This window comes from Flavobacterium psychrolimnae (genome assembly GCF_003312425.1).
Classification (GTDB): domain Bacteria; phylum Bacteroidota; class Bacteroidia; order Flavobacteriales; family Flavobacteriaceae; genus Flavobacterium; species Flavobacterium psychrolimnae.
Genome location: NZ_QNUX01000010.1, coordinates 1 through 57,671 on the forward strand (window position 1 = coordinate 1; position 57,671 = coordinate 57,671).

Sequence of the window (57,671 nt, forward strand, 5' to 3'; positions counted from 1 at the left end):
ACTTCTTCTACACAGCGAAGTTTAAATTCATAATTGTATTTGACTTTTCTTTCCATAAAAATACCCCCAAATAGTGTCTAACTTTTTGGGGGCAGTTCATTATGAAAAGCCTTTTTTTTATTTTATTTCTTCTTCTTTTTTATCAGCTGGCTGACCGTCTTTGGCTGCGTTTTTGAATTCTTTAATTCCGCTTCCTAAACCTTTCATAAGTTCCGGGATTTTTTTACCACCAAAAAGTAATAAAACAATCGCTAATATAACGAGGATTTCTGTAACACCTAATCTTCCCATGATAGAATAATTTATTGCCGAAGCAAATTTGTAATAAACCTAAAAGCAAAGGTATATAGAATTAGTTTACGGAAATTCATTTTGATGCATTTATTTGGTTTCAACTGCGTTAAAAATTTATTAAAAATTAATTTAGGTTTGTAATAATCAAGAAAAACAAGGAAATACAAGCAACGACAATAATTGTTATATTTGTTCAATAATCAATTTATATGTCCAAGAAAAGACAAAAACGAAAAAAAATTAAAGAAAAACTATTCAATAAACGACGTTTAATCATACTGAACGAAGATACATTTGAAGAAACTTTTTCGTTGAAACTTACTTTAATGAACGTTTTTGTGGTAGCATCTTTAGGAGCAATAATTATTACATTTGTTACCACTTTTATTATTGCTTTTACTCCTTTACGAGAATTTATACCAGGATATTCTTCGTCAAAATTAAAGCGAGATGCTATGGAACTGGCTTTAAAATCAGATTCTTTGTCAAAAGCTTTGAAAAGAAATGAAGCGTATATCAAATCTATTCAGAAAGTGTTGACAGGAGAATTAGAATATGCAAAATTCAATAAAGACTCGATACTGGAAGCAGCAGATGAAATTAATACACCAGTTGATTTGTCGCCATCCGAACAAGAACTGGAATTGCGGGAACAAGTAGCAAAAGAAGAGAAAAATACGCTTTCTAAAAAATCAAAAAAAGAGTAAAAAAACAGACTTTTATCTTTTAAAGAACAAAAATAAAAATGTCAATAAAATCAGTTGCAGCAAAATTATTTGCACAAAAAATATACAAGAAAACACAACTCTGGGCCAATAATCCTATTGAAACTCAAAAGAAGGTTTTGCAAAAATTAATTAAAGAAGCGAAAAAAACCCAATTTGGTATCGACCACCATTTTGATCAAATAAAAAACGAGAAAGATTTTGCCAAACAAGTTCCGGTTCGGGATTATGAAGCGTTGAAACCCTATGTGGATAAGGTGGTAAAAGGCCAGGAAAATATCCTTTGGAAAGGAAAACCGCTTTATTTTGCCAAGACTTCAGGAACTACTTCTGGGGCTAAATATATTCCGTTGACTAAGGAATCGATGCCATATCATATTGAGGCTGCTCGCAATGCGATTCTGCATTATATTCATGAAACTGGAAAAGCTGATTTTGTTGACGGGAAAATGATTTTCTTACAAGGAAGTCCAATATTAGAAGAAAAAAATGGCGTTAAATTAGGCCGATTGTCTGGAATTGTGGCGCATTTTGTTCCAAAATATCTTCAAAAAAATAGAATGCCTTCTTGGGAGACCAACTGTATCGAGGATTGGGAAACCAAAGTAAATGCGATTGTCGAGGAAACATTCAACGAAAATATGGCTGTGATTTCCGGAATTCCATCTTGGGTGCAAATGTATTTTGAAAAACTGCATCAAAAAGGAGGCAGGCCGGTGGGGGAAATCTTCAAAAATTTCAATTTGTTTATTTACGGCGGCGTTAATTATGAACCGTATCGCGCCAAATTTGAAAATCTTATTGGACGAAAAGTAGACAGTATCGAGTTATTTCCGGCCTCGGAAGGGTTTTTTGCCTACCAGGATTCGCAAAAAGAACGTGGCATGTTACTGCTTTTGAACTCCGGTATTTTTTATGAATTTATAAAATCGGATGAATTCTCTAATGAAAAGCCAAAACGTTATACGATTGGCGAAGTAGAATTGGGAGTGAATTATGTTTTGATAATATCTACCAATGCGGGACTTTGGGGTTATAATATTGGCGATACCGTTCAGTTTACCAGTTTAAAACCCTATCGAATCATTGTATCGGGAAGAATCAAGCATTATATTTCGGGTTTTGGAGAACATGTAATTGGGAAAGAAGTGGAAAGTGCGCTACAGGAAGCAATTCTTGGAACTACCATTCGAATCAATGAGTTTACCGTGGCACCACAAATCACTCCAGCAGAGGGATTGCCGTATCATGAGTGGTTTATTGAATTTGAAAACGAACCGGAAGACAGCGTATCTTTTGCGGAAGCGCTGGACAATGCCATGCGAAAACAAAACATGTATTACGATGATTTGATTGTGGGCAAAGTGTTGCGAAAAGTGGTGGTTACCAAAGTCGTTAAAAATGGTTTTCAAGACTATATGAAATCGATTGGCAAATTGGGCGGACAAAATAAAATCCCGAGGCTTTCAAATGACAGAAACATAGTGGATTTATTAAAAAGAGAATAGATGAAAGAAAAAAGATATTTGGTATTATTATTTTTAACTTGTTTCTCAATTACGGCTCAAATCAAAGGTTTTGTAGTTGATGACAAAAACCAACCCATTCCATATGTTAATATTTGGTTGGAAAATGAAAATATCGGGACGACTTCAAATGAGGATGGGACTTTCAATATTGACGCAAATGCGGATACAGTATTGGTTTTTTCCGCTGTTGGATATGAAAGTTTAAAGACAAAAGTAGCAGCCGGTCAAAATGTAGTATTGCAAATCGCAGTTCAGCAATTAAAGGAGGTATTCGTACGAACTCGGACCGAAAAAGAAAAAATCGAGATCAATAAATATAACAATAAAGAGATCACTTCTTTTCATTTTGCTAACAATAGACCGACTATAATAGCTAAGTATATTCAAAATTCAGCAGTAATTGAAGAACATCCTTTTCTAAAAAAAATTACTTTTTTATCCAATTGTCAAACACCAACGGCAAAAATTAAAATACGTTTTTATAATGTTGCTGTTGACGGTAATCCAGGAGAAGATTATTCTACTGACCATGTAATAGTTTCGGTAAAAAAAGGTAAAAGAAGCGTCACAATAGACTTGAGTGATAAAAACATTTCAATTCCAAAAGAGGGTTTGTTTTTAGCATTTGAATGGATGATAATTGATGAAAATAAATATACTTACAATTATACATTTGACTCCAACAATGTAAAGCAAATTGGAGCCCTTTATGATCCAAAGAAAAAAATATATACGGACGGACAAGACTACCAACCTTATATAGGAACTGTTCGTTCAGATGAATTTTCGACGTGGCATTTTATTGGTGGTAAATGGAATAAAATTATAAAGCGTCCTGAAAATAGCAATAGTAAGAATCGATACACTGGTAACACAGGCGATTTAGCAGTTAAACTTACTTTAACAAATTAGAATATAAAAAAACTACCTTTGCAGGTTAGAAAATAAGTAGAAAATGAAAGAAACAAAAAATATATCACGTTCCAGAGCGCAAGAATCGTCTGCAGCAATTGAAAAAATGTACATTACGATGCGTCACCTTTTCAATAGGGGATTTTACAAACCTATGGGAATTTCAGGGGATACGTTACGAGAAGCATTATTAGCATTACGACCAGAAATTTATGGGAATATTGCCGAAGAAAAAGTAGAATTGAACGGGCTTTTATATGTTATAGAACGTCTTCCAGTTGGAATTGAAGAATGTAGATTTATCAATTTAACATCCGATGAAGGGTATTCTAAATCGCATTTCCAAGCGATTGTACCGCCAAAAAGACGTCGTAATTGTTACCGTATCGATGAGGAACAAATGAATGTGGAGATTACAAGAGGACGTTCGGATATTTATGATATTCTGACGCATTTGACTTTCATTTTCATCGAATCACACAAAATTAGAAACCGAGTTTTACTGGATGATGCCGGCGAAGTTTCTCGCGACTGGTTCAAACTGGAACAAGCAGTTTCACAAAAGAAGAAACTGACTTTGGTAGAAAAAGAGAAAGCCATTTCGCATGCCGCCAATATTCTGGGAAGGTCATTTGAGGAAGTATTGGATATTTATGATGCTTTTGGTTCAGCTGCTGCGCCAGATCGTTTCTTGCATGTCATCTTTTGGTTGGGAAAACTCGCCATTGAAGAAATTGTAGATGATAATAAGAGAACAATCACCTTTAGTCCTATTTTGAGAGAGCGTTTGGGTCACCACATTCACGGGGAAATTTGGGCTACCAACATCAAGGAAGTTTTGAAAGAAAACCAACTTTTAGACCGTCCAATTCACGTAATCAGTGCGAATATGCACAGTGTGATGAACTCTATTTTTGCAACGGAAGTATTGAAAACCAAGTTCAAAGACAAATCTGATTTCTTTATTTACGAGGAATTGAGTAAGTCAGGTGCGAATGCGGTTCGAAATCAAGTGGAAGAAGTAGCGTTGAAATGTGGAATGATTTCGTTGCCGGATACATCAGGAACAAATATCGACGTACAGATTTTTGATACCGCCAAAATTGATTGGGCAAAAACATCTTTTCCTAAAGCGAAAATTGGTGACAAAGAACCTGTATTGATTGTTATGGATTATGCGTTTGGAGAACAAGCGTATGAAACCATTGATGAGCTTTTGAAACCATTTAAAAAAGACACCTTATTGAATGTGGAATCAGTTTCTATCATGGGGAAAGCGGGAATTCTGGAAGGTGGAAAAGGAGATATCATGATTCCTAATGCACACATCAATGAAGGAACAGCGGATAATTACTTCTTTGAAAATGAATTAACTGCTGCGATGTTTGAAGGAAATGACATTGCTGTTTTTGCAGGTCCAATGGTTACCGTTTTGGGAACTTCTTTGCAAAACCGAGATTTATTGAAGTTTTTCCATGAGTCGACTTGGGGTATTATTGGACTGGAAATGGAAGGTTCTTATTACCAAAAAGCGATTCAATCTGCATCAAAAATCAGAAAAAGTGTTCCTCATGATGTGAAGGTAAGATATGCGTATTATGCCTCTGATAATCCTTTGGAAACCGGAAGCACATTAGCTTCAGGCGGATTGGGAACTACGGGTGTAAAACCTACTTATTTGATTACCATTAAAATATTGGAACAAATTTTCAACGTAAAATAAAAATATAAATGAGTACAAACGTGCCCGATAATCAGGATAATCAAGAAATAGATTTGATGCTAATTTCAAAAAAAATAGGCAATGTATTTCAGGATTTCAATACATTATTATTTAGATGTATTCGATTTTTTGTAAAAAATGCGGTAGTAATTTTGATTTTGTTTGCAGTAGGTTTAGCGATTGGACTTTTTATCGATTCAAATAAGAAGACTTACAATCATGAAATCATTGTAACTCCAAATTTTGGAAGCACCGATTATTTGTACTCAAAAATTAATCTTCTTCAGTCTAAAATTATCGAAGGCGACACCGCATTTTTGAAAGAAGTGGTTGGTATAAAGCAACCTAAAACAATTTCTAAAATAGCGGTAAAACCGATTACGGATGTTTATAAATTCATAGAAAACAAACCTGAAAACTTTGAACTTATCAAGTTGATGGCGGAGGATGGCGATGTCAAAAAAATAATGGAAGATAATTTGACCAGTAAAAATTATAACTTCCATACGGTTTCTTTTTCAACGAATAAATTAATAATTGACGAAGAAATGGTTCAGCCGTTGTTGCGATTTTTTAATGATTCGAAGTATTATAAAACACTTCAAAAAGAAATTTTAAATAATATTCAGGTTAAGATGTCACAAAATGATACCATTATCTCCCAGATAAATGGTGTTTTGAGTGGATTTTCTTCTGAGTTAAAGGGCACCAAAAGCGATAAACTGGTGTATTATAACGAAAATACACAACTCAACGATGTTATCAAGACCAAAGACGCCTTAATAAATGAACAGGGAAATCACAGAGTAGAATTAGTGGGTTTAGATAAAGTTGTGAAAGATAACAGCACAACAATAAATATCAAAAACACTAAATCAACAAATGGTAAAATGAAATTTATTTTGCCTGTTTTATTTGTTTTACTATTTATTCTAATTCGGTTTTTTATTGCTTTTTACAAAAAACAATCGCTTAAAGAGCAACATGTTAAAGCTTAATTTCTAATAAGAAAAAGAAAGTCATCTTTATTTTTTTAGTAATAAGAAAGCATGTTTTCTATTGATACAAAGATTAAAACGGTTTTTGGGATTGCCATAAAAACATGGAAGGAAAGTTTAAATAAAACAATCAAAATTTGAGACCAATAGATATTTCCATAGTTGTGCCGCTGTACAATGAAGAAGCTGTTTTTGATACTTTGATTCAAAGGCTTACTAAAGTCATGGATCAGGCAAAATTTTCGTGTGAAGTACTTTTGATAAATGATGGAAGTATTGATAAAACAGATCAGCTGATTGAGAAAATCTGTGAAAAAGATACCCGATTCATGGGTGTTTTATTATCCAGAAATCATGGACATCAGCTAGCTGTAAGTGCTGGATTAGCTTATGCCAGAGCCAAACAGGGAGTGTTGATAATTGATGGGGATTTACAAGATCCTCCGGAATTAATTGTTGATTTTCACGAACTTTTGCTGAAAGGTTACGATGTAATTTATGCCATCAGGAAAAACAGAAAAGAAAGTTTTCTTAAAAAATTAGCCTATTCTGCGTATTATAGATTGCAAAAAAGAATATCCAGTTTTAATATTCCAATTGATAGCGGAGATTTCTCCATGCTGAGCCGCAGAGTCGTTGATACGATGAATGATATGCCAGAGCAAAGCCGTTATTTACGCGGAATGCGAGCTTGGGTGGGTTTTAAACAAATTGGTTTTGAATATGATCGTGACGAGAGACAGGCGGGAGAAACAAAATATAGTTGGTCAAAATTATTTGAATTAGCATTCAACGGCATTTTCAATTTTAGTGATTTTCCAATAAAATTCATTACCCGATTGGGCTTTTTGACGGTTTTGTTTTCATTTATTTATTTTGTTTACAATGTTTACCGAAAGATAATGTACAATGACGTTCCCCAAGGATTTACCGCAACTATACTAGCTATTATTCTGTTTAGCGGCGTTCAATTAATATCATTAGGATTAATAGGCGAATATGTGCTTCGCATATACAATCAGGTTAGAAACAGACCTTTGTTCGTAATTGATAAAATAATTCAGGACGGAAAAGTAAAAGAAGAAATAAAATAATAGAAATCAATATGAAGGTTTTACAAAGCTTAAAACAAAATTATATTCTAATCTCTATCTTGCTATTTGGAGCAATATTAAGATTTCATAACGCAGATTTTCAGAGTGTCTGGCTGGATGAAATTCACACTTTGAACGAGTCAAATCCCAATATAACTTGGTCTGAATTCTATAAATTACTTTTGACATCAGAGCCACATCCGCCATTGTATTTTGCTTTAGCACGTATTTTATTTAGTGTTTTCGGATATTCTGTAATAGTTTTAAGATTGTTTTCGGCACTTCTTGGAGTTGTTGGTCTTTATGCAATGTATGTTTTAGGAAAAGAAATGAGTAACAAAAAAACAGGATTAATAGCTGCTTTTTTGTTGTCTATAAACTACTTTCATTTGTATTATTCCCAAGATGGTAGACCTTATATTTTTTTGGTTTTGTTTACGATATTCGCTTTTTATAGACTGATACTTTTTATAAAAATCCCAAATCGGAAAAACGCTATTTGGTATGGAGTAGGGGCGGCATTAATGATATACGGTCACTTCTTTGGTCTTTTTGCCTTATTCACGCAATATTTTATTTTGTTGTTTTTCTTCATTTTAATCGAAAAAAAGAACAGATTAACGTTTTTTGTCAACGCATTGATTGCTGGAATTATCACGTTGATTCTTTTTATACCCGCCACAGAATTGTTTATTGCCACAACACAAATCAAGAATTTTTGGATTCCGGCGCCAACAATAGATGCGTACACTTTAATTTTTAAAGAATTTTTTGGAAACTCAGAGTTAGTGTTGCCCATGGTTGGTTTTCTTTTTTATTTTTATTTTTTAAAATTATCCAAAGTCAGGAATTTTGCTGTGACTTATAAATCAATAATTGACAACCGTACCGTATTCAATTTTATCATTTTACTTCCTTGGATTGTAATTGTAATTCTTATTCCGCTTATACGCTCGTATGTTACGATTCCAATGTTAATAAGTAGGTATTTTATTGTGGTTTTACCCGCTATAATACTTATTTTATCTATTGGTATTTGTCAGTTTAATAATAAGGTAATTCGGGTTACAATATTATCGTTATTTTTCGTTTTTTCAATGACAGACCTACTCATTGTTAAAAAATATTATAGCACGGTGAGCAAAGCGCAGTTTAGAGAAGCTACTAATTTTATCATTAATAATAATACAAATAATACGCCAGTAGTCAGTAGTTTAGGGTGGTATATGCCTTATTTTTTAAAAAACGGAAAAACAAACTTTGTAATTATTGATAAGCCTCTTGAAAATTATATTCTTGAAATGCAGCAAGACACGACTAAAATCAAGCCTTTTTGGTATTTTGATGGGCATGGGAGAGAATATACATTGAGTGAAGGCACTCAGAATTTTGTTAATAAAACGTTTTATATAGAAAATAATTTTGACGGGGTTCAGGCTTGGACGAAGCATTTTATTTTATTAAAAGATGTTCCAAAAACTGTAGATATTTCAAAATTTAAAAAATTAAAACCAACTAATGGGGATCTTTTTATATATAATTTAGAAACATTTGATACCAGTACAGCTACTGTAAAAATATCTGGATGGGCTTATTTTGAGAAGCAAGATGCCACTAAATCCGTTTTGTATTTAGTTCTTGTAAAAGAGGGAGTTGCCCATAGATTAGAGTCTAAAAAAGTGTTTAGAGAAGATGTTACCACATACTTTAAGAGTGATTTTGATTTGAGTAATTCTGGTTTTAACGGGACAGTTGATATAGCAACACTTGAAGCGGGGAAATATGAATTAGGATTATACTTAACCAATAAAGACTCCAAAAAAGAAGGACTTGTTTTGACCGGTAAGTACGTAGAAAATCAATAAATCCTTAAATAAAAAAACGATGGATTACAAAAATAAAGCATCAAGTTATTATTCCAATATCAGGCATGAATTGATAGGCCTTATCGATTCAGACAAAAAAGGCTTAAGAGTTCTAGAAATTGGAGCAGCTTATGGGGAGACTTTATTTTATTTAAAACAAAAAGGAATTGCCATTGAAGCGGTAGGAATTGATATTTTTGAAGATAAAAATAACAGTCAAAACTATAAAAATATCGATCGGTTTATTTTTGGAAATATTGAAGAATTAGATTTTCAGGAATTCGAGAATTATTTTGATTTAATCCTTCTGCCAGATGTTTTAGAGCACTTAATTGAACCACAAATTGTTCTGAAGAAAGTACATCAATATTTGAAAGAAGAAGGAGAAATTATTGTAAGTATGCCTAATATCCGTCATTATTCCGCGATTAATAAAATTGTCTTCAAAGGTGATTTTAGGTATGAAGAATCGGGTGTTTTTGATTACACACACAGGCGTTTTTATTGTAAAACAAATATCCAAAGATTATTAGAGAATGCCCATTTTAAAACAGTACATGTGGAAAGTTCCATTAAAAATTTTCAAGGAAGATCTATGGCCAAACTAGTCAACAGTCTAACCTTTAAAGTATTTGAAGAATTTTTTTCCACTCAGTACTTTTTTAAGTCAAAAAAAGTATAATTTTGCCAAAAAAATAAATAAAAAATGAAATCAAGAATTGTAATTGCAAGTTTATTCCTATCAGTTTTTTTGTATTCCTGTAAAGACATTAAAAAAGAAGAAGCGATAATAACTGAAAAACCAGAAACTTTTGATGTTACCTTAAACATGGTTGTTAAAAATGACGATAAGTTTCAATTGTACTATACAGATGAATCAACGTTAGATTTTGATGATAAAAAATCATTTTTTGTTCCTGTAAAAGGATCCGAAAGCCCTCAAGATATTGTTTTTAATTTCCCAGAAGATGTAATTCCTAGCAATTTGAGAGTTGATTTAGGTAGTAATGCCAAACAAGTTCCAATGAAATTTAACAGTTTCAAAATGAGTTATTATGACAAGTCTTTTGTATTAAAAGATTCATTGGTGTTAGTGAATTTTGTTATTGGAGATCAATTACAATATGATAAAAAAACAGGAATTTTGACTCCAAACCAAGGACAAGCTGAAGTGTATGACCCTTTACTTTATCCTCAAAGTAATTTGAAAGAAGAAATTCTTAAATTGATAAAATAAATTATTTTTGCCCTAATTAATAAAGTTACCTTCGTAAGAGGTAACTTTTTTATTTATAATCAAAATCAAGACATGAATGTATTATCCGCTAGTTTTAAAAAAATTATTTCCTCATCAGGAATAAATTTTATTTTTAGAATATTTGGTCTTTTTGCTTCCTTTCTGATAACTGTAATTATTACTAGATTATTTGGTTTAGGTGTTTACGGAAACTATTCATTAGTCTTTACAATATCTCAGGCAACAGCATTATTATTTACGCTAGGGATTCCTAATACGCTCATAAAAATCATAGGTAATCATCATTTTACCTATTCCAAGGCTAAAAAATTATTAATAAAAGGGCTTAGAATAGCATTGTTACTTTCCTTATTTCCTGTTATATTTTTTTATTTTGGAGCAGAATTCCTATCCAATAAAGTATTCGAAAACCCAAAATTGATTAATTATTTTTTAATCGTAACTCTTTCTTTACCCTTATTCATTGTTCATGAAATTTTTCTTTATTTTTTTATTGCTACAAAAAAATTCTTGAAATTCAATTTATTCATGTTTGTAGTCCCTAATGTTTTATTAATATTTTTTCTTTTCGGGTTTTACTACTTAGACAAAAGTGGTCATTATAGCTTTTTAGCTTTTGCATTAGCGATTCTATTGACAGTTATCGCAGCAACAATCGCTATTTTTGAATGGAAACCAGCAAAAGAAGAACTTTCTTTCACAACAATTGAATTGCTAAAAACAGCTACTCCCTTATTATTTAGTGGATTATTGCTTTATTTGTTAAATTGGACGGATGTAATTATTCTAGGGATAATGGTTGACGATTCACAGTTAGGGATTTATAATATTGCCTTTAAAGTAGGCAGTGTAGGTTTCCTGGTTATTGTTTCTGTCAGTACGATTATCACTCCAAAAATGGCACAACTGTATGGGGAAAATAATATTCCGGAACTAAAAAAACTCATTCATAATTCCACTCGATTGATAGCTATTTTATCAATTCCAATTGTGGGAACGTTACTTTTTTTGAATAAATATATTCTTTCTTTTTTTGGCCCAGAAGCAGTTTTAGGTAGTACCACACTTATAATTGTATCTTTGGGAGTACTTTTTAGCGCCATGGCTGGTAATGTGGATCAGATATTAAATATGACAAATAATCAGAATGTTTTACGCAATATTACGGGCGTCTGTTTTTTTATAAATGTGATTTTAAATGTGATTTTAATTCCCATTTATGGCATAGAAGGCTCCGCATCGGCCAGTTTAATTACAAATGTATTGATTAATCTTTTGTGTATGTATTACATAAAAAAGAGATTGGGTTTTTACACTTTATTTTAGAATGAAAATAGAAGTATCAGTAATAATCGTAAATTATAATGGGCTCAAATATCTCCAGAATTGTTTGGATTCATTGTTTGAGAATCTCAAAAATAGTCGTTTTGAAATCATCGTTGTAGATAATAACTCTGATGACGAAAGCTGCAGTTTCATCAAAACACACTTTCCAGCTGTAAAATTATTGGAAAGCAACGAAAACCTTGGTTTTGGCAAGGCCAACAATTATGGAGTTCAGCATGCTAAAGGCGACTTTATTTTATTTTTAAACAATGATACTATTCTTTTAGATCCCGTTCAACCTGCTTTAGAAGAATTAAAATCCAATCAGAATTATGGTTTTTTGACCATTAATATGGTTGGAGAAAACAAGAATTATATTCCTGCCGTTGGTAAGTTTCCGTCGCCGTGGAGAATGATTAAAATTTCCCTTTTGAATGATGGACGAACAGAATTTCGTACCGGAAATTTTAATAAGGAAAAGACGTATCAGGTCGATTGGGTTACGGGAGCATTTATGTTACTCAGAAAAGCTGATTTCGAAAAAGTTGGCGGCTTTGACCCTAATTATTTCATGTACGTAGAAGATGTTGATTTGTGCAAAAAAATAGCAGATTTAGGTAAAACTGGTGCTTTTGTGCCAAAATTAAGCTATATTCATTTTGTGGGATTCAATAAAAGCAGAGAAAATATGCTGATTCATGGGTATCGAATATATGCCCAAAAACATTTTTCGGTATACTCAAAACAGCTGGCACTTATGTTGCTGTTTGTTAATAAAACAGTAAAACGCCTAAAAAATTACTAATGACAATTAAGGCTCATAAAATATTTATTCCCCTTTTTTTACTAATTGTCTTTTGCCAATTATATGTTCCGTCGTTTAGGATAAACATGTTCATTCAGCTTGTCGCAATCTTGGTAATTCTTCTGTTGGATGATACAGTATTGACCAAGGGAATCGTTAACAAAATAACGCCATTACTGCTGATTTTTGGTTTGGGAATGTTCACCTCAATCTTCCACGAATTCAAACTAATTCATTTTATTAAGGACATTACTCATTTCTTAAAACCGATTTTAGGGCTGATGCTGGGCTATTTTATTTTCAAAAAAATGGAATTCAATGTCTTTGTGAAAGTAGTTATACTCGCTGGTTTTGCCTCTGCGTTACTTCATTTTTGCCTGATTTTCATTTTTGGAAATCTATCCTCAGAATCTATAAATGACATTCGGAATAGTTTTGGAAAAGACAATTTCCTGGAATTATTCAGTTTACTATTTGCTCTTTTTTATGGTAAATTTCAGCACGAGCCGTTGTTTAAAAGCAAGGTTTTAAAGAACATTATTTTACTAGTTTTAGTAGTTTCTAACACGCTTTATTTCTCCAGAACTATGGTGATTGTTTTTGTAGTGGCACTACTTTCAATTTATGGTTTCACCAAAATAAATGCTAAAACCATTCGTTTTTTTCTGGTTTCCATAGCGCTAATCGCTGTTTTTTATGCGTATCTGTTTTCTATTAAACTCGATAGAAATGCAGCTGGAGTAGAATCTTTTTTATACAAAGTGAAGATTGCTCCATCCGAAGTTTTTTCCACAAAAATAAACCGGGAAAACCACAAAGATCTTTGGGATCATTGGCGCGGTTATGAAGTCAAGCGGGCATTTGCGTTAATGAACGAAAGTAAATCAAGTTATGTTATTGGAACCGGTTTTGGCTCATTGATTGATCTTAAATTCAAAGCGCCGTTAGATTTAAAAGGAATACGGTACATCTCCGAAACACACAACGGGTACATTTATATTTTTTATAAAACAGGAATAGTAGGTCTTTTACTTTTATTGTATTTCTTGAAAAAACTGCACAGTTATGTGTATCGGGAATATACATTTGCGAATCAATTTATAGGACTTACCGGTATGGTTTTTTTCTTTACAACCTTAACCATTACGGGAATTTACAACCCTAAAGATGTCATAATTATTATCTTAGGCGGGCTTATCGCGGTGTCGCACAATAATAATGCAACCAGAAGTACTTTAAAATGAAAGCTAAACTAAGAATATTTGTTGATTGTCATGTATTTGACGGAAGTTTTCAAGGAACTACAACGTACATCCAAGGTTTGTACAAGGAACTTATAAAAGATAAAAGTATCGCGTTTTTCTTTGCTGCCAACGATATTGGGCGACTTCAGGCTATTTTTGGAACTGCTGAAAACATCTCTTATTTAAAATACCGCTCTAAAAATAAGTTTTACAGATTAGCTTTTGATATTCCAAAGCTGATACAAAAAAATAAAATTGACTATGCGCATTTTCAGTACATTGTGCCTCCAATAAAATACTGCAAGTACATCGTCACGATTCATGATGTACTTTTTCTAGATTATCCTGAATATTTTCCTTTGAGTTACAGACTCAAGAATAAAGCACTTTTTCAGTGGAGTGCCAATTATTCTGATATTGTGTTAACGGTCTCCGATTATTCAAAACAAAAGATTCAAGAGCACTTCGGAATCAAAGACGTTGTCATCACTCCAAATGCCGTTGATCCTATTTTTTTTGAAAAATATGATAAAGAAAAGGTCGTTCAAGAAGTCCAACAGAAATACAATTTAGAGAACTATTGGATTTACATTAGCCGATGGGAACCACGAAAAAACCATCATACTTTATTGAAAGTCTTTGTTGAAAACGAATATTATAAAAAGTATTCTTTGGTTTTAATTGGCAGTCAATCTATAGCTAATCCGGAATTCAAAACTTTGTACGATGGTCTGGAAGAATCGGTAAAAAAAACTGTTTTTATTTTAGACAAAGTCAATTTTGAAGAATTAGTCCTTCTTCTGCGTGGCGCAACACTGGCTGTTTATCCATCCATAGCTGAGGGTTTTGGAATTCCGCCTTTGGAGACTTCCGCAGCCGGGATTTCAACTACTTGTTCCAATACAACGGCTATGTCTGATTTTGTTTTTTTGAAAAACCGACTTTTTGATCCGTTTTCAGAAAATGATTTTAACGAGAAAATCAAATTTGGATTACAAAATCAACAAGACATTTCTATTGTAGAAGCCATCCAGAAAAAATACAGTTGGGAACTTACAGCAGCGATTTTTAAGGAACAATTAGTACCAGCAGAAGAATAAAACAGCAATAACTCCTAAGATAAATTAAATCTTTATTTTAGCCGTCTTATAAATTGAATCCCACACATGAAAATAGCTATTTTAGGAACGCGAGGAATCCCAAACCATTATGGAGGTTTTGAGCAATTTGCTGAATTTTTTTCTGTTTTTATGAGAGAAAGCGGTCATGAAGTGTTGGTTTACAATTCCCATAATCATCCTTATCAAGAAAATTTTTTCAAAGAAGTTCAGATTATTCATTGTTATGATCCTGAAACAAAAATAGGAACCGCTGGTCAGTTTATCTATGATTTGAATTGTATTCTGGATTCTCGAAAAAGAAATTTCGACATTATTTTGCAATTGGGCTATACCAGCAATTCTATTTGGCACTTTCTGTTGCCAAAAAAAGCAATTGTAATCACCAATATGGATGGATTAGAATGGAAACGTACCAAATACTCAAAACCGGTTCAGCGCGTATTAAAATATGCTGAAAAATTAGCGGTGAAGAGCAGCAATTATTTAGTTTCGGATTCAATAGGAATTCAGAAATATCTTAAAGAAAAATACCATCAGGATTCTACTTATATTCCTTACGGCGCTTTTTTATTTGATGAACCTAATGATGAAATACTTTTAAAATATAACGTTACTCAATTCAATTACAATATGATTTTGGCCCGACTGGAGCCGGAAAACAACATTGAAACAATTCTGGATGGAGTGGCATCGAGTAATGATGAAACGGTTATAATTGTCATTGGAAATCACAATACTAAGTTTGGTAATTATTTAAAAGAAAAGTTTAAAACCAAAAAATCGATTCGTTTTATTGGGGTAGTTTACAATTTGAGTCACCTGAATAATTTGAGATATTATTCAAATCTTTATTTTCATGGTCATTCCGTGGGAGGAACTAATCCTTCTTTATTGGAAGCAATGGCCTCAAAAGCATTGATTATTGCGCATGAAAATGAATTTAACAGTGCAATTCTAAAAGATAACGCCTACTATTTTTCTAATTCAGATGAGGTTCACAATTTGATTTTAAAGATTAAAAAAAAGGATAACTTGCAACTGATTCAAAATAATTTCGATGCTATCAAAGCAGATTATAACTGGGACAAAATAAATGGAGCATATTTACAACTTTTTCAAAAAAGCATCGCTGAAAACAATTGATTTTATAAAAAATCCTGCAGTTTTTGTATATCTCTTATCGGCTATTTTGATTACACTTCCTTTGAATTTTGCTTTTGGAAGCATTACGTGTATTTTATTTATTTTGGTTTCATTTTCATCGGTACACAAAATAAAATTTGCGTACAATAGTTCGTTGTTATTGCTTATTACCTTTTATTTTTTGATGGTTATTTCACTGTTTTGGACCCGCGATCTGAAATTGACATTGGGCGGATTAAAAAAAGAAGTGTTGTTTTTGTTAATGCCTTTAGCTTTTCTTTTTATTCCAAAATTAAGTAAGGAAAGCGTTTATAAAGTCTTCCGGCTATTTAGTTTCAGCATGGTTTTTTATGCGATTTATTATTTTTTAAAAGCATTTTTCAGATACTCGAAGTCTGGAGATACGACGGTTTTTTTCTACCATGAATTGGTAACCAAGGAATTAAATGCTATTTACGTTTCCGTTTTTGCCTCTTTTGCGCTGTTTTATTTTATTGTATTGGATGTAAAAAAGATAAAGGAAAAGATAGCAATAGTGCTGTTATTTGTACTTGTTGTTTTATTAAGTTCTAAAAATATTCTGGCTGTTGACCTTTTATTGATTCTTATTTATTACTTTTTTTTCTCAGATAGTACAAAGCGACAAAAGGGGATAATTGTTACCGTTTTTTCAACAATAATGATAGTTGCAGTTCTATTGGTTCCAAAAATAAGAGATCGTTTTTTAATTGAATATCAAACTATTTACACCGATAATTCAATTAATACTACAAAGGAAACAGAAGACCAAGTGAATACTATCAGTTTGAAAGAAGCATGGAGTAAAGAGCGCTTCGAGCACAATGATTTCTTTTCTGGAACCGCTTTGCGATTGTATCAGATTAGGATTTTTAAAGAGTTGCTTTACGAAGAAAACATTTTATTTACGGGTTACGGACTCGAAGCCTCACAAGAAAAAATCAGGGAAAAGGTGAAACAGCACAATTTATATCCGGATTATGGGACGTTCAATTTTCATAATCAATACGTTCAGACATTTGCCGAGCTGGGAATTTTTGGCCTACTGGTTTTACTCTTGCTCTTATTCATAAACTTAAAAAACGCTTTGCAAAACAAAGATTTCATACATATTGTTTTTGCGGTAACAATGATAATGTTATTTTTGACGGAATCCTTTTTTTGCAGGCAACGAGGTGTAATTTTCTTCATTACGCTATATTGCATGTTGAACACGATAAATAACCCAAAAAAGTTAAAAATATAAAGATGAAGAGAATACTTATCACCGGAGCTGCAGGTTTTTTAGGATCACACCTTTGTGACCGTTTCATCAAAGAAGGTTATTTTGTTATTGGGATGGATAATCTCATTACGGGAGATTTAAAAAATATTGAACATCTTTTTAAATTGGAGCAATTCGAGTTTTATCACCATGATATTACCAAGTTTGTCCATGTTCCGGGAAATTTAGATTATATACTTCATTTTGCATCACCGGCTAGTCCAATAGATTATTTAAAAATTCCAATTCAAACCTTGAAAGTAGGTTCACTGGGAACACATAATTTATTAGGATTGGCGAGAGTCAAAAAAGCACGAATTCTTATTGCATCCACTTCCGAAGTCTACGGAGATCCATTGGTTCATCCTCAAACTGAAGAATATTATGGCAATGTAAACACCATTGGACCCAGAGGAGTGTACGACGAAGCCAAACGTTTCCAGGAATCCATAACGATGGCGTATCATACGTTTCATGGTGTAGAAACCAGAATCGTCCGAATTTTTAATACATATGGTCCAAGAATGCGTCTCAATGACGGTCGCGTTATTCCGGCCTTTATAGGTCAGGCAATTCGTGGCGAAGATTTAACCATTTTTGGAGATGGCATGCAAACCCGCTCTTTTTGTTATGTGGATGATCAGGTCGAAGGGATTTTTAGGTTATTGCATTCGGATTATGTATTTCCTGTAAACATTGGAAACCCGGACGAAATAACCATCAAGGATTTTGCAGAAGAAATCATCAAACTAACCGGAACCAATCAAAAAGTGGTGTATCATCCGTTGCCTGTAAATGATCCTTTGCAGCGTCAGCCGGATATTACAAAAGCTAAAAACTTGTTGGGTTGGGAAGCTAAAGTAGGTCGTGCTGAAGGAATGAAAATAACCTATGATTATTTCAAATCGCTATCTAAAGAAGAGCTATCCAAAGAAGAACACAAGGATTTTTCAAAATACATTTTTTAATACAAGGATTTAGGTTCAAAATGTTTTTCAACATTCTTGTATAGTTTTAATATACTCGGTTTGATTTGTTTTTTTAATAAAATAAAGCATTTTTACAAACTGAATTATTGTTTGAATATTCGATGCAAATTGTTTTGTAATAAAAACACTCTTTTATTTGTTTAAAACAATTTAAAAAGTATAATTTTAGGTATGAAAATACTGCATCGAAAGGACAACTTATTTTCAACTTAGGAGTAATTAAGAATCGTATTAGTAAAAGAAAAGGCGTACTACTTTTCTAATTTTATAAAATGTTGAAAACAAAAACGGGAAGATATTCAGGCTATATTCGCCCTTTTTCATTTGCAATAGACTTAATTGTTATCAATGTACTTTCGGTATACTTGACGGATTTCCCTGTAAACAAGGTTTTTTATCCTTTATTTATCAGTATCAGTTGGTTTGTCATCGCTGCCAGCCTTGGATTTTATGAAGTTTACAGGTATACTAAATTAATCTCAATATTAAATTGTGCCTTGAAGCAAGGGATTTTGTTTACGCTTTTTTGCCTCGCATTAGCTTTTTTTGATTCTGAAAATTCCAGTTTTCAACGAATTGTTATTTTTACTTCGGTTTCATTGTTCATAATTCTGATTATTAAATTATGTATTTATTATTTTCTAAAGAGATATAGGGTTCTTTTTGGAGGAAATTTTAGAACTGTAATCCTAATGGGAAATGATAAAAGTGTTAATCCATTGAAGAATTTTTTCACTGAAAATCCTGATTATGGATACAAATTAGAACGCGTTTTTGATCTCGAAAAAGATAAAGCAAGAAATCTCCGGGAAAGTTTCGCCTATGTTTTAGAAAATAAAATCGACGAGATATATTGCACGATGAGCGATTTGACGCAGAACCAAATCAATGAAATTGTTTATTTTGCGGATAATAACATGAAAACCTTAAAGTTTATTCCTGATGAAAAACAGATTCTTTCCCGGAATTTCACTTTTGAATATTATAGTTATATTCCAGTAATTTCTTTGAGAAATATCTTGTTGGACGATACTTTGAACAAAGTTGTCAAACGGGTTTTTGATCTTTTATTTTCGATAGTGGTGATTTTTGGCATACTTTCATGGTTGAGTTTAATTCTCGCAATTATTATTAAGTGGGAATCAAAAGGGCCTTTGTTTTTTATCCAAAAAAGAAACGGATTAAATTATAAAGAGTTCAATTGTTACAAATTCAGGTCTATGGAGTTGAACGATGAGGCGCATTTGAATCAGGTTTGCAAAAATGATATTCGTGTTACTAAAATAGGTCGGTTTATAAGGAAAACTAGCATTGATGAACTTCCGCAATTTTTTAATGTATTATTTGGTGATATGTCCGTTGTGGGTCCAAGGCCGCACATGGTCAGTCACACCCAAATGTATGCCCTTAAAATTGATAAGTTTATGGTACGGCATTTTGTAAAACCAGGAATCACGGGACTTGCCCAAACTAAAGGTTTCCGTGGCGAAGTTGAAACGGATGAGGATATTATTAACCGTGTAAAATTTGATATATTTTATATGGAAAACTGGTCTATTTTATTAGACATCAAGATTATTTTCATCACAATATACAACACTTTAAAAGGGGATAAAAAAGCCTATTAGACATGGAAAAACCACTTGTATCCATAATTACGCCCTCTTTTAATTCGGCTAAATTCATTGCCGAAACTATTCAATCGGTGCTAAATCAAACGTATCAGCACTGGGAAATGATTATTGTGGATGATAGTTCGACTGATGGAACGGTTTCCATAATTGAGGCAATCGCAAATAATGACAAGAGAATCCACCTTTTTCAACTCCAGAAAAACTCAGGAACGGGAATTGCCAGAAGTACCGCTTTGGAGAAAGCAACCGGAAAATTCATTGCTTTTTTAGATGCTGATGATTTGTGGAAACCCAAAAAATTAGACAAACAGCTTGATTTTATGAAAGCGAATAACCTTCCTTTTACATTTTCATTTTATGATTGCATCAACGAAGCGGGACAACCCTTAAATAAAAGAATTGAAGCACCATTGCATCTTTCCTATCAACAATTGTTTTTTTGTAATTATATAGGGAATCTAACGGGAATCTATGATGCCAATTACTTTGGGAAAGTCAGTGTTTCCTCGATTCGGAAACGTCAAGATTGGATGATGTGGTTGACTATTCTTAAAAAAATACAATTCGCGCAACCTATTCCTGAAAGTTTAGCTTTTTATCGCATTCGAGAAAATTCGATTTCAGCCTCTAAACTGGATTTAGTAAAACATAATTTTTCGGTTTACAGAACACATCACCGTTTGAATTTAATTGGCGCAACACTTTGTATGATTGGGTTTTTATTCACGCAATTAATTCTTAAACCACGTTATTCCAAAACCATTAAAGCATCGATTTAAATTGCTTTAATTTTCCTCGATTGCTTCTTTCTAAACTATCTTTTCGAATAAATATAAAATTCAAATCCGGTTCGAGATACAATTCAATCGCCTTTTTAATCTTTTTTATTTGTTCCAAATTCAATTCCACTTCGCTCACATATTCAATTTCAAAGGAATCTATTTTGGTTTGTTTGATAACAAATTCTTTTACGTTTCCATCGTCCTCAATGATACTTTTTGTCACGTAATAAAACGTCAAACCGGGCGATTTTTTCCCACTTGGCAAAACCGCTACATCATTCGTTCTTCCTATTAGTTTCTTAAGAATGGGTTTTTGTAACGTGCTTTTTTCATCCAAAATTCCAATATCTCCAATGTCATATCGTATAAAAGGATGCGCTTTATTGAACAAGGAAGTAATCACGATTCGGCCCGAAGTACCATTTGGAACTGCTTTATTATTTTCGTCCAGAATCTCTACAAATAATGTTTCTGAATTCACTTGCCATTCTCCTTCCGTATTCTGAAAAGCAATCAAATCGAGTTCCGAAGCACCATATTCATTGACAACAGGAATGCCAAATTGCTTTTCTAAAAGGAGTTTGTCGTCTTCAAAAAGCATTTCAGAAGTTACCATACATACTTTTAAACTCGGACAAATTGTAATCAATATGATGTCCTTCTTTTGTAAAAATTTAGCAAACAAAACAATGGAACTCGTATAACCATTGATGTAATCGAACTTCGTATTTTGGAATTTTTTCAGAATTTTTTCTAAAACAGCATCTGATAAATCGAAAATAGAGAAACGAAACCGATGACTCAAAAAATCCTTGAAACGTTCTTTTTTGTTGCCAATAAAATCCATTGGAATTCCATAAAAGCGTGCTTGGTAGGAAGTATTAAAATCAATTCCATACCAACCAAAACGGTATATATTGGAAGCCCAAGTCAACGCATGACAGTATTTATCCTTGGCAAAAATAAACGGAGTGCCGCTTGAACCGGATGTTTTGTTTACGTAACTATTTTTTATTGAATACCCTTTTGAAAGTCTTTCCTGTAAAGGTTTTTGTAAATTTTGTTTGTTTAAAACGGGTAACTCTTCCCAGTTGGTAAAAGTTGTAATACCTACTAAATCTTTGTAAAAAGGATTGTTTTGCAAATGAAAATCGACAATTTCCACTTTTTTATTTTCAATAAAAACTTCATGTTCTTTTTCAGAAAAGGCTACAATTTTCCGCAGTTCGGCTTTGGCTTCCTTCATTTGGAAACCATTTAATTGAAGCGTTAAATCGAATAGTGGGAACATTTCAAAGGAATATTTCATCAAAAATAATATTTAACAACAACTAATGATGGAGAACCAACAACTTTTTGAAAATTAATTATTTTTTAAGTTCAAAAGCAATTATTTTTGCAGCACAACTAAACACAACTACACATGACAATTTTACTACTGGGTTCGGGCGGAAGAGAACATGCTTTTGCATGGAAAATGATTCAAAGTCCGCTTTGCGACACACTTTTTGTAGCGCCAGGAAATGCTGGAACAGCTTCAATTGCGACTAATGTTGCGATGAGTCCAACTGATTTTGAAGCTATAAAAGCATTCGTAATTCAGGAAAAAGTAGCAATGGTTGTCGTAGGACCAGAAGATCCTTTGGTAAAAGGGATTTATGATTTCTTTCTAAACGATGCTGCGTTAACTCATATTCCGGTTATTGGTCCATCAAAAATGGGCGCGCAACTGGAAGGCAGTAAAGAATTTGCTAAAGAATTTTTAATCAAACATAATATTCCAACGGCTGCTTACGATAGTTTCACTGCTGAAACGGTAGAAAAAGGATGTGAATTCTTAGAGACATTACAACCTCCGTACGTTTTGAAAGCCGATGGTTTAGCAGCCGGAAAAGGAGTTTTGATTATTCAGGATTTGGCAGAAGCCAAAGAAGAATTAAGGAATATGCTCGTACATCAAAAATTTGGTGAGGCTAGTTCTAAAGTTGTTATCGAAGAATTTTTGGACGGAATAGAATTAAGCTGTTTCGTTCTTACTGATGGAAAAAATTATAAAATACTGCCTACTGCTAAAGATTACAAACGTATTGGCGAAGGCGATACAGGATTGAACACAGGCGGAATGGGAGCCGTTTCTCCGGTTCCTTATGTTGATGCTGTTTTAATGGAAAAAATCGAAACACGCATTGTAAAACCTACGATTGACGGTTTCCAGAAAGATGGAATTCCTTACAAAGGATTTGTTTTCATTGGGTTGATCAATGTCAATAACGAGCCAATCGTAATTGAATATAATGTACGAATGGGCGATCCGGAAACCGAAGTGGTTATCCCAAGATTGAAAACAGATTTAGTAGAATTGTTTTTAGCTGTTGCCAATGAAAAGCTAGACGAAATTAATCTGGAGATTGATGAAAGAAGTGCGACTACAATTATGGTTGTTTCTGGTGGATATCCTGAAGATTTCGAAAAAGGGAAAGTGATTTCTGGGTTGGAAAATATTGAAGATTCAATTGTTTTTCACGCTGGAACTAAACTGGATAACGGTAGTATTGTTTCAAATGGAGGAAGAGTTTTAACCGTAACTTCGTATGGAAATGATTTTGAAGAGGCCATAAAAAAATCTTACCAAAACATAGACAAGCTACATTTTGATAAGATGTATTTTAGAAAAGATATTGGAAACGACTTAAAATAGTTTCCAAGTATCGTTCACTTTTTTTTAAATATTATTTTAAGAAAGAGTGAGCGGTAGTATCTTGATTTTCTGTCCCGTTTGCATCAAAAATACTAAGTTGTTTTATCCAATATACCATTGCGGCAGCACAAATAATCATAAAAATCCAGTTGATTGTATTTGCAACAAACCAAGAACTTAACTCTAAAGAGCGTAAAAAGTCTAGTGGAGCAAATAGAATATCAACAAATAAGTATTGTATTCCTTCGAAAAATGATTTCATAATGTATAGAATTAATTTTATTAGTTGTTTTTGGGAACTCTGATTCGTAAAAATTCTGATTTAGAAGAATCTTTTTGAACAAGCAGGGTTTACTTTTTAAACAAGTATTATATTTACGAACACAAAAGTATAAAATATCCTTATGATAACAAGTGTTTTTAGAAAATCTACACCGTTAAATTTTTCATTGGTCGTAATTTTAATGCTGGTTTTCTTTTTATTATTCCAATTTCAGGATTTATCTTGGACAAGTTCCTTTTTTTCGATCTTAAAAAAAGGGGGATTGTTCTGTGTTGTAGTTGCTTCTGTTTTTATTACCGATTTTGTTGCCAAGAAAAACGGATTGAGCAAAGACAGTACATACACGATTTTTTTTTACTTTTTATTCTTATTATTTTTCCCCTCTGTACTTAATAATACGAACCTTCTTATTGCGAATTTCTTTATTTTATTAGCACTGCGAAGATTGATTTCGTTACAATCGCTGAAAGCATCCAAAGAAAAAATATTTGACGCGTCATTATGGATTTTTCTGGCTACTTTATTTCATTTTTGGAGTATCATCTTTATCGTATTGGTTTTTATATCGATAATTTTTCATGTTTCCAGAGATTACAGAAACTGGATATTGCCTTTCATTGCTTTCTTTATAGCTTTAATCATGTTTATGCTTTTTGCTACAGTATTCAATTTGGATGTTATTGAATACGTTCTGAAGAGTGTGAAAATCAATTTTGAGATCAATTACTTCACGAATAGTTATCAAAATGGTGCTTTGTCAATTTATGCGACTGTTGCTCTGTTTTTTGTAGTTTCTATGTTTTCCACATTGTCAAGCCGCCCACAACTGTTGCATACTTCGTACAAAAAAATCATTGCTTCTTTTTTTATCGGCATACTTATTTATGTAATTTCTGCAAATAAAAGTAATGATTTGTTAGTGTTTACCTTTGCGCCTTTGGCCATGATGGCAACCAGTCATATAGAAATACCTCAAGAAAAATTAAAACAGGAAATGGTACTTTTTGTGCTAATTGCCTGCAGTCTTTTTGTTTTTTTCAGCCAATTATAATTTCTCACCGTAGGCTAAATCACCCGCATCACCCAAACCTGGAACAATATAACTGTGTTCATTGAGCTTTTCGTCTAAAGAAGCAACCCAAAGATGACAGTTTTCCGGCAAGTGTTTTTTCAGATGCGCAATGCCTTCCGGGGCAGCAATCACAACAGCGATATGTATTTCTTTTGGCGTTCCTCTTTCCATTAATTTATTGTACACAGCAACGATAGACTGACCAGTGGCAAGCATGGGATCAACTAGCACTAAATTTTTCCCGTTTATGTCAGCAAGAGCTTGATATTGCACTAAAATATCAAAGTAATCATCATTATTGGGATGATGTCTAAAAGCAGATACAAAACCATTTTCGGCACTGTCAAAATAATTTAGAAAGCCCAAATGTAGTGGTAATCCGGCTCTCAGAATAGAACATAAAACCAGTTGGTCTTTAATTTCAGTGGTATTTTTTACACCTAACGGCGTTTTGATTTCAACGGGTGCGTAATGCAGTTCTTTACTTAATTCATACGCCATTATTTCACCAATACGTTCAATATTTCTTCGGAAACGCATGCTGTCATTATGAACATTCACATTCCGTATTTGTCCTAAAAAATGATTTAGGACACTGTTTCCTTCCGATAAATAATGAATTTGCATGGTTATATTTTTGTAATTAAACTTCTAGTTATTTTTTTATGGTATAAAAGTATAAAAAGTATCTTTGTCTTTTAATATATAAAGATATGTTTTCAAAACTAGCGTACTCCGTATTCGAACAAAGTATCAAGGATTATCATCAATTTGATAATGTTGATCAGCCTATAAACAATCCTTTCGCAAAGGATAAATTTGAACATTTGTTGTATCACAAAAACTGGATTGACACTGTTCAATGGCATTTTGAAGATATTATTCGTGATCCAAATATTGATCCAGTTGCTGCTTTGACTTTGAAAAGAAGAATTGATGCTTCTAATCAAGAACGTACCGATATGGTGGAATATATTGACAGTTATTTTCTTCAGAAATACAGTCATGTTGTGGTAAAAGATCACGCAAAAATCAATTCAGAAAGTCCTGCTTGGGCTTTTGACCGATTATCAATTCTTGCTTTGAAAATTTATCACATGCAAGAAGAAGCTAATCGTGCTGAGGCTTCACAAGATCACAGAGATAAATGTCAGGCGAAATTGAATATTTTATTGGAACAAAGAACAGACTTGTCAACTGCAATTGATGATTTGTTGACCGACATTGCAAACGGAGATAAATTCATGAAAGTGTATAAACAAATGAAAATGTACAATGATGATGATTTGAATCCTGTTTTGTATCAAGCCAAAAAATAAGATGTTTAAAAAAACTTTTTTTGGATCAGAACCTTTGTTTTTTCAGCTGATATACAGCATAACTTTTTTAGGGTTTTTATATGTAATGTACGAAGTTATTTTTCTGGATTACATAGATCAAACGAAACACTTGAAAGGAGTAATTCTTATTCTCTTCGGAATTTTCTACTTTAGAATGTCTCGCAATCAAATAAAGAAGTAATAGGAAATAAAAATTATTCTGGTTAAAAAATGTCAAATACTATCAAGCATATAGCCGTCATGAGACTTTCTGCAATGGGAGATGTCGCCATGACGGTTCCTGTTTTACGGGCTTTTGTAAACCAGCATCCACAAGTTAAAATCACGATTATTTCCAGACCGTTTTTCAAACCTTTTTTTAAAGGAATTCCGAATCTTTCTTTTTTTGCTTTTGATGAAAAAGAACGGCATAAAGGATTTCTTGGATTGTTGCGTTTGTTCCAAGATTTGAAAGCTTTAGAAATTGATGCTTTTGCTGACTTACACAACGTTCTTCGTTCTAAAATCATCCGAAACCTTTTTGCTTTAAGCGGAAAAAAAACAGCTTCAGTTGATAAGGGAAGAGCAGAGAAAAAAGCATTGACCCAACCCGAAAATAAAGACTTCCAGCAATTGCCTACTATGTTCGAAAGACATATGAAAGTGTTTGAACAACTTGGTTTTACTATTGATTTATCCCAACCAGAATTTCCTGAAAAAGCAGTTTTGAGTCCGGAAATTTTAACGGTAATTGGAGCAAATCATCAGAAACTAATTGGAATAGCACCTTTTGCACAATACGATTCTAAAGTCTATCCGTTGGATTTAATGCAGGAAGTAATTAACAAATTGGCTTTGGATACAACCAATACCATTTTACTTTTTGGAGGTGGAAAAAAGGAAATCGAAATCTTGGATTCACTTTCTGTGAGTAAAGAAAACGTAATCAATATGGCGGGGAAAATTAAGTTTCAGCAGGAATTACAGCTCATTAGTAATCTTGATGTCATGCTTTCCATGGATTCCGGGAATGCGCATATTGCTGCAATGCTCGGTGTAAAAGTCATCACGCTTTGGGGAGCGACACATCCATATGCAGGATTTTCACCATTTAATCAGCCTATTGAAAATGCATTAGTTTCTGATAGAAACCTATTTCCTAAACTACCAACTTCGGTGTATGGGAACAAAAAAGTTGCAGGTTATGAAGATGCGATGCGAACGATTACCGTTGATGCAATTCTTAAGGCACTTTAACGGTAGGTTATACATTTAGAACTTATTATACATTTTTAATTTTTGAAGTAATTTTCATGAAATGAGAATTTTAACACATTTATAACATTAACACATAATTGTGTAGTGAGAAAAATACTATTTTTGATTTTGAGATGTTCAGCTTAAACCGTAAAGTAAAGACTAAATAAAAATGTTTATTTGTTAGTTCAACTTTTTGGAAATACTTTGAAATATTCCATTAACAAAAATATGAAACTATTTATGTCAAAAATTACGGTAACAATTGCAATTTTGTTGATTTTCTCTTTTTCTGCGTTTTCTCAAAAAAATAAACTTTCCGGTATTTTGACCGCTGGAAGTGAAAAAACCCCCATTTACAATTCAGTTGTTGCTTTATTAACTCCGGTAGACTCGGTTTTATACCAATTTACGCGATCAGACAAAGCGGGTAAATTCAGCCTTAATAATGTAAAACCTGGGAATTACATTGTAATGACATCGCACAGTCAATATGCGGATTATTTAGATGAAATTACCGTGACTTCAACTGATAAAGATTTAGGAACTATTGCTTTGATGAGCAAAATGGAGCTATTGAAAGAGGTAATCATAAAAACGGGATCTATCAAAATTAAAGGCGATACTACTAGTTACAGGGCTAGTGATTTTAAAGTTGATGCCAATGCCAATGTTGAAGAATTATTGAAAAAATTGCCGGGAATACAAGTAGATAAAAATGGAACTATCAAAGCGATGGGCGAAACAGTAGAAAGAGTACTGGTTGATGGCGAAGAGTTTTTTGGTGATGATCCTGGCATGGCTGTAAAAAACTTACGTGCCGATGCTATAAAAGAAGTACAGGTTTTTGATAAGAAAAGTGATCAAGCTGAGTTTACAGGAATAGATGATGGCGATTCCAAAAAAACAATAAATCTGAGATTAAAAGAGGATAAAAAGAAAGGCTATTTTGGTAAGATAGATGGAGCAAACCAACCCGCTACCGACGCCGATTCCAGATATAATAGTAATATCATGGTGAGTAGTTTCAAAGGGAAAAGAAAGCTTTCGGCATTTTTATTAAATGGAAACACGGGGCAAGATGGATTAAGCTGGCAGGACAGTGACAAATTTGGTGGAGGAGACGGAAATGTCAGCATGAGTATGGATGATGATGGAAATGTAAATTACGAATGGACAGGCGGCGATAATGATGACGAACCTTATGTAGACACTCAAAACGGTTTTATAAAAAATACCAATGCAGGATTGCAATACAGCAATAAATGGAATGACAAACATTCCTTAAATTTATCACCAAAATACAACAGACAAAGCTACCAAAACAATAGTAGTAGGAATACACAAACACAAGTAGGAGCGACTCAATTGAATGAGAATAGAGAGACTGCTAGTCATGTAAATAGAGACAATTTTAAGCTTAATGCGGTTTATGATGTAAAAATAGATTCTGTAAACACCCTTAAATTTACAGCTAAAACTAATTTTTATAATACTGAAAGTGATGAGTTTACGACCGGAAATACCACAGGAAGCGATGGATTATTAAGGAACAAACAGGAACGATTATTTACCACAAAATCAGATAAGCAATCCCTGTCAGCAAGTGCTTTGTTTAAACATAAATTTGTAAAGCCACGCAGAACCCTTTCTATCAACAGCAGTTGGAGTACATTGAATACGAATGCTAACAATTTTTTAAAATCGGCTAATGAGAGTTATGAAGGAGGCGTTTTTGCCTTTGGTAATGAGGTAGATCAAAATAAAATTGGAGATAAAAGCAATCAAAATCTTGCTTTGAATGTAGCCTATACAGAGCCTATAGGAAAGAAACTTGCTTTGCAATTATCCTACCAAATCACACACAATACAGGTAATAGTAACTTTGTGACTTATGATTTTTCAGACCTAACAGGAAAGTATGATGTAATAGTAGATTCACTATCAAACCAGTTCAAGCAAAGCATTACAACAAATAAACCCGTTCTAAAATTAAGTTATAATGCCAAAAAAATCAATTATAGTTTTGGTAGTGGTTTTGGTTTTACCTCATTTGATTTGCAAGATCAAACTTTAAATAAGGAATACAAACGCAGTTTTACTAATTTTTTCCCAAGTGCAAATTTTTCATACAAGTACAAAAGCAACAGCAATTTGCGTGTAAATTATCAAGGTGCAACAAGACAGCCTACTATTGACCAATTACAGCCTTTACGAAACAACCAAGATTTTTTTAACCAAGTGCTGGGAAACCCAGATTTAAAACAATCTTTTACAAATAGCATCAATGTTTCTAACAATAGTTACAGCATTTTGACCGAAACTAATTTTTATCAAAGCATCTCTTTTAGAACAACCTCAAATTTGATTTCTTTCAATAGAGATATTGATCCTGAAAGCGCAAAAACAATTAGTACACCTATAAATACAAATGGTAATTTTTCAGCCAATTTGTATATGGGTTACGGGTTTAAGGTCAAAAAAATAAACATGTATGTTAATCTTAGTCCTTCAGTAAATTACAATAAATCGGTTAATAGCATTAACAGACAAATCAATAACTCGAATATTTTAAGTTCTAATTTTTCTGTTTATTTGAATAAATCCAAAGAAAAGAAATACGATATCAATCTAAGTAATACTTTCTCAAACAGCCGTAACAGTACTTCTCAAAACAATGAAGTAAAATCATTTAACACCAATAACCTTGGTTTAGACGTTGCAGTTTATTTTAGAGAAAAATGGAAATTATCAACAGATTATAATTTATATTCTCGCCAAAAAACAGTTGATTTTCAAACCAATCTTACCAATCAATTGTGGAATGCCAGGTTTCAACGTACCTTTAAGAACGATGAGTTTACGGCTTATGTAATGGTGCGCGACATTTTGAATCAAAACATAGGTATTAGCAGATTTGTTTATGAAAACACAATTGGAGAAGAGCGAAATGATAGACTCCGACGCTATGCTATGGTAGGTTTTACATGGAATTTTAAAAATAAAAACGGTATGGAAAAAAAATAAAGAAGCCCATATAGGAATTGTAATTCAACTTCGAAAAATGTCAATATTTTTAAAATAAATCATCTCACTACTTTAAAATACAACCCAATGAAATCAATATATTTTTATATCACATTATTTGTTTTTACTACAGGATCTTATGCACAGCAATTTGTAGATAAGGCTGTAATTGAGTATGAAGTCAATACCAATCTCAAAAAAACAATGAGCAATGACAGTTGGGATGAGATGATGAAAGAGAACTTATCCGACTTAAAAATATCGTATTACACGTATACTTTTGAAGACAATAAAAGTGTGTATAAGTTCGACAGATGGAGTCCAAAAACTAGAATACCAAAACATGAGAAAGAAGCTGACGAAGAAAACACTTGGTTCTTTGATTTTACAACCAAAAAAATGAACCTACAAAAACAAATTGTGGGTACTAATTTTGTAATTGCAGATAGTATTCCCAACATTGAATGGAAAATCACAAACGAGCGCAGAGAAATAGCGGGCTATAATTGCCGAAAAGCGGTTGGAAAAATATTTGATGATGTTTATGTGTTTGCTTTTTATACAGACGACATAACCATTACCGGCGGTCCATGTAGTATAAATGGTTTACCGGGTATGATTTTAGGACTTTCAATTCCTAGATTGTATACGTCATACATAGCAACTAAAATAGATTTAAAAATCAAAGATAGCGCTGTGATTAAACCTATTACAGCTAAAAAAACTTATGATTTTAAAGAACTAAAAACATTAATAGAAGAAAAAACAAAGGACTGGTATACGTACGGAGAGGACAAGGAAGAGAATAAAAGACAAAAAAATATGTTCTTGTGGAATGCTTTTTTGTAATATTTTGTCTGTAAATCAAATTACTGATTGTTGAAAATGAAGTCTTAAAACAAGATTGTAATTAAAGCCAAATTTTTTCCTCTTGACAACGCTTCAAAATATATCTTTTTAAATTCGAAATAGTTTCCTGATAATTTGGCTCATCATACCCAAAACGGTCGTGTTCGGCTTGTTCTTTTTCGAGAGCATCGCAGCCTTTTAAGACTTCTTTAAGCATATCAAGCATCGCTAATTCTTTGTTGTTTGTTTTTTGAAATTTGAATTCCACAATTTCATCTTGTAATTGTTCACAATATTCCAAAAGTTGTGCTACTTCTGGTTCGTCAAGAAGGGAAGGGTTGTTTTTGAATATTTCTCGAATGGACTTCATAATGAAAGTAGTTAACAGTCTCAGTTTTGTTTAAAATTTAAAAGGAGTTAACGTTGCTTAATTCTCCACTTTTTAAACACTAAAATAAGTATTTTTTAGTAGTACATTGTGTATTTTGGTCTCGATGGTGATCATATAATTCGCCGTCCAGATAATTAAAAAAATTGAATATATTTCCGTGCGATTGGTTATAATTTTTAATAGATTCCTTCAACACGAGTCTCATTATGTATGCGCTGCACGATATTCCAGCTGTTGACAGTAGTTTTTTACTTATTCTACTTTTATATTTTTGTATTAATTAGTTCTTTGCTCAATTCCCAAATTGTACTTTTTCCGAACTCTCCATAATAAGAAATGTATTTTCCGTTTTTATCTATGATTACAGCGCTAGAACAAGGATAATGCAATTTAAAAAATAAATTTTCTACTAATTGATTCTTATCGTTTTCCCATTTTACTTGCTTTGGGTGATAATATTGTAAGTTTTCATCATCTTTATAAATCCAAAAATGACTGTAACTTCCTATTTTATTAAGTTTTTTTAAATAATCATGATCAAAAATATTCCAAAAAGATGTACTTTCTGTTCCATTACATCTATCTTTTCCAGGATAATATACAATTACGATAAGATTATTACTTAATTCTTTATCTGATGAAAGAGACTTTTTTAAATTATTAAAAATACTATCATTAAGTTGTCCATAGTTTTTTCGAGTAATTAGTAAAGATGTTTTCAGCGTGTCATTTTCAAAATGTAAATCCAAATTTTTTTGAAAATTTAGCTGCTTATAAAAATTCGATTCTGATATTTCTTCAAGATTTTCATTATAAAAAACTTTCTTTTGTACTTGCGAAAAACTAAAATTAACAATTGAAATTAGGATTAGTATTGAATAGTATTTTTTCATTTTCAACTTTTCTTGTGGTAATAAAAGACAAATTATTTCTATAACATAGTAAAACTGCCCTAAAACAGGATGGATAGGAATGTACTACTATTCTGCTAATATAGTAAAAATCAAAACCTCCCTAAAACATAAAACTTCCCTTTTCAGAGAAGTTTCATATATAAGCAATTTATCTTTTAAACATCATCATAATCTACATAGATAGTTTCTGAGGTTGGATGCGCTTGACAGGTAAGAATCAAACCATCGGCGATTTCTTTGTCGGTAAGGATGGAGTTTTTAGTCATTTCGGCAGTTCCGGAGGTAACGCGAGCCAGACAGCTGCTGCAGATTCCGCCTTGGCACGAATACGGAGCATCAATACCTTGCTTTAAAGCGGCATCAAGAACGGTTTGTTTTTGTGACATTTCGAAAGTTGTTTCCTCGTCATCCACCATGATAGTGATTTTTGAATGGCCACCTAACGATTTTTCTATTTTATTTTCTTTGGTTGAAGAAGCAAATAATTCGAATTTAATATTAGATTCTTTTACATTATGTTCCTTCAAAACTCCGGAAACAATATTGATCATATCTTCCGGTCCACACAAATAGAACTTATCAAATTCCAATTCTTTGTGTTTGTTATTCAGAACAAAATTCACTGTCGATTTTTCAATTCGTCCAAACAAAGCAGGTTCTACTTTGGCTTGACTGTATACGTAATGAACAAAAAGTCGTCCTACATATTGCAATTGCAAATCATGTAATTCTTGGTGAAAGATGGTTTCTTCTGGCGTTTTGTTCCCGTAAACCAATACAAAAGAACTTTTCGGTTCGTTTTTCAATACTGATTTTAGGATAGACATTACGGGTGTAATTCCACTTCCGGCAGCAAAAGCCGCGTAGTTTTTTTGTCGGTCCGCTTGCGGTTCAAAAGTGAATTTTCCTTCCGGTTTTCCCACTTCAAGAACATCGCCAGCTTTGAGTTTTGTATTGGCAAATTGAGAGAAAGCACCGTTTGCGACCGCTTTCACAGCAATACGCAATTCTCCGCTGTCAGGAGCTGAGCATATAGAATACGCACGACGAATTTCTTCACCGTCCAAGGTTAATTTTAGATTGATATATTGACCGGCAACAAAAGTATAATTCGCTTTTAATTCCTCAGGTACGTTAAAAAGTATGGAAACAGCGTCTTTGGTTTCGCGTTTTACTTCTTTTATGATTAATTTCAGAAAGGATGACATGATATTTTTTTTGCAAATATACTAAACAGAATAGGTTTTTTGAATTCAAAATATTTGAAAATTTCAATACCTAAAACTATTATGTATAAGAATCTTATGTATATTTGTTTTTCAAAATGAGATCGCTTAGTGCCTCGCAATGACAAAAAAATGAAAAACTCACAATTATACAAAGGAAGTCTGAATACGATTATCATGAAATTGCTGGAGGAAAACGGTAAGATGTACGGCTATGAAATTACCCAGAAAGTAAAGACGATTACCCAAGGTGAACTGAACATCACCGAAGGCGCTTTGTATCCGGCTCTCCACAAACTGGAAGCCGAAGGTTTGCTGGATGTAGAAATCGAAAAAGTGGATAATCGCATGCGAAAATATTACAAACTGACGGAAACCGGTCAAAAAGAAACCGTTAACAGACTCTCAGAACTCGAAGATTTCATTCGAAACATGCAGAGTTTAGTGAACCCAAAGCCTAGTTTAGAATTTTAATTTTTTGAAGATGAAACTAACCACCCAACAAATCGCTCAAATAGAAGAAACCTTAGTTTTAAATGGTCTTGTTTATCAGGATGTCAAATTAGAATTATTAGACCACATTGCCTCAGAGATTGAGGAGAGATTGAGTAGTGAAAAAATGTCATTCGACATTGTTTTTAAAGCAGTTTTTGAGAAATGGGAACAATCGCTTGAAATTTCATCTAGCGGTAATTGGTTAGGAGCTTTTTTTAAAGCGCCAAGAGTTGTAATTGAAAAATTAGTTACTTATTCTAAAATGCAAGTAGTATTTATATTAATGTCAGCTCTTGTTTTTGGTTTTGTTTTAGCTCTTATTGTTTCAAATATTCAATCACAACAAACTTTTAATAGCCTAAACTTAGGGTTAAAAGGAGCGTATTTGATATTGGTTTTAGCCACTGTTTTAGGTTTGTTTTTAATATGGTATTCTAAAATAAAAACAACTTATGGGAGGTTATTTCTTTACAGAGGTTGGCTCGTTTTTTTATTCTTTTTTCAGTTCAATATCAACAATGAACCACTAAAACATTTCGATAATAATAATTCCTTTTTATATAATTTTATTAGTTGTCTTTTAATAGGTTTCCCCTTTACTTATTCTTTTTTTCAATTATTATTGACTGTCAAACACTACAAAATAGTCAAAAAGTTAAAATTGGTGTAGTCTTATTTTCGTACTATTAAGTATTTTACTTTTCATCATTTTTAAATTAATCCCATCTAAAACACAAACCTATTTAAAACAAACCTACCCGGAATTTAAATTAGAAAATTTGTAACGTTTTCTTATTTTGACTACATATTACAAAACCAAAATAACCAAACTATGATTCAAAAATTCCTTTATCTCGAATGGAAAGCTTTTTTTAGGTCAGCTTCCTTCGCAACTAATTTGGCTTTGAAAATCCTGATGGGTTTTGTCGCCGTTTATTTCCTTTTAATTTTCTTAGCAGTAGGAGTTGGGGCCTTTTATATTCTGAAGAAAATGAATCTGGACCCAATTGTTACCGTGAATCAATTCATGATTTATTATGTATTGATGGATTTAATTATCCGATTGCTGTTGCAAAAAATCCCGGTGATGAACATTCGCCCGATGTTGATTTTCCCCATAAAAAAATCGACAATTGTTCATTTCTCACTAGGAAAAACGGTTTTGTCCTTCTTCAATTTGGTACACGCTTTTTTTCTGATTCCGTTTTGTGTTGTTTTGATTATCGAAGGCTATGATGTACTCTCCGTAGTGCTTTGGTACACTGCCATGTTTTCGTTGCTATTTATCAACAATTTTTTGAATATTTTACTGAGTAATAAGGATAATTTATTCGCCATTTTCTTAGCAATAGCAGCTATTTTAGGAGGATTACACTACTACGGACTCTTTAATATCACGGAAATTACAGCGCCATTTTTCAATGCTATTTTCAATACGTATTGGGCTTTTGCAATTCCGGTTTTGGCTTTAATCACGATATATTATGTTACTTTTCAGTATTTCAAAAAGAATTTATACCTCGATGCGGGATTGTCAAACAAACACGATGTTGCCAAAACAGAGGAGCTGACTTGGTTAAACCAATTTGGAACCATAGGAACCTTCTTAAAAAACGATATCAAATTAATCAAAAGAAACAAACGTTCTAAAACCACTGTTGGATTGAGCGTCATGTTCCTTTTATATGGGCTTCTTTTCTTCACTAGTAGTATTGAAGCTTATAATAATCCTTTAATGCACATTTTGGGCGGGATTATAGTTTCGGGTGGATTCTTAATTACTTTCGGACAATTTGTGCCGAGTTGGGACAGCGCTTATTACCAGTTGATGATGACACAAAACATTCCGTACAAAGGCTATTTGAGTTCTAAATGGTGGCTGATGGTAATTGCTACAATTGTAACCACAACCATAGCGTCATTCTATCTCTATTTAGGGGTTCATGTTTATTTAACCATTGTCGTGGGTGCGATTTATAACATTGGAGTCAATTCTCATTTGGTTTTATTGGGTGGAGCATATACTAAAACACCAATCGATTTGAGTTCCGGGAAAGGCGCTTTTGGTGATAAAAAAGCATTCAATATTAAAACGATGTTGATTTCTATTCCACAGTTGGCTTTGCCCGTTTTACTGTATTGGCTGGGTTCAAAATATGCAAATCCAAATGTAGGCTTAGCGCTGGTAGCAGGTACAGGAGTGATTGGATTTGCATTCAAAGAGAAAGCATTTTCCGTGATTGAAAAAATCTATAAATCAGAGAAATACGCGACCATTGCTGCTTACAAACAAAAAGGATAATCCAGGGATTAACGAAATCAACAAATAACCGAATAAACTTTTTCAAAAATGATACAAGTAAACAACCTTTCGAAAACATACAACGGAACAACCGTATTAAAAATAGATTCTTTAGAAATAAAAAAAGGCGAAAGCTTTGGATTAGTGGGCAATAATGGTGCTGGGAAAACCACTTTTTTTAGTCTTTTATTGGATTTAATCCAGCCATCCACGGGAAATATTATCAACAATGACATTCAGGTAAACACCAGTGAAAACTGGAAACCCTTCACCGCTTCTTTCTTGGACGAAAGTTTTTTAATTGGCTACTTAACGCCCGAAGAATATTTCTATTTCATTGGCGATTTACGCGGACAAAACAAAGCCGATGTAGATGCTTTATTGGCCACACACGAAGAATTTTTCAACGGAGAAATTCTTAAAAACAAGAAATATTTACGCGATTTATCCAAAGGAAACCAGAAAAAAGTGGGTATCATCGCCACTTTAATCGGGAATCCGGAAGTGATTATTCTGGATGAACCGTTTGCTAATTTAGACCCAACCACACAATTCCGATTAAAAAAAATTATCAAGGATTTAGCTGACAATCCGGAAGTAACCGTACTGGTTTCCAGCCACGATTTGCTGCACACCGTTGAGGTAAGTGACAGAATTGTCGCGCTGCACAAAGGCGAAGTGGTCAAAGACATTCAAACTTCTCAAGAGACTTTAAAGGAACTAGAACTGTTTTTTGCGGTTTAAAATTCAAGCAACAGACTCAGACAAAATTTTACCGCTAATTTGCGAATTGTATACTCCAATGCGTTTATACAATTTGTGAATTAGCGGTTTTATTTTGGCGTAACCCGAAGTCTCGTCCCAAAAGCCGAGACTTCGCGTCGGGCTGTCCGCTGTATCCACGCAAAAAGCGTGGGATGCCGCTTCCATCCCTTACGCACGTCAGGAAAACCCAAATATAACGTCATAATTTTCACGATAGCAAAAAGAAATGTATTTTTACCAGTGCATATACTAAAAAGTATATTTAATAGTTAATTGATAAAAACGTTTTCCATTGAAAATCAATATATTTAAACCGTTATCTTTCTTGTTGTTTTTTGCTTTTTTGGTAGCCTGTTCTACTAAAAGAGACACCTTTATGGCTAGGAATTCCCATGCTTTAAGTACTAAATATAATATTTTATACAACGGTAAAGTTGGCTTAGACAAAGGAGTTCAGACGTTAAACACTAACAGCGATGATGATTTCTGGCAACTTCTGCCGATAGAAAAAATGCAAATCGTAGAAGATTTCACTTCCACAACAAAACCTAAAAATACTGATTTTGAATTGGCAGAAACTAAAGCCACCAAAGCCATTCAAAAACACTCGATGAACATTGGCGGAAAAGAAAAAAACAGTCAAATTGACGAAGCGTATCTGATGCTTGGAAAAGCCAGATATTACGACCAACGATTTGTTCCTGCGCTAGATGCATTCAATTATATTCTGTACAAATATCCAAACAGCAGCCGAATTTATGAAGCCAAAATTTGGCGAGAGAAAACAAATATGCGTCTGGGAAATGATGCTTTGGTCATAAAAAATATCAGTAAATTATTAGAAGATCAAGACGTAAAAAAACAAGTTTTTGCAGATGCAAACGCACTTTTAGCTGCTTCTTTTTTAAATTTAGAAGAAAAAGACAGCGCCGTTGCTAAGATAAAACTCGCCATCGAATACACGAAAGTAAATCAGGAAAAAGCACGATACCGTTTTGTTTTGGGACAATTGTATCAAGAATTGGGATACAAGGACAGTGCTGTTGCTTTGTATCAATCCGTGATTGACATGAACCGAAAAGCAGACAGGAAATTTGTAATTCAGGCGCATGCCAAAAAAGCGGAATTGTTTGATTATCAAACAGGAGATTCGGTTGCATTTGCAAAAACATTCAATAAATTGATTCAAGATCGTGAAAATCGTCCGTATAAAGATTTGATTTTTCATCAAATGGCGGTGTTTCATGACAAACAAAACAATCAGAAAACAGCATTGGAACTTTACAACGCATCGTTACAAACCAATTCAAAAGACACGTATTTAGTTGCGTCAAATTATAGAAATTTAGGAAATCTCTATTTTAGAAATGCGGAATATTCAGCCGCGGCAAAATACTATGACAGCACATTAGTTAAACTAAATACCAAAACAAGGGAATTTGGAAAAATCCAAAAAATAAGAAACAATCTCGACGAGGTGATTTTGTATGAAGCATTGGCAAAACGAAATGACAGTATTTTAAATGTGATTGCGATGAATCCTATGGATCGTTCGGCTTATTATGAAAAATACATTACTAAATTAAAGGAACAAGATGAGGTTAAAAGGCTTTTGGAGGAAAAAAACAAAGCCAAACAGGAAAACATGAACAGAAACAATTCGATTAGTTCGATAGATCCTGTTGCCAGTCAAGATGCCATAAAATCAATTCGAAAATCACCCATGGCTCCGCCTACTATTGCTAGTGCGGTTTCTCAATCAGCAGCGGGTAGTTTCTATTTTTATAATCCTACAACGGTTGCTTTTGGAAAAGTAGAATTCAAAAAAAATTGGGGCGAAAGAACCTTAAATGGCAATTGGAGAATTGCATCGGCAAATGCAAATCCAACAGTAGTTGATTCTTTGAGTGTAAACAAACAAACTATTGGAGCGGAAGCGAACCCAAATAAAATAGTCGAGCAATACACGACTGATTTTTATCTGAAGCAACTTCCAACCGCACAAATAGAATTAGACAGCATCAACAAAGAACGCAATTTTGCCTATTACCAATTGGGAATTATTTACAAGGAAAAATTTAAGGAAAATAATTTGGCTATCACTAAATTTGAGCAATTATTAAACAACAATCCAGAGGAAAAACTGGTGCTTCCAGCGATGTATAATTTGTATAAATTATATCAAATCACCGATATAAATAAAGCTACAGCGTTAAAAAATAAGATCTCAACGCAATTTCCGGATTCTCGTTATGCACAAATAATTAATAACACAAATCCAAACGGAATTTCTCAAAACGAAACGCCGGAAAGTGTGTATAATAAGTGGTATAAGGCATTTCAACAAGAACAATTTGTTAGTGTATTGGAAAATTCAGACGCTTTGATAAATCAGTTTTCAGGTGAGGAGATTGTATCTAAATTTGAGTTGCTAAAAGCAAATGCCATTGGTAAACTGAAAGGACTTACGGGTTACAAAAATGCATTGCAAGTGGTGGCGGATAATTATCCAAACAGTGAAGAAGGGAAAAATGCACAAGTTATCCTGACGGAACAAATTCCTTTTTTAGAAAAAATGGAGTTTAAATCAACTGATTCAAATAATTGGAAAATTCTATACCGAGTAGGTTCTCGTGACGATAAAAATACCAAAGCATTAGAAGAAAAAATCAAATTATTCATTGCGAGTGAAAATCTTCAAAAGTTATATTATTCCTATGATATTTATACGGACAAAGAAAATTTCATTGTCATTCACGGAATAAAGTCACGGGTTTATGCGGATGATATTGCGCTGATTTTAAAAGAAAATACAAAATACAAAGCAATCGAACCTGCAATTGTAGTTTCGGGCGAGAACTATAAAGTGATTCAAATTAAGAAAAATCTTGAAACGTATTTAGTACCAACAAAAGAGTAATTATGTTTGATAAAAAACAAAAATCCTACACTGATCTTTTGGGAAAAACCAATCGAATCGTGGAGGGAACAACCATAAAAGGCGATATTATTTCGCAAGCTGATTTTAGATTGGACGGAAATTTAATAGGTAACTTTCAGTCGGCCGGGAAAATTGTCATTGGTCCTGCGGGAAGTGTCGTTGGTGATATTGTTTGCAAAAATGCAGACATCGAAGGAAAATTTGAAGGGAAGATTCAAGTTACGGAAGTCCTTAATGTAAAAGCGAAGGCCAGCATTCATGGCGAAGTGTCCGTAGGGAAATTATCCGTGGAACCTGGTGCTGATTTCACCGCTTCTTGTGCGATGAAAACTAATATTAAAAATCAAAACTCGAATAATGGACAACAAAACTCCAAATAAAAACAATTTTAATAAATGGTTGGTATTTCTGGGGATTCCGTTCCAAATGGGAGTTGTCATTTTCGCATTTACTTATTTTGGGATGTGGCTGGATGAAAAATATTCAGATGAATCCTCTTCCTTTTACACTATTATATTATCGTTATTGTCTGTTTTTATAGCACTTTATAACGTAATTCGCCAAGTTAAAAATATTAATAATAATAACGAATGATCAAAGTTTTCTCGTTTCTGAAGTATTTAGTGCCCTTCACACTACTCTTATTTTTTGCTCAATATTATGGCACAGCGTCAATCAGTCAAGATCATGATTTCTTTTATGCTACTTGGAGTATCTATCTTTTCCTGTTTGTAACCACACTTTTAATATATGTATTGTTACTTTTTGTAAATGCTAATTTTCCGGATTTCACCGGTTTTGCGTTTCTGGGCACCACTTTCGTGAAAATGATGGCGGCTGTTGTTTTTTTGATTCCATTGATTCAATCAGAAGGGCGAGAAACTAATTTGGATATAGCGGCTTTTTTCATCCCTTATTTCCTATTTTTGCTTTTTGAAACAGTTTTTTCGGTACGATTAATAAATAAAAGATAAGTTGCTTGAAAATAATGCAATACGATTGTAAAATTCATTTTTTAAAATCATCATTATAATTTTCAATTTTGAATTAAATATGTACCTTTGCAAAAAATTTTAAAAACGTAAAATCAGATACACAATTAATAATGGTAATTTCAAAAAAATCACTTCAATTCCTGTTAGTTACTTTTCTAGCGTGTATGCCGTTGGTTACTTTCGCAAATCCAACCGCGGATAGTCTTCAAAATCACACTGAAAACGCTGCTCCAGCTGCAGAAGCACATGGAGAAACAGGTCATTCTGCTGAAAAAGAATTCAATGCCACGGAATTGATTAATGATCACATTGGTGATTCTCATGAATTTCACATTGCGGATTATGATGGTCATCCTATTACGTTTTATCTTCCTGTAATATTGTGGACGAACAATGGATTGGAAATTTTCTCTTCTGAAAAATTTCACCATGATAATGATGGTCACCATATTGTTGATGTGAACGGTCAAAATTTAGTTCGTTTCAACGAAGTTATTTTTTACGCAGATAAATTTGAAAATTTAACTGAAGACCAAAGAGAAAACGGTGCTTTCGCATTTGATGCCAGACCACTTGATTTTTCAATCACTAAGAATGTTTTCTCGATGTTGATGTCAGCTCTTGTATTGTTCTTTTTGTTTCTTGCTGTTGCACGTTCTTACAATAAAAATAAATTGGCGCCAAAAGGAATCGCTGGATTTCTTGAGCCGTTAGTGATATTCGTTAGAGATGAAATTGCTATACCTAATATTGGAACAAAAAAATACGCGAAATATATGCCGTATTTATTGACTATATTTTTCTTTATCTGGATTAACAACCTTATTGGATTGATTCCTTTTTTTCCTTTCAGTTCAAACCTTACCGGAAATATCTTTTTTACGTTTGTATTAGCATTGATTACTTTTATTGTAACTTCTTTCAGTGCCAACAAAGATTATTGGAAACATATTTTTATGCCTCCAGTTCCTAAAGCATTGTATCCTATTATGATTCCTGTAGAAATTATCGGAATGTTGACAAAACCTTTTGCATTAATGATTCGTTTATTCGCGAATATTACTGCAGGACATATTATCATCTTGAGTTTAGTCTCATTGATTTTTATATTCAAAACAGTAGCTGTGGCGCCTATTTCTGGAGCTTTCGTATTGTTCATGAGTGTACTTGAAATGTTGGTTGCGGCGTTGCAGGCTTATGTCTTCACGTTGTTGACAGCATTGTTTATTGGTCAGGCTGTAGCAGAGCATGATCATCATTAAAATGTGTTTTATTAATTATTAACTATATTAAATTTAGTATTATGGTATTAGCTGGAATCGGAGCTGGATTAGCTGTTATTGGTGCAGGTCTAGGTATTGGAAAAATTGGTGGTTCTGCAATGGACGCTATTGCTCGTCAACCTGAGGCTGCTGGAAAAATCCAGACTGCTATGATTATTGCTGCTGCACTTATTGAAGGTGTTGCACTTTTCGCAGTAGTTGTTGCGTTGATCGCAAAATAATTAAAGCTTAAAACTTCCTGATACGGTTGGTATCAGGGAGTTTTTATTTCTAAAACAAACTTTTTAAATATAAAAATATGAATTTAACAGCACCAGAGAGTTTAATTTTTTGGACCTCGATCATCTTTATAGTTTTCTTTATTCTTTTAAGAAAATTCGCTTGGAAACCAATTCTTGGCGCAGTAAAAGGTAGAGAAGATTCAATCAATGAAGCGTTATCTTCAGCAGAAACTGCTCGTAGAGAAATGCAAAATCTTACTGCAGAAAACGAACGTATTCTTCAGGAAGCAAGATTAGAGCGCGACTCTTTATTGAAAGAAGCGCGTGAAATGAGAGAAAAAATGATCGCTGATTCTAAAGCTGATGCACAAGCAGAAGGCGCAAGAATGATTGAGCAAGCTAAAACAGCTATCTTAGCAGAAAAAAATGCGGCTATGGCAGAATTGAAATCACAAGTTTCATCATTGTCATTGAGTATTGCTGAAAAAGTATTAAAAGATGAATTATCTAACAAAGAAGCTCAAACAAAATTGATTGAGAATATGTTAGGTGAGGTTAAATTGAACTAATTATGGCAAGTACAAGAGCAGCAATTCGTTATGCAAAAGCAATTTTGGACTTAGCAAACTCAAAAAATGTTGCCGAAGCAGTAAGCAGTGATATGAAAACTATTGCTACCACTATTAATGGGAATTTAGAATTGAGTACTTTTATTCAGAACCCTACCATTAAAGTTGCGGTGAAAGAAAATGCATTGTTAGAAGTTTTTGCAGGTATCAATGGCGTAACTAAAGGGTTGTTTCATTTGTTATTTGAAAACAAAAGATTCGAAATATTAGGTGCAATTGCTACTGAGTATGGTAAATTATCTGACTTAGAAAATGGTATTGAGTTGGCACAAGTGACTACTGCTATTCCTATGGATGCAGCTTTAGAAGCACAAGTTTTAGCGAAAGTAGCAACACTTTCAGATAAAAAGATAACAATTGAAAACATAGTAGATCCTGCAATTATTGGAGGTTTTATTTTGAGAATAGGGGACAAGCAGTATAATGCTTCAGTTGCCAACAGATTACAAGTATTAAAAAGAGAGTTAAGTAATTAGTTTTATTGCACATTTAAGTGTCTAAATTATAAATTAAGATGGCGGAAATCAAACCTGCTGAAATTTCAGCAATATTAAGAAAGCAAGTAGAAGGTTTTGAATCTGGTGCTACACTAGAAGAAGTAGGAACCGTACTTCAGGTTGGAGATGGTATTGCTCGTATTTACGGGCTTTCTAATGTTCAATATGGAGAGTTAGTTGAATTTGACAATGGATTAGAAGCTATTGTTTTGAATCTTGAAGAAGACAATGTAGGTGTGGTACTTTTAGGACCATCTACAGGAATCAAAGAAGGTTCAACTGCAAAAAGAACACAACGTATTGCTTCTCTTAAAGTAGGAGAACAAATGGTAGGTCGTGTAGTAAACACTCTTGGTTTTCCAATTGATGGAAAAGGACCAATCGGTGGAGATTTATACGAGATGCCTTTGGAAAGAAAAGCTCCTGGAGTTATCTTCCGTCAGCCCGTTACTGAGCCATTACAAACCGGTATCAAAGCAGTAGATGCAATGATTCCAGTAGGTCGTGGACAACGTGAGCTAGTTATTGGTGACCGTCAAACAGGTAAATCAACTGTTTGTATCGATACTATCTTAAATCAAAAAGAATTTTATGATGCTGGGAAACCAGTATTTTGTATCTACGTTGCTATTGGACAAAAAGCTTCTACTGTAGCAGGTATTGCGAAAATGTTAGAAGAAAAAGGTGCAATGGCGTATACTGTTATCGTTGCTGCAAACGCATCTGATCCAGCTCCTATGCAAGTATATGCTCCTTTCGCAGGTGCTGCAATTGGGGAATATTTTAGAGATTCAGGTCGCCCAGCTTTAATTGTTTATGATGATTTATCTAAACAAGCTGTTGCATACCGTGAGGTTTCTCTTTTATTAAGAAGACCACCGGGACGTGAGGCATATCCTGGAGACGTTTTTTACTTACACAGCCGTTTATTAGAGCGTGCTTGTAAAGTAATTGCTGATGATGGAATTGCTAAAAACATGAACGATTTGCCAGATTCATTAAAATCAATTGTAAAAGGTGGTGGTTCATTGACTGCTTTACCAATTATTGAAACTCAAGCTGGTGACGTTTCTGCATACATCCCAACAAACGTAATTTCGATTACAGATGGTCAAATTTTCCTTGATGGAGATTTGTTTAACTCTGGGGTTCGTCCTGCAATTAACGTAGGTATCTCGGTATCTCGTGTTGGAGGAAATGCACAAATTAAATCAATGAAAAAAGTAGCAGGTACATTAAAACTAGATCAAGCACAATTCCGTGAATTGGAAGCGTTTGCTAAATTTGGTTCTGATTTAGATGCAGTTACTTTAAACGTAATTGAAAAAGGAAAAAGAAACGTTGAAATCTTGAAACAAGGTTTGAACGACCCATATACTGTTGAAGACCAAGTTGCAATTATCTATGCTGGTTCTAAAAACTTATTGAGAAATGTTCCTGTGAACAAAGTAAGAGAATTTGAGAAAGATTTCTTGGAATTCTTAAACAACAAACATAGAGCTACTCTTGATGCGTTGAAAGCAGGAAAATTAACAGACGAAATTACAGATGTAATCGAAACTGTAGCAAAAGAATTATCAGCAAAATATAACTAAAAAGTACTAAGTGATAAGTATTAAGTATCAAGATTTTCTGGGTACTTAATGCTTAATACTTAAATCTTCATACTTACAAAAAAATGGCAAATTTAAAGGAAATCCGTAATAGAATTACTTCCGTTTCATCGACGATGCAAATTACATCGGCAATGAAAATGGTTTCTGCAGCAAAGCTAAAGAAAGCACAAGATGCAATCACAGCTATGCGCCCTTATGCCGAAAAATTAACGGAATTATTGCAAAATCTTTCTGCTACACTAGAAGGTGATGTTGGTGGTGAATATACAACACAACGCGAAATCAAGAAAGTACTACTTGTTGTAGTTACTTCTAACAGAGGTTTGGCAGGTGCTTTTAATACCAATGCAATCAAAGAAGCTAAAAGCCGTGCTGAATTTTACGCAGGGAAACAAGTTGATATTTTTGCTATTGGAAAAAAAGGAAATGATGTTTTAAGCAAAACATTACCTGTTGTAGACAATCAAAGTACTGTTTTTGATGATTTGACTTTTGATAATGTGGCTAAAATTGCTGATTCACTAATGGAGAAATTCGTTGCCGGTGAATACGACAAAATTGAGTTGATTTACAATCAATTTAAAAATGCAGCCACACAAATCGTTCAAACAGAACAATTTTTGCCTTTGGCATCTTTAAAATCTGATCTTACGGTTACTCCGGGAGATTATATTTTTGAGCCATCTAAAGAAGAGATCGTACTGACTTTGATTCCAAAATCATTGAAGACACAATTGTACAAAGGGATTCGTGATTCATTTGCTTCAGAGCACGGAGCGCGTATGACCGCGATGCACAAAGCAACAGATAATGCAACCGAATTGAGAAATCAATTGAAATTAACATACAACAAAGCACGTCAGGCTGCTATTACTAACGAAATCTTAGAGATTGTTGGTGGAGCAGAAGCGTTGAATGGATAATTTATTAATTCAAAATATTTAGAGAGCCACGCATAGCGTGGCTCTTTTTGTTTTAATTTTATACTTTTAAACAATAGCATTAAGAATGAATTTACAACTTAGGGAACTCACAACAAAACAAGAAATGTTGGCTCAATATGAAGTTATGCAACATTTATACACCAATTTCACTTTAGAAAAATACGATTCCTATCTTACGGAAATGATTCCGCATAATTATAAGCAAATCGCCGTTTTTGAAAATGAGCTTTGTGTTGGACTCTCAGGATTGTGGTCCGGTATCAAACTATGGTCTGGTAAATATCTGGAAATTGACAACTTTATTGTGCATCCAGAGCATCGCAAAAAAGGAATTGGTAAAATGATGACGGATTATGTCGATGCTAAAGCAAAAGAACTTGGCTGTACCATGATTGTGTTAGATGCTTTTACCGGAAATTTCACCGCACATCGGTTTTATTATAACCAGGGTTATATTCCTAAAGGATTTCATTTTCTTAAGATTTTAAACGAAGAAGGATTAAGCTAAATCGTGAATTATGAAAGGATATAAAATAATTAGTTTCTTATTGATTACGGCAATTAGCCTAACTTTTTGTGCTATGAAACAGGAATTTCAAACAGAATTTCCTCAAGAAATACAATCGGTTTTTTATCAGAAAATAAAAAAAGGTACGGAAAGAAGCGTGATCAATTTTTATATCGAATTCAAAAATCCGCTGTCAGCAAATATAAAACTGGAAAAAATCTATTTTCACAATCAAGAATCTCTAGTTCAGGAAATTACACCAAAAGACTTTAAATCTACTTTTTTCCAAAGCAATAAAAAGGAAGATTTGATTATGGATAAAAATCCTGCCAAAGAATATGGCAATAAAGCACCAGTCGTTTCAAAATCTAAATTCAATTTAAAACTCAATGAAGCAGTTTTGGAATATAAGAAAGACAGTAAAACCCTTTTTTATAAAATATTGAATGTCCAAGAAAAGCCATTAAGATAACTGCGCATTAGAAAAGCTTTTGTAATTGATTTTTCTCTTTCAAAACAAACATTCACATCAGCGGTTTAAACCAAAGAATTAGTTATTTTTGTTTCCTTAATTATAATAAATACACCATTTTGGGATTATATAAAAATCTTTTTAAACAGACCGCCATTTACGGATTAGCAACGGTTGTGCCGCGAATGTTCAGTTTTTTATTGGTGCCATTATACACAGATTTACTCCCAAAAGCGGAATATGGGAAGGTTTCCATCATTTTTGCCGGAATGATTTTCTTCAATGTCATTCTTTCGTATGGAATGGAAACCGCTTTTTTTAGGTTTTATAACAAAGAGAACAATAAGAATTCAGTAGTTGAAACTACCTCCGTTTCTATTTTTTGGACTTCCATAGCGTTTTTATTCGTAGCCTTATTATTCCGAAATACGATATCGAGTTGGTCTAAAATTGACGAACAATACATAAGTTACACGATTTGGATTTTAGTACTCGATGCCTTGGTGATTGTTCCCTTCTCTAAATTAAGAGTCAATCAGCAACCCGTAAAATATGCGATAATCAAAATAGGGAATGTAGCCGTCAATCTGTTTTTGAACCTTTTCTTTTTGAGTTATTTACCCGCGATTGCAGAATCAAATCCTGACAGTATCTTACGTTCTTTATATTTGGAAGATTTTCAGATTGGCTATATTTTTGTATCCAATATTGTTGCCAGCTTACTTACTTTTATAGTGTTGTCACCCAATTATTTCAAACTGAAATGGCATTTTGATTATTCGCTTTGGAAACGGATGATGCAATACGGTATGCCCATAATGGTCGCCGGAATCGCATTTGCCATCAACGAACAGTTCGACAAAATTTTATTGGGCTATTTATTACCTCCAGATATTGCCGATGCTGAAGTAGGAGTGTATTCCGCCTGTTACAAGCTCGGTTTGTTCATGGTTTTGTACCGTACCGCCTATACATTGGGAATAGAGCCTTTCTTTTTCAGTCACTCGGATAGTCAGGATGCACCACAAACGTATGCTACAATTACCAAATATTTTGTCATTTTTGGGTCTTTTATATTATTATCCGTGATTGTTTTTGCGGATGTATTAAAAGTCATTATGATTCGGGATGAGTCCTATTGGGAAGCCATGAAAGTAGTGCCTCTGATTATTCTGGCCAACTTTTTCTTAGGAATTTATACCAATCTTTCCGTTTGGTACAAACTAATTGACAAAACTCATATTGGTGCCTATATTTCTATCGTGGGAGCCATAATCACACTCGCCTTAAATTACCTATTAATTCCAACAATGAGTTATTATGGGTCGGCAATTGCCACTATTGCGGCGTACGGAAGCATGATGACCATTTCTTATTATTTTGGAAATAAATATTATCCCATTCCGTATGATACCAATAAAATATTCATGTATCTACTGATTTCAGTAGGGTTTTCGGCAGTTTCCTTTTATGGTTTTAGAGAGAATTATTACGTAGGAATCACGTTGTTACTGGTGTTTATGTATTTTATATACCACAATGAAAAAGAATTATTAATCAAAATGTTGAACCGAAAAAAGAATTAGAACCTAGTTTTTAGGAGCTATTTCCTGCTATTCGTTGCAATCTTTTCCTTTTTAAAGAAAAAAGGAAAAGGATTTCCACTGCTATCAGGGCTAAAAATTCGAAAACAGTACAAAAGAATATGTTGATACAAGTCACAACTTGTCCCTCCTGTATTCCTTTTTTAAATAAAAAACAATGACAATAAACATCATCAACAAATCACAACATGCCTTGCCTAACTATGAAACCATAGCCTCGGCAGGAATGGACTTACGAGCCAACTTATCGGAATCCATAACACTAAAACCACTGGAAAGAGCTATCGTAAAAACAGGTCTTTTCATCGAATTACCCATAGGTTATGAAGCACAAGTTCGTCCAAGAAGCGGACTGGCTGCCAAGAATGGAATCACGGTACTTAATGCTCCGGGAACAGTAGATGCCGATTATCGTGGCGAAATTGGAGTTATTTTAGTAAATTTATCCAATGAAGATTTCGTTATCCAAAACGGAGAGCGCATTGCCCAGCTTATCATCGCAAAACACGAACGTGCGGAGTGGATCGAAGTTCAGGAATTGACAGAAACCTCCAGAGGAGAAGGTGGTTTTGGAAGTACTGGAGTGAAATAAATTTAATAATTTAAAGATTGAAAAATTTAAAGATTTGTGATAATTTTTAAATTTTTCAATCGTTTAATCTTTCAATAAAAAAACATGAAAATAATTGTCCCAATGGCCGGCCGCGGATCACGCCTTCGCCCACATACATTAACTATTCCTAAACCTTTAATTCCTGTTGCAGGTAAACCAATCGTGCATCGATTGGTAGAGGATATTGCAGGTGTTTTGAATCAAGATATTGAAGAAGTAGCTTTTATCATCCATGAAACATTTGGTAAAAAAGTTGAAGAAGAACTTATTGCTATCGCACAAAAACTAGGCGCCAAAGGAACTATTTATTACCAAAACGAAGCTTTAGGAACCGGTCACGCGATTATGTGTGCCAAAGATTCTTTGAGCGGACCAGCAGTTATCGCTTATGCCGATACGTTGATTCGGGCAGATTTCGATTTAGACCAAAATGCCGACAGCGTGATTTGGGTAAAACAAGTAGATGAACCCGAAGCTTTTGGTGTTGTAAAATTGAATGAAGTAAATGAAATAGTAGAATTGGTTGAGAAACCAGTCACATTTGTATCTGATCTTGCCGTGATTGGAATCTACTATTTTAAAGATGTTGCCGTGCTGAAAAACGAATTACAATTAGTATTAGACAACAACATTATCCACGGTGGCGAATACCAGATAAATGACGGTATCAAACAGATGATGGTCAAAGGAATGACTTTCGTTCCCGGTAAAGTGGATGAATGGATGGATTGCGGTAACAAAAACGTAACGGTGGAAACGAATTCCAGAATGTTAGGATTCTTGCATAATGATGGCGAACATTTAGTGGATTTTGATGTTAAATTAGAAAACTCGACAATTATTCCGCCTTGTTATATCGGTAAAAATGTAGTTCTGACTAATGCAACTGTTGGTCCAAATGTATCTTTAGGCGATGGATGTCATGTTTCAAACAGTACGATACAAAACAGTTTGGTACAAACGCATTCTCATATCAAAAATGCGAATTTAGACAATGCGATGATTGGAAATCATGCGAGTTTCGATGGGAATTTTACTAGCATAAGTATTGGAGATTATTCGGTATTGGAATAAATAAAATACAATTCCTGCATCTTTTTTAAAATGGTGCAGGATTAAATTTGAAATGAAAAAAAGCGCTTTCATAATTTTATTTATCGTTTTGCAATGCAATTCAGCTTTGCTGTGCGCACAATCGGAGCCTGAAGAAATCAAGCTTGATACAGATCAGTTTCAGGAACTTTTTTATGAATCCTTACTTCAAAAAGGGATTGAGAACTATGATAAAGCGATAGTAGCTTTGGACAAAGCCGATAAATTAAAACCCAATAATGCGACCGTTTATTATGAATTAGGAAAGAATTATTTAGCATTAAAAGAGTATAAAAGTGCTTATAATTACTTTGAAAACGCTACCAAGATTGATCCTAATAACAAGTGGTTTTGGATAGGAATGTATGATGTGAGTTATGAAACTAAAAATTTCACTCAGGGAATTAATGTTATCAATAAGTTGATTGAATTTGATCCAAAATATAAAGAAGATTTGACTTCATTGTATATGGGAACCAATCAGTATGAGAAAGCGTTGGCGCTGATTCAGGAACTCAATGAAACTATTGGAAAAACAGACAGAAGGGAATTATACAAAAGCCAAATCTTGTCCGAAGGGAAGTTTCAGAACAATGAAATTTCGAATCTGGAGGGATTGATTGTCAAAAATCCGCAAGAAGAGTCTAATTATATCAGTTTGATATTTTTGTATTCTAAAAATAATGAAGATTCAAAAGCTTTTGAAACAGTCAAAAAACTCGAAAAAGCAATCCCAAATTCGGAGTGGGCACAAGTGAGTTTATTCAAGAATTATTTAGATTCAAATGACGCACCAAAAGCGATAAAAGCAATGAATATTGTTTTGGCCAGTGCCAAAATAGATTCGAAAATTAAACACAGAATTCTGAATGAGTTTCTGATTTTCACTGATAAGAATCCGCAATATTCACCTGATTTAGAAAAAGCAGTTGGTTATTTCGAAAATGACAAAACTGTCGATGTTGCGAAAGAAATTGGAAAATTTTTTCATGCCAAAAAACAATGGGAAAAAGCCAATATGTATTATGAAAAATCGGTAAGTAATGGAGTTGGTGATGTTGTTGAAACACATTTGCTTTTGCTTCAAGCGCATACGGAGCTGAAAAAATTTGATATAGTAGCCAAGAAAGCTTTGGAGCTGGTAGAGACTTTTCCAACGCAGCCTCAGTTTTATTATTATGCTGGTTTGGCTAATAATCAGCTGCAGCAATTTAAAAAAGCAAAGGATTTTTTAGAAATGGGCATGGATTATGTAGTGGAGAATAAGGAATTGGAAATAAATTTCAATATCCAACTTGGAGAAGCGTATAATGGTTTGGGAGATTTCAAGAAAAAAGACTTGTTTTTTGCTAAAGCCAATCAATTATTAAAAGAAAAAAAATGATCAAAAAAATTTCAATACTAGTACTACTTACTGTTTTTATGGTTTCGTGCAAATCCAAAGCTATTGCTATTGCAGCCGGTAATGAACCAGTTGCGACAGCAGAACAAATGTCGGCCAAAAAAATAATAGAAAATCATTACAACAATAAAAATGAGTTTTCTACATTATATATTAAGTCAAGCGCCCGTTATGCCGATGATAAACAAACGCAAAATGTTACCGCTGAAATCAAGATCAAGAAAGACGAACAGATTTTGGTAAGCATTCGTTTTCTGGGAATTACAATGGCAAAAGCATTAATCACTCCTAAAACAGTGAGCTATTACGAAAAGATAAACGGGAAATATTTTGAAGGTGATTTTAGTAGTTTAAGCCAATGGTTGGGAACGGATTTGGATTACAATAAAATTCAAAATATGTTATTAGGACAAGCCATCGATGATTTGACTAAAGGGAAATATTTGGAAACGTTATTGGAACAAACGTATCGATTGGATGATACATCGAATAAAAATACGAAAAAATCATTCTTTTTGGATTCCGATAAATTTTTAGTTCAAAAACAAGAAATCACGCAAACTGCCGAAGAGCGAATGATCAAAGTGGCTTACGCTGACAACAAAGTATATAATGAGGCGATTTTGCCTACGAGCGTTTTAATCAATACGTTTCAGAAGAAAGGAAACACCGAAATCAATCTGGAATACAACTCAGTAACTTTCAATGAAGAACTTTCTTTTCCTTATAGTGTTCCAAATGGGTACAAAAGAATTATAATTAAGTAAATTAGCAAAAATATTTTTTCGATATGCCAAAATTTCTCCTAAGCCTAATTTTTATCTGTATGACTTCATTACTGTGGAGTCAGGAATCACAACAAGAAAAATTAGAAGAACGTAAAGCTCAAATTCAAAAAGAAATTAGAGAAAATGAAAAGTTATTACAATCTGTAAAGAAAAAAGAAAAATCTGCTGTCAACGTAGTAATCATTCAAAGCACTAAAATAAAGCTTAAAGAAAAATTAATAAACACGACTGAAAAGCAAACCAAATTGCTGAGTAATGACATGTATATTAATCAAGTTCAGATTAATAAATTGAAAAAAGAATTGACAGAACTTAAGGAGGATTATGCCGAAATGATTGTGAAATCATATAAAAGCCGTTCAGCGGAAAGTAGAGCGATGTTTTTATTATCATCTGAAAACTTTTTACAGGCATACAAAAGAGCACAGTATATGAAGCAGTATACCAGCTACAGAAAAATGCAGGGTGAAGAAATAAAAACGAAATCCAATAAGCTTACTGATTTCAATCAAAAACTGAATACACAAAAAACAGCAAAACAAAAGCTGATTGCTGAAAACGAAAAAGAACGCTTATCACTCGAAAAAGAGAAAAAGGAGCAATTGAAGTTAGTAAACGTTATCCAAAAAGACAAAAAGAAGATAGCCCAAGAAATCAAGAAAAAACAGCAGGAATACAGAACGATTGACAGACAAATCAATAAATTGATTCGGGAGGCAATTGCTGCAGCCAATAGAAAAGCGGCTTTAGAAAAAGCGAAAGCTAATCCAAGTGCGCCTGTTTCAAGAGCTGCGGTTTCTTCATCTAAAATTGAGTTGACGCCTGAATCAAAAATTATTGCAGATAATTTTAGAGCCAACAGAGGAAGATTGCCTTATCCTGTTGAAAAAGGGTATGTGTCACTAGGATATGGAAACCAAACGCATCCTTTATTCAATACCATAACTGTTCACAATAGTGGTGTGGAAATCACCACTGATAAAGGCGCAAGTGCCAGAGCTGTTTTTGGCGGAGAAGTAACCAGTGTTATCGTATTGTCACCCGTGAACAAAGCGGTAATGATACAGCATGGAGATTACTTCACAGTGTATCAAAATTTAAGTTCTGTAAGCGTAAGCAAAGGTGATAAAGTAAGTATCAAGCAAAGTTTGGGGAAAGTAAGAACCAATGGGGAAACAGGAAAGACAATCATTAAATTCCTAATCCTCCAGAATACGACTTATAACAATCCTGAGGGTTGGTTGTCTCCGCGATAACAACGGTTACATTATAAAAAAAAAGCACTATTATATTCCTTGGAATATGATAGTGCTTTTTTTATGGCTGTAATCTATAGTTAAGAAACCGTTTAGAACTAAAATCATCGAAGGTTTCATAAAAACCTTTTCATCTGTTGTATCGCTAATTAATAGTTCGTGTCATTGATTTTATTGGATAAAAAATCAAAATTAGAAGCTGTTTAAAGTGCTATTCGGATTTAGTGAAAGAAGATTTTATCGATTTCATCATCCCTTCAGTAGACCAAGTTCCCGAAACAATAATACGCCTAATGGTATATAATGGATCTACAGGATCTCTTTTGGTAGACAAGATATAAGCCATTTCGTAACCACTTTTCTTAATTTCAGGAATTGCAGCCGTATTCCATAAACCAAACGGATAAGCAAAATCCTTTACCGGTTTCCCTATTATTTCTTCCAATTTTGCTTTTGGTTTTACCAATTGTGTATTCCAGTCGTCTCCAGCATATTTTGTAACCATGTGATGATCCCAAGTATGCGCGCCTACCACATGCCCGTCGTCAGATAAGTTTTTGATTTGCTCCTTGCTCATATATCCAGGACGGTTAATAGAAACAGTCATGATGAAAAACACGCCTTTGAAACCGTATTTTTTCATCTCGGCAGCGCCAATGCTGAATTGTTCTTCCCGCGTATCATCAAAGGTAATCATTACTGGATTTGAAGGCAACGGTACATCATATACGAGATAGTCGTTCAATTGATTGGGTAAAATACTATGATAACCGGCATCAGATAAGGCTTTCATTTGCTGTGCAAAGTTTGCTGGTGAAACCGTGTATGTTTTTGTCATTTCACCATCACCCGCTTTCAATTCTTTAATATTATGATAACATAAAATGGGAACTTCTTTTTTCGAAAGAATGGTTGCGGCATCAGCAGCTACTTTTTTTGGTGCTACAACCTTCGCGGGTGAAACAACAAGTGGAACTTCCGGAACTATTTTACGTGGTTCAGACTGACAGCTTACCATTAAAAATAGTCCAACGAAAACGGAATAAAAAATATTTTTCATGAATTCAATGGTAAATTATTGGTACTGAATGTAAATAGGTTTTGGAGTAAATTTCACTAATTCTTCCGGGCTGTACATTTTCCAGTCGTTTTTATTATCATTTTTATAGAACAATTTAAAACCGGCAAACTGTACAGGTTCTCTATATATATAACTTACATAAGAATCTTTTTTTAATACTTTACTTCCAAAACCATCCATATCCATTACGATTTGAACTTCGGGAACGGTTTTGATTTCTTTATAATTTTTTACCATTCCTTGCGTAAAACGGTGTATTACTAACACTTTTGGAGTCAGTTTGTTTTTGCGCACAATATTTACTAATATGTCAATCGCGTCGTTAATATCCGATGCCGTAAAATGCCCAATTTTAGAACCTGGACGCTCTCCGTTTTTCATCGAAAATTCAGGGTCAATTCCAAGATGTACATTTGGCATAGAAAGATATTTTTCTAATTCCGCCACTTCAGCTTTCACCGTACTGTGACCTACTTGAATGTCTAAAAACACTAATGCATTGATGGGTTTTGCCCAACTGATAACTGTGTCAATTTGTTTAAAAGGCATTCGCAAGCGGTGCATATTATTTTTTCCCGGAGCACCTTGAGCTGTAACAGCAATGTAATGCAAAGCAGGAATTGCTTTTACAGTAGAATCAGCTGCCTGCCATTTAGCTACTTCGCCTTGAAGTTTTGCTAACATTTCTTTTCTAGGAATTTCACCCAATATTCCCATTCGTGTCGAATATAAATTTCCGTAAAACGCAATAATTCGATTGTATGGCAATAACGCTCCCGGCAAAGGATAAGGCGCTTTTACAGGCCATCTTCCGGTCGTGTCATTGTTGCTTAAAGCAATCATTCTTTTATTAAAATCAACAGTGTCAATTGTCAGAGTTGGCGTTTTTTCTTTCGTGTCCGTTTTTACAGTATCTGATTTTTCTGTAGCGGTTACACCATCTGCCGCTTTTCCTTTTTCACAGGAAATGCTCATAAGCAGTAATGGAAGTGCAAGTAATGCAATAGCTGATTTTTTCATATATTAATTCTAATTTTTTTAATGTAAAGATAAAGTATTTTAGAAGCGAGAAATCATTTATAATTGTGTTTCAACGCCTATTTATTACATAATTTACGGGTTCTAGTATCAAATTTCTTCTAATTTAATACTTAAACGAAATCTATTTCAGTTAATTGTCAGTTCGTCGTTATAATTTAGAAAAGAGTTTGCTTTGATGACAATTTCAGAATAGCTTTTGGAAATAAAAAGAAAAGGCTAACTTTATAAACGTTTTTACTCATTCAAATACTCAAACAATTGTTCAAAAATCACCTTACTTTTCTTCTTTTTTTATTTTGCACGACTATTGTTTTTAGCCAAGTAAAAAAAGACACGATAGCTCTTTCAGAAGTCACGTTGAAAGGTTCTCCAATCAAAAATGCACTTCAAAATGTTGCGGCATCCGTTTCAGTGATTACATCCGCTGACATTAATAAAAGTGACGGAATTATTTTGACTCCGATTCTAAATAAAATTCCCGGTGTGACAATGCAACAAGGTGCTTTGAACACCAACAGGATTACGATTCGTGGTATTGGTGCCCGATCTCAATACGGAACCAATAAGATTAAAGCCTATTTTGATCGGATTCCATTAACTTCTGGTGAAGGCGAAACTACGATTGATGATATTGATTTGGCTTCAATCGAAAAAATAGAAATCATAAAAGGACCAAATTCCACTAGTTTTGGATCCGGTTTGGGTGGTGTGATTCAGCTGTTTTCGAGAGAAACTCCTTTGTTGGAATCATTTGGAAAATCAACAGTTACTTTTGGGAGTTTTGGCTTGTTACAAAGCCGAATTTCCGCAGGTTACAGTGATTCCAAAACGAATGTATTCACAAGTTATACGGATTTACAAAGCGATGGATTTAGAGCCAATAGTTCCTATAAAAGAAAATCATTTAACCTGCACGGCAAACAAAAAATTAGTTCCAACGGAAGCTTGTCATTTTTAGGAACCTTCACCCGATTGAAAGCTTTTATTCCGAGTTCTATCAATGAGACTGATTTAAAAAATAATCCGGAGAAAGCAGCCGCTACTTGGGCTGCGGCACAAGGTTTTGAGTCGTATGATAAATTCATGCTCGGATTAGGGTACGACCATCAATTTTCTGAAAAATGGTCCATGCAAACTAGTGTTTTTTCTAATTTTAAAGACGCTTATGAGCCCAGACCTTTTGATATTTTGGATGAAAAAACAAGTACTGCAGGTTTTCGTTCCAATGTGAATTATAAAGACCGATTGTTTTCTTTGCCGTTTGAACTGAGTTTGGGAACCGAATTATTAACGGAAAAGTATGCGTATTCGCTTTTTGAAAATTTATACCAATCGCAACCGGGGCATGGGAGTATAAAAGGCGACG

At 33.6% G+C, this 57,671-nt stretch carries 56 protein-coding genes (1 of these 56 running past the window's edge); 47 read left to right on the forward strand and 9 right to left on the reverse strand.

The features are described 5' to 3' along the window. Positions 1-117 precede the first annotated feature (117 nt). Positions 118-291, reverse strand: a complete 174-nt coding sequence (gene tatA / locus DR980_RS11000) for a twin-arginine translocase TatA/TatE family subunit (RefSeq protein ID WP_113636086.1) — start codon at positions 289-291, stop codon at positions 118-120. Positions 292-503: 212 nt separating this feature from the next. Here tatA and DR980_RS11005 point away from each other — a divergent pair, with 212 nt between their 5' ends. The 18 genes from DR980_RS11005 to DR980_RS11090 all read left to right on the forward strand — a co-directional run bounded on the left by DR980_RS11005 (position 504) and on the right by DR980_RS11090 (position 20,721). Continuing rightward, positions 504-1,001, forward strand: a complete 498-nt coding sequence (locus DR980_RS11005) for a peptidase (protein ID WP_113636089.1) — start codon at positions 504-506, stop codon at positions 999-1,001. Positions 1,002-1,039: 38 nt separating this feature from the next. After that, positions 1,040-2,527, forward strand: coding sequence for a GH3 family domain-containing protein (locus tag DR980_RS11010; protein ID WP_113636092.1), 1,488 nt, complete (start codon positions 1,040-1,042; stop codon positions 2,525-2,527). Beyond that, positions 2,528-3,460: a carboxypeptidase-like regulatory domain-containing protein gene (locus tag DR980_RS11015; protein ID WP_113636094.1), complete on the forward strand. Its 933-nt coding sequence runs from the start codon at positions 2,528-2,530 to the stop codon at positions 3,458-3,460. A 43-nt stretch (positions 3,461-3,503) separates the two neighbouring features. Then, positions 3,504-5,183 carry a DUF6909 family protein gene (locus DR980_RS11020; RefSeq protein ID WP_113636096.1) on the forward strand — a complete coding sequence of 560 codons (1,680 nt, stop codon included), beginning with the start codon at positions 3,504-3,506 and terminating at the stop codon, positions 5,181-5,183. Positions 5,184-5,191: 8 nt separating this feature from the next. After that, the gene (locus DR980_RS11025) at positions 5,192-6,181 is read left to right on the forward strand and encodes a hypothetical protein (protein WP_113636098.1); all 990 of its coding nucleotides are present in this window, start codon (positions 5,192-5,194) and stop codon (positions 6,179-6,181) included. A 137-nt stretch (positions 6,182-6,318) separates the two neighbouring features. Next, entirely contained in the window at positions 6,319-7,275 is a 957-nt protein-coding gene (locus DR980_RS11030; RefSeq protein ID WP_113636100.1) for a glycosyltransferase family 2 protein, read from the forward strand. 11 nt (positions 7,276-7,286) lie between these two features. Then, on the forward strand, positions 7,287-9,140 hold the full coding sequence (locus DR980_RS11035; protein WP_113636103.1) for a glycosyltransferase family 39 protein: 1,854 nt from the start codon (positions 7,287-7,289) through the stop codon (positions 9,138-9,140). A gap of 19 nt (positions 9,141-9,159) precedes the next feature. Next, the gene (locus DR980_RS11040; RefSeq protein ID WP_113636106.1) at positions 9,160-9,822 is read left to right on the forward strand and encodes a class I SAM-dependent methyltransferase; all 663 of its coding nucleotides are present in this window, start codon (positions 9,160-9,162) and stop codon (positions 9,820-9,822) included. A gap of 24 nt (positions 9,823-9,846) precedes the next feature. Beyond that, entirely contained in the window at positions 9,847-10,377 is a 531-nt protein-coding gene (locus DR980_RS11045; RefSeq protein WP_113636110.1) for a hypothetical protein, read from the forward strand. 72 nt (positions 10,378-10,449) lie between these two features. Continuing rightward, positions 10,450-11,724 (forward strand): flippase, encoded by a 1,275-nt coding sequence (locus DR980_RS11050; protein ID WP_113636112.1) that lies wholly within the window; start codon positions 10,450-10,452, stop codon positions 11,722-11,724. 1 nt (position 11,725) lies between these two features. Beyond that, positions 11,726-12,529 carry a glycosyltransferase family 2 protein gene (locus DR980_RS11055; protein ID WP_113636115.1) on the forward strand — a complete coding sequence of 268 codons (804 nt, stop codon included), beginning with the start codon at positions 11,726-11,728 and terminating at the stop codon, positions 12,527-12,529. Between the two features lie 86 nt (positions 12,530-12,615). After that, positions 12,616-13,773, forward strand: coding sequence for an O-antigen ligase family protein (locus DR980_RS11060; protein ID WP_167400559.1), 1,158 nt, complete (start codon positions 12,616-12,618; stop codon positions 13,771-13,773). Then, positions 13,770-14,873 carry a glycosyltransferase family 4 protein gene (locus tag DR980_RS11065; protein ID WP_113636121.1) on the forward strand — a complete coding sequence of 368 codons (1,104 nt, stop codon included), beginning with the start codon at positions 13,770-13,772 and terminating at the stop codon, positions 14,871-14,873. Before DR980_RS11060 ends, DR980_RS11065 begins: the two co-directional genes overlap by 4 nt. Before the next feature lie 66 nt (positions 14,874-14,939). Next, the gene (locus DR980_RS11070; protein WP_113636123.1) at positions 14,940-16,037 is read left to right on the forward strand and encodes a DUF1972 domain-containing protein; all 1,098 of its coding nucleotides are present in this window, start codon (positions 14,940-14,942) and stop codon (positions 16,035-16,037) included. Continuing rightward, positions 15,988-17,301: an O-antigen ligase family protein gene (locus tag DR980_RS11075; RefSeq protein WP_113636125.1), complete on the forward strand. Its 1,314-nt coding sequence runs from the start codon at positions 15,988-15,990 to the stop codon at positions 17,299-17,301. The genes DR980_RS11070 and DR980_RS11075 overlap by 50 nt, the downstream gene beginning before the upstream one ends. Before the next feature lie 2 nt (positions 17,302-17,303). Next, the gene (locus tag DR980_RS11080; protein WP_113636127.1) at positions 17,304-18,287 is read left to right on the forward strand and encodes a UDP-glucuronic acid decarboxylase family protein; all 984 of its coding nucleotides are present in this window, start codon (positions 17,304-17,306) and stop codon (positions 18,285-18,287) included. A 293-nt stretch (positions 18,288-18,580) separates the two neighbouring features. Further along, positions 18,581-19,936, forward strand: coding sequence for an exopolysaccharide biosynthesis polyprenyl glycosylphosphotransferase (locus DR980_RS11085; protein ID WP_317047935.1), 1,356 nt, complete (start codon positions 18,581-18,583; stop codon positions 19,934-19,936). A 2-nt stretch (positions 19,937-19,938) separates the two neighbouring features. Continuing rightward, positions 19,939-20,721, forward strand: coding sequence for a glycosyltransferase family 2 protein (locus tag DR980_RS11090; protein WP_113636130.1), 783 nt, complete (start codon positions 19,939-19,941; stop codon positions 20,719-20,721). Here the strand turns inward: DR980_RS11090 and DR980_RS11095 are convergent. Continuing rightward, the gene (locus tag DR980_RS11095) at positions 20,705-22,015 is read right to left on the reverse strand and encodes a phenylacetate--CoA ligase family protein (RefSeq protein ID WP_113636132.1); all 1,311 of its coding nucleotides are present in this window, start codon (positions 22,013-22,015) and stop codon (positions 20,705-20,707) included. The genes DR980_RS11090 and DR980_RS11095 overlap by 17 nt on opposite strands. A 132-nt stretch (positions 22,016-22,147) precedes the next feature. On the opposite strand from DR980_RS11095, the gene purD reads away from it, so the two are divergent. Beyond that, positions 22,148-23,422: a phosphoribosylamine--glycine ligase gene (gene purD, locus DR980_RS11100; RefSeq protein WP_113636134.1), complete on the forward strand. Its 1,275-nt coding sequence runs from the start codon at positions 22,148-22,150 to the stop codon at positions 23,420-23,422. Positions 23,423-23,453: 31 nt separating this feature from the next. Here purD and DR980_RS11105 read toward each other — a convergent pair whose 3' ends face one another. Next, entirely contained in the window at positions 23,454-23,684 is a 231-nt protein-coding gene (locus DR980_RS11105; protein WP_113636136.1) for a DUF6341 family protein, read from the reverse strand. 142 nt (positions 23,685-23,826) lie between these two features. Here DR980_RS11105 and DR980_RS11110 point away from each other — a divergent pair, with 142 nt between their 5' ends. Then, entirely contained in the window at positions 23,827-24,756 is a 930-nt protein-coding gene (locus DR980_RS11110) for a DUF6427 family protein (RefSeq protein WP_113636138.1), read from the forward strand. Here the strand turns inward: DR980_RS11110 and upp are convergent. Further along, positions 24,751-25,404 carry a uracil phosphoribosyltransferase gene (gene upp, locus DR980_RS11115; protein WP_113636140.1) on the reverse strand — a complete coding sequence of 218 codons (654 nt, stop codon included), beginning with the start codon at positions 25,402-25,404 and terminating at the stop codon, positions 24,751-24,753. The genes DR980_RS11110 and upp overlap by 6 nt on opposite strands. Before the next feature lie 86 nt (positions 25,405-25,490). Here upp and DR980_RS11120 point away from each other — a divergent pair, with 86 nt between their 5' ends. From DR980_RS11120 to DR980_RS11140, 4 genes are all read left to right on the forward strand, one after another. Continuing rightward, the gene (locus DR980_RS11120) at positions 25,491-26,096 is read left to right on the forward strand and encodes a DUF4254 domain-containing protein (protein WP_113636142.1); all 606 of its coding nucleotides are present in this window, start codon (positions 25,491-25,493) and stop codon (positions 26,094-26,096) included. A 261-nt stretch (positions 26,097-26,357) separates the two neighbouring features. Further along, complete coding sequence (locus tag DR980_RS11130) at positions 26,358-27,353, forward strand: glycosyltransferase family 9 protein (protein WP_113636146.1); 996 nt, start codon at positions 26,358-26,360, stop codon at positions 27,351-27,353. A gap of 243 nt (positions 27,354-27,596) precedes the next feature. Then, positions 27,597-30,380: an outer membrane beta-barrel family protein gene (locus DR980_RS11135; protein ID WP_167400560.1), complete on the forward strand. Its 2,784-nt coding sequence runs from the start codon at positions 27,597-27,599 to the stop codon at positions 30,378-30,380. A gap of 87 nt (positions 30,381-30,467) precedes the next feature. Beyond that, positions 30,468-31,229 carry a GLPGLI family protein gene (locus DR980_RS11140; protein WP_113636150.1) on the forward strand — a complete coding sequence of 254 codons (762 nt, stop codon included), beginning with the start codon at positions 30,468-30,470 and terminating at the stop codon, positions 31,227-31,229. A gap of 61 nt (positions 31,230-31,290) precedes the next feature. Here DR980_RS11140 and DR980_RS11145 read toward each other — a convergent pair whose 3' ends face one another. The 3 genes from DR980_RS11145 to DR980_RS11155 all read right to left on the reverse strand — a co-directional run bounded on the left by DR980_RS11145 (position 31,291) and on the right by DR980_RS11155 (position 33,742). After that, positions 31,291-31,599: a hypothetical protein gene (locus DR980_RS11145; protein ID WP_113636152.1), complete on the reverse strand. Its 309-nt coding sequence runs from the start codon at positions 31,597-31,599 to the stop codon at positions 31,291-31,293. Positions 31,600-31,883: 284 nt separating this feature from the next. Next, positions 31,884-32,513, reverse strand: coding sequence for a hypothetical protein (locus DR980_RS11150; RefSeq protein ID WP_113636154.1), 630 nt, complete (start codon positions 32,511-32,513; stop codon positions 31,884-31,886). Positions 32,514-32,689: 176 nt separating this feature from the next. After that, the gene (locus DR980_RS11155) at positions 32,690-33,742 is read right to left on the reverse strand and encodes a ferredoxin--NADP reductase (RefSeq protein WP_113636155.1); all 1,053 of its coding nucleotides are present in this window, start codon (positions 33,740-33,742) and stop codon (positions 32,690-32,692) included. 150 nt (positions 33,743-33,892) lie between these two features. Here DR980_RS11155 and DR980_RS11160 point away from each other — a divergent pair, with 150 nt between their 5' ends. The 22 genes from DR980_RS11160 (at position 33,893) to DR980_RS11270 (ending at position 54,183) form a co-directional block, all read left to right on the forward strand. Beyond that, a complete protein-coding gene (locus tag DR980_RS11160) occupies positions 33,893-34,234 on the forward strand; it encodes a PadR family transcriptional regulator (protein WP_113636364.1) in 342 nt (113 codons plus the stop codon). Between the two features lie 10 nt (positions 34,235-34,244). Next, entirely contained in the window at positions 34,245-34,925 is a 681-nt protein-coding gene (locus DR980_RS11165; RefSeq protein WP_113636157.1) for a hypothetical protein, read from the forward strand. A gap of 162 nt (positions 34,926-35,087) precedes the next feature. Beyond that, positions 35,088-36,557, forward strand: a complete 1,470-nt coding sequence (locus DR980_RS11170; protein WP_113636159.1) for a DUF5687 family protein — start codon at positions 35,088-35,090, stop codon at positions 36,555-36,557. A gap of 48 nt (positions 36,558-36,605) precedes the next feature. Beyond that, the gene (locus DR980_RS11175) at positions 36,606-37,301 is read left to right on the forward strand and encodes an ABC transporter ATP-binding protein (RefSeq protein WP_113636161.1); all 696 of its coding nucleotides are present in this window, start codon (positions 36,606-36,608) and stop codon (positions 37,299-37,301) included. A 364-nt stretch (positions 37,302-37,665) separates the two neighbouring features. After that, complete coding sequence (gene porW, locus DR980_RS11185; protein WP_449404195.1) at positions 37,666-40,242, forward strand: type IX secretion system periplasmic lipoprotein PorW/SprE; 2,577 nt, start codon at positions 37,666-37,668, stop codon at positions 40,240-40,242. 2 nt (positions 40,243-40,244) lie between these two features. Then, the gene (locus tag DR980_RS11190; protein WP_113636166.1) at positions 40,245-40,643 is read left to right on the forward strand and encodes a bactofilin family protein; all 399 of its coding nucleotides are present in this window, start codon (positions 40,245-40,247) and stop codon (positions 40,641-40,643) included. Further along, entirely contained in the window at positions 40,621-40,857 is a 237-nt protein-coding gene (locus DR980_RS11195; RefSeq protein ID WP_113636169.1) for an AtpZ/AtpI family protein, read from the forward strand. Before DR980_RS11190 ends, DR980_RS11195 begins: the two co-directional genes overlap by 23 nt. Continuing rightward, positions 40,854-41,237, forward strand: a complete 384-nt coding sequence (locus DR980_RS11200; RefSeq protein ID WP_113636171.1) for a hypothetical protein — start codon at positions 40,854-40,856, stop codon at positions 41,235-41,237. The genes DR980_RS11195 and DR980_RS11200 overlap by 4 nt, the downstream gene beginning before the upstream one ends. Before the next feature lie 131 nt (positions 41,238-41,368). Continuing rightward, a complete protein-coding gene (atpB, locus tag DR980_RS11205) occupies positions 41,369-42,520 on the forward strand; it encodes a F0F1 ATP synthase subunit A (RefSeq protein ID WP_113636173.1) in 1,152 nt (383 codons plus the stop codon). A 41-nt stretch (positions 42,521-42,561) separates the two neighbouring features. After that, on the forward strand, positions 42,562-42,762 hold the full coding sequence (gene atpE, locus DR980_RS11210; protein ID WP_031453874.1) for an ATP synthase F0 subunit C: 201 nt from the start codon (positions 42,562-42,564) through the stop codon (positions 42,760-42,762). Between the two features lie 77 nt (positions 42,763-42,839). Continuing rightward, on the forward strand, positions 42,840-43,331 hold the full coding sequence (locus DR980_RS11215) for a F0F1 ATP synthase subunit B (protein ID WP_113636175.1): 492 nt from the start codon (positions 42,840-42,842) through the stop codon (positions 43,329-43,331). Positions 43,332-43,333: 2 nt separating this feature from the next. Next, positions 43,334-43,867, forward strand: coding sequence for an ATP synthase F1 subunit delta (gene atpH / locus DR980_RS11220; RefSeq protein ID WP_113636177.1), 534 nt, complete (start codon positions 43,334-43,336; stop codon positions 43,865-43,867). A 38-nt stretch (positions 43,868-43,905) separates the two neighbouring features. Then, the gene (atpA, locus tag DR980_RS11225; protein ID WP_113636179.1) at positions 43,906-45,483 is read left to right on the forward strand and encodes a F0F1 ATP synthase subunit alpha; all 1,578 of its coding nucleotides are present in this window, start codon (positions 43,906-43,908) and stop codon (positions 45,481-45,483) included. 83 nt (positions 45,484-45,566) lie between these two features. Further along, positions 45,567-46,427, forward strand: a complete 861-nt coding sequence (gene atpG / locus DR980_RS11230) for an ATP synthase F1 subunit gamma (RefSeq protein ID WP_113636181.1) — start codon at positions 45,567-45,569, stop codon at positions 46,425-46,427. An 85-nt stretch (positions 46,428-46,512) separates the two neighbouring features. Further along, positions 46,513-46,956 carry a GNAT family N-acetyltransferase gene (locus DR980_RS11235; RefSeq protein ID WP_113636184.1) on the forward strand — a complete coding sequence of 148 codons (444 nt, stop codon included), beginning with the start codon at positions 46,513-46,515 and terminating at the stop codon, positions 46,954-46,956. Between the two features lie 10 nt (positions 46,957-46,966). Then, positions 46,967-47,428 (forward strand): hypothetical protein, encoded by a 462-nt coding sequence (locus DR980_RS11240; protein ID WP_113636186.1) that lies wholly within the window; start codon positions 46,967-46,969, stop codon positions 47,426-47,428. A 119-nt stretch (positions 47,429-47,547) separates the two neighbouring features. Beyond that, the gene (locus DR980_RS11245; RefSeq protein ID WP_113636188.1) at positions 47,548-49,014 is read left to right on the forward strand and encodes a lipopolysaccharide biosynthesis protein; all 1,467 of its coding nucleotides are present in this window, start codon (positions 47,548-47,550) and stop codon (positions 49,012-49,014) included. Positions 49,015-49,189: 175 nt separating this feature from the next. Continuing rightward, entirely contained in the window at positions 49,190-49,624 is a 435-nt protein-coding gene (dut, locus tag DR980_RS11250; RefSeq protein WP_091166424.1) for a dUTP diphosphatase, read from the forward strand. Positions 49,625-49,708: 84 nt separating this feature from the next. Next, positions 49,709-50,719 (forward strand): sugar phosphate nucleotidyltransferase, encoded by a 1,011-nt coding sequence (locus tag DR980_RS11255; RefSeq protein WP_113636191.1) that lies wholly within the window; start codon positions 49,709-49,711, stop codon positions 50,717-50,719. A gap of 52 nt (positions 50,720-50,771) precedes the next feature. Continuing rightward, complete coding sequence (locus DR980_RS11260; RefSeq protein ID WP_113636193.1) at positions 50,772-52,121, forward strand: tetratricopeptide repeat protein; 1,350 nt, start codon at positions 50,772-50,774, stop codon at positions 52,119-52,121. Beyond that, entirely contained in the window at positions 52,118-52,906 is a 789-nt protein-coding gene (locus DR980_RS11265; RefSeq protein ID WP_113636195.1) for a DUF4292 domain-containing protein, read from the forward strand. Before DR980_RS11260 ends, DR980_RS11265 begins: the two co-directional genes overlap by 4 nt. A 59-nt stretch (positions 52,907-52,965) precedes the next feature. After that, positions 52,966-54,183, forward strand: coding sequence for a murein hydrolase activator EnvC family protein (locus tag DR980_RS11270; RefSeq protein ID WP_244199296.1), 1,218 nt, complete (start codon positions 52,966-52,968; stop codon positions 54,181-54,183). 211 nt (positions 54,184-54,394) lie between these two features. Here DR980_RS11270 and DR980_RS11275 read toward each other — a convergent pair whose 3' ends face one another. Both DR980_RS11275 and DR980_RS11280 read right to left on the reverse strand, forming a co-directional pair. Next, positions 54,395-55,243 (reverse strand): polysaccharide deacetylase family protein, encoded by an 849-nt coding sequence (locus DR980_RS11275; RefSeq protein ID WP_113636199.1) that lies wholly within the window; start codon positions 55,241-55,243, stop codon positions 54,395-54,397. 15 nt (positions 55,244-55,258) lie between these two features. Then, positions 55,259-56,284 (reverse strand): hypothetical protein, encoded by a 1,026-nt coding sequence (locus DR980_RS11280; protein WP_113636201.1) that lies wholly within the window; start codon positions 56,282-56,284, stop codon positions 55,259-55,261. Positions 56,285-56,563: 279 nt separating this feature from the next. Here DR980_RS11280 and DR980_RS11285 point away from each other — a divergent pair, with 279 nt between their 5' ends. Continuing rightward, a protein-coding gene (locus tag DR980_RS11285; RefSeq protein WP_113636203.1) for a TonB-dependent receptor family protein crosses the window boundary here: on the forward strand, positions 56,564-57,671 show its 5' portion. The gene runs 971 nt beyond the window's last position; 1,108 of the gene's 2,079 nt are visible here — the first part of the coding sequence; the start codon lies at positions 56,564-56,566; the stop codon falls past the right edge of the window.

Bases quoted from the DNA above. Each gene is read 5' to 3' on its own strand.
- DR980_RS11060 (WP_167400559.1), top strand. From the start codon at position 12,616: ATGTTCATTCAGCTTGTCGCAATCTTGGTAATTCTTCTGTTGGATGAT.
- DR980_RS11035 (WP_113636103.1), top strand. From the start codon at position 7,287: ATGAAGGTTTTACAAAGCTTAAAACAAAATTATATTCTAATCTCTATC.
- DR980_RS11200 (WP_113636171.1), top strand. From the start codon at position 40,854: ATGATCAAAGTTTTCTCGTTTCTGAAGTATTTAGTGCCCTTCACACTA.
- DR980_RS11265 (WP_113636195.1), top strand. From the start codon at position 52,118: ATGATCAAAAAAATTTCAATACTAGTACTACTTACTGTTTTTATGGTT.
- DR980_RS11255 (WP_113636191.1), top strand. From the start codon at position 49,709: ATGAAAATAATTGTCCCAATGGCCGGCCGCGGATCACGCCTTCGCCCA.
- DR980_RS11015 (WP_113636094.1), top strand. From the start codon at position 2,528: ATGAAAGAAAAAAGATATTTGGTATTATTATTTTTAACTTGTTTCTCA.
- DR980_RS11105 (WP_113636136.1), bottom strand. From the start codon at position 23,684: ATGAAATCATTTTTCGAAGGAATACAATACTTATTTGTTGATATTCTA.
- DR980_RS11025 (WP_113636098.1), top strand. From the start codon at position 5,192: ATGAGTACAAACGTGCCCGATAATCAGGATAATCAAGAAATAGATTTG.
- dut (WP_091166424.1), top strand. From the start codon at position 49,190: ATGACAATAAACATCATCAACAAATCACAACATGCCTTGCCTAACTAT.
- DR980_RS11280 (WP_113636201.1), bottom strand. From the start codon at position 56,284: ATGAAAAAATCAGCTATTGCATTACTTGCACTTCCATTACTGCTTATG.
- DR980_RS11275 (WP_113636199.1), bottom strand. From the start codon at position 55,243: ATGAAAAATATTTTTTATTCCGTTTTCGTTGGACTATTTTTAATGGTA.
- DR980_RS11045 (WP_113636110.1), top strand. From the start codon at position 9,847: ATGAAATCAAGAATTGTAATTGCAAGTTTATTCCTATCAGTTTTTTTG.
- DR980_RS11055 (WP_113636115.1), top strand. From the start codon at position 11,726: ATGAAAATAGAAGTATCAGTAATAATCGTAAATTATAATGGGCTCAAA.
- DR980_RS11155 (WP_113636155.1), bottom strand. From the start codon at position 33,742: ATGTCATCCTTTCTGAAATTAATCATAAAAGAAGTAAAACGCGAAACC.
- purD (WP_113636134.1), top strand. From the start codon at position 22,148: ATGACAATTTTACTACTGGGTTCGGGCGGAAGAGAACATGCTTTTGCA.
- DR980_RS11090 (WP_113636130.1), top strand. From the start codon at position 19,939: ATGGAAAAACCACTTGTATCCATAATTACGCCCTCTTTTAATTCGGCT.
- atpB (WP_113636173.1), top strand. From the start codon at position 41,369: ATGGTAATTTCAAAAAAATCACTTCAATTCCTGTTAGTTACTTTTCTA.
- DR980_RS11165 (WP_113636157.1), top strand. From the start codon at position 34,245: ATGAAACTAACCACCCAACAAATCGCTCAAATAGAAGAAACCTTAGTT.
- DR980_RS11050 (WP_113636112.1), top strand. From the start codon at position 10,450: ATGAATGTATTATCCGCTAGTTTTAAAAAAATTATTTCCTCATCAGGA.
- DR980_RS11010 (WP_113636092.1), top strand. From the start codon at position 1,040: ATGTCAATAAAATCAGTTGCAGCAAAATTATTTGCACAAAAAATATAC.
- DR980_RS11270 (WP_244199296.1), top strand. From the start codon at position 52,966: ATGACTTCATTACTGTGGAGTCAGGAATCACAACAAGAAAAATTAGAA.
- DR980_RS11120 (WP_113636142.1), top strand. From the start codon at position 25,491: ATGTTTTCAAAACTAGCGTACTCCGTATTCGAACAAAGTATCAAGGAT.
- DR980_RS11190 (WP_113636166.1), top strand. From the start codon at position 40,245: ATGTTTGATAAAAAACAAAAATCCTACACTGATCTTTTGGGAAAAACC.
- DR980_RS11175 (WP_113636161.1), top strand. From the start codon at position 36,606: ATGATACAAGTAAACAACCTTTCGAAAACATACAACGGAACAACCGTA.
- DR980_RS11080 (WP_113636127.1), top strand. From the start codon at position 17,304: ATGAAGAGAATACTTATCACCGGAGCTGCAGGTTTTTTAGGATCACAC.
- DR980_RS11135 (WP_167400560.1), top strand. From the start codon at position 27,597: ATGTCAAAAATTACGGTAACAATTGCAATTTTGTTGATTTTCTCTTTT.
- DR980_RS11110 (WP_113636138.1), top strand. From the start codon at position 23,827: ATGATAACAAGTGTTTTTAGAAAATCTACACCGTTAAATTTTTCATTG.
- tatA (WP_113636086.1), bottom strand. From the start codon at position 291: ATGGGAAGATTAGGTGTTACAGAAATCCTCGTTATATTAGCGATTGTT.
- DR980_RS11020 (WP_113636096.1), top strand. From the start codon at position 3,504: ATGAAAGAAACAAAAAATATATCACGTTCCAGAGCGCAAGAATCGTCT.
- DR980_RS11070 (WP_113636123.1), top strand. From the start codon at position 14,940: ATGAAAATAGCTATTTTAGGAACGCGAGGAATCCCAAACCATTATGGA.
- atpA (WP_113636179.1), top strand. From the start codon at position 43,906: ATGGCGGAAATCAAACCTGCTGAAATTTCAGCAATATTAAGAAAGCAA.
- DR980_RS11145 (WP_113636152.1), bottom strand. From the start codon at position 31,599: ATGAAGTCCATTCGAGAAATATTCAAAAACAACCCTTCCCTTCTTGAC.
- DR980_RS11170 (WP_113636159.1), top strand. From the start codon at position 35,088: ATGATTCAAAAATTCCTTTATCTCGAATGGAAAGCTTTTTTTAGGTCA.
- DR980_RS11040 (WP_113636106.1), top strand. From the start codon at position 9,160: ATGGATTACAAAAATAAAGCATCAAGTTATTATTCCAATATCAGGCAT.
- DR980_RS11240 (WP_113636186.1), top strand. From the start codon at position 46,967: ATGAAAGGATATAAAATAATTAGTTTCTTATTGATTACGGCAATTAGC.
- DR980_RS11005 (WP_113636089.1), top strand. From the start codon at position 504: ATGTCCAAGAAAAGACAAAAACGAAAAAAAATTAAAGAAAAACTATTC.
- DR980_RS11130 (WP_113636146.1), top strand. From the start codon at position 26,358: ATGAGACTTTCTGCAATGGGAGATGTCGCCATGACGGTTCCTGTTTTA.
- DR980_RS11150 (WP_113636154.1), bottom strand. From the start codon at position 32,513: ATGAAAAAATACTATTCAATACTAATCCTAATTTCAATTGTTAATTTT.
- DR980_RS11215 (WP_113636175.1), top strand. From the start codon at position 42,840: ATGAATTTAACAGCACCAGAGAGTTTAATTTTTTGGACCTCGATCATC.
- DR980_RS11085 (WP_317047935.1), top strand. From the start codon at position 18,581: ATGTTGAAAACAAAAACGGGAAGATATTCAGGCTATATTCGCCCTTTT.
- atpH (WP_113636177.1), top strand. From the start codon at position 43,334: ATGGCAAGTACAAGAGCAGCAATTCGTTATGCAAAAGCAATTTTGGAC.
- DR980_RS11160 (WP_113636364.1), top strand. From the start codon at position 33,893: ATGAAAAACTCACAATTATACAAAGGAAGTCTGAATACGATTATCATG.
- DR980_RS11260 (WP_113636193.1), top strand. From the start codon at position 50,772: ATGAAAAAAAGCGCTTTCATAATTTTATTTATCGTTTTGCAATGCAAT.
- DR980_RS11140 (WP_113636150.1), top strand. From the start codon at position 30,468: ATGAAATCAATATATTTTTATATCACATTATTTGTTTTTACTACAGGA.
- upp (WP_113636140.1), bottom strand. From the start codon at position 25,404: ATGCAAATTCATTATTTATCGGAAGGAAACAGTGTCCTAAATCATTTT.
- atpG (WP_113636181.1), top strand. From the start codon at position 45,567: ATGGCAAATTTAAAGGAAATCCGTAATAGAATTACTTCCGTTTCATCG.
- DR980_RS11065 (WP_113636121.1), top strand. From the start codon at position 13,770: ATGAAAGCTAAACTAAGAATATTTGTTGATTGTCATGTATTTGACGGA.
- DR980_RS11235 (WP_113636184.1), top strand. From the start codon at position 46,513: ATGAATTTACAACTTAGGGAACTCACAACAAAACAAGAAATGTTGGCT.
- DR980_RS11075 (WP_113636125.1), top strand. From the start codon at position 15,988: ATGGAGCATATTTACAACTTTTTCAAAAAAGCATCGCTGAAAACAATT.
- DR980_RS11095 (WP_113636132.1), bottom strand. From the start codon at position 22,015: ATGTTCCCACTATTCGATTTAACGCTTCAATTAAATGGTTTCCAAATG.
- atpE (WP_031453874.1), top strand. From the start codon at position 42,562: ATGGTATTAGCTGGAATCGGAGCTGGATTAGCTGTTATTGGTGCAGGT.
- DR980_RS11195 (WP_113636169.1), top strand. From the start codon at position 40,621: ATGGACAACAAAACTCCAAATAAAAACAATTTTAATAAATGGTTGGTA.